General features: G+C 59.0%; 42 protein-coding genes and 2 pseudogenes (1 of these 44 running past the window's edge). 24 read left to right on the top strand and 20 right to left on the bottom strand.

Translation table 11 applies throughout. From position 1 onward, the window contains the following. The 4 genes in view from KGB03_RS15830 to KGB03_RS15815 are tightly spaced (at most 10 nt apart) and all read left to right on the top strand, a layout consistent with a single transcriptional unit that may run on beyond the window. Nucleotides 1-922, top strand: partial view of a CpaE family protein gene (locus tag KGB03_RS15830; protein WP_223527557.1) — the 3' portion only. It extends 275 nt beyond the left edge of the window; 922 of the gene's 1,197 nt are visible here — the last part of the coding sequence; its start codon lies off the left edge, out of view; its stop codon occupies nucleotides 920-922. Continuing rightward, on the top strand, nucleotides 919-2,199 hold the full coding sequence (locus KGB03_RS15825; protein ID WP_223527555.1) for a CpaF family protein: 1,281 nt from the start codon (nucleotides 919-921) through the stop codon (nucleotides 2,197-2,199). Before KGB03_RS15830 ends, KGB03_RS15825 begins: the two co-directional genes overlap by 4 nt. 10 nt (nucleotides 2,200-2,209) lie before the next feature. Then, a complete protein-coding gene (locus tag KGB03_RS15820; protein WP_223527575.1) occupies nucleotides 2,210-3,094 on the top strand; it encodes a type II secretion system F family protein in 885 nt (294 codons plus the stop codon). Then, nucleotides 3,091-3,981 (top strand): type II secretion system F family protein, encoded by an 891-nt coding sequence (locus tag KGB03_RS15815; RefSeq protein WP_218538627.1) that lies wholly within the window; start codon nucleotides 3,091-3,093, stop codon nucleotides 3,979-3,981. Before KGB03_RS15820 ends, KGB03_RS15815 begins: the two co-directional genes overlap by 4 nt. Before the next feature lie 98 nt (nucleotides 3,982-4,079). On the opposite strand, the gene KGB03_RS15810 is transcribed toward KGB03_RS15815, so the two are convergent. Together KGB03_RS15810 and KGB03_RS15805 are read right to left on the bottom strand one after the other, a co-directional pair. Beyond that, a complete protein-coding gene (locus tag KGB03_RS15810; protein ID WP_223527553.1) occupies nucleotides 4,080-4,859 on the bottom strand; it encodes a response regulator in 780 nt (259 codons plus the stop codon). Nucleotides 4,860-4,972: 113 nt separating this feature from the next. After that, entirely contained in the window at nucleotides 4,973-5,443 is a 471-nt protein-coding gene (locus KGB03_RS15805) for a prepilin peptidase (RefSeq protein WP_111449168.1), read from the bottom strand. A 75-nt stretch (nucleotides 5,444-5,518) separates the two neighbouring features. On the opposite strand from KGB03_RS15805, the gene KGB03_RS15800 reads away from it, so the two are divergent. Together KGB03_RS15800 and KGB03_RS15795 are read left to right on the top strand one after the other, a co-directional pair. Continuing rightward, entirely contained in the window at nucleotides 5,519-5,959 is a 441-nt protein-coding gene (locus KGB03_RS15800) for a TadE/TadG family type IV pilus assembly protein (protein ID WP_223527551.1), read from the top strand. Continuing rightward, a pseudogene (locus KGB03_RS15795) lies at nucleotides 5,956-8,711 on the top strand (ATP-binding protein). Before KGB03_RS15800 ends, KGB03_RS15795 begins: the two are co-directional and overlap by 4 nt. On the opposite strand, the gene KGB03_RS15790 reads toward KGB03_RS15795, so the two are convergent. The 5 genes from KGB03_RS15790 to KGB03_RS15770 all read right to left on the bottom strand — a co-directional run bounded on the left by KGB03_RS15790 (nucleotide 8,681) and on the right by KGB03_RS15770 (nucleotide 13,190). Further along, complete coding sequence (locus KGB03_RS15790) at nucleotides 8,681-10,663, bottom strand: pilus assembly protein TadG-related protein (RefSeq protein WP_218538631.1); 1,983 nt, start codon at nucleotides 10,661-10,663, stop codon at nucleotides 8,681-8,683. The pseudogene KGB03_RS15795 and the gene KGB03_RS15790 sit on opposite strands and share 31 nt — an antisense overlap. Nucleotides 10,664-10,899: 236 nt before the next feature. Beyond that, nucleotides 10,900-11,457, bottom strand: coding sequence for a DUF4136 domain-containing protein (locus KGB03_RS15785; protein WP_111449172.1), 558 nt, complete (start codon nucleotides 11,455-11,457; stop codon nucleotides 10,900-10,902). Between the two features lie 54 nt (nucleotides 11,458-11,511). Then, complete coding sequence (locus KGB03_RS15780) at nucleotides 11,512-12,126, bottom strand: DUF4136 domain-containing protein (protein ID WP_111449173.1); 615 nt, start codon at nucleotides 12,124-12,126, stop codon at nucleotides 11,512-11,514. A gap of 12 nt (nucleotides 12,127-12,138) precedes the next feature. After that, nucleotides 12,139-12,888, bottom strand: coding sequence for a methyltransferase (locus KGB03_RS15775; RefSeq protein ID WP_008153735.1), 750 nt, complete (start codon nucleotides 12,886-12,888; stop codon nucleotides 12,139-12,141). Continuing rightward, nucleotides 12,888-13,190 carry a MazG-like family protein gene (locus KGB03_RS15770; protein ID WP_008011269.1) on the bottom strand — a complete coding sequence of 101 codons (303 nt, stop codon included), beginning with the start codon at nucleotides 13,188-13,190 and terminating at the stop codon, nucleotides 12,888-12,890. The genes KGB03_RS15775 and KGB03_RS15770 overlap by 1 nt, the downstream gene beginning before the upstream one ends. Before the next feature lie 195 nt (nucleotides 13,191-13,385). On the opposite strand from KGB03_RS15770, the gene KGB03_RS15765 reads away from it, so the two are divergent. Next, nucleotides 13,386-13,679 carry a hypothetical protein gene (locus KGB03_RS15765; protein WP_008153736.1) on the top strand — a complete coding sequence of 98 codons (294 nt, stop codon included), beginning with the start codon at nucleotides 13,386-13,388 and terminating at the stop codon, nucleotides 13,677-13,679. A gap of 163 nt (nucleotides 13,680-13,842) precedes the next feature. After that, nucleotides 13,843-15,192, top strand: a complete 1,350-nt coding sequence (locus KGB03_RS15760) for an MATE family efflux transporter (RefSeq protein WP_218538633.1) — start codon at nucleotides 13,843-13,845, stop codon at nucleotides 15,190-15,192. Between the two features lie 60 nt (nucleotides 15,193-15,252). Here KGB03_RS15760 and KGB03_RS15755 read toward each other — a convergent pair whose 3' ends face one another. The 10 genes from KGB03_RS15755 to KGB03_RS15710 form a co-directional block, all read right to left on the bottom strand. Further along, nucleotides 15,253-16,035, bottom strand: coding sequence for a DUF4123 domain-containing protein (locus tag KGB03_RS15755; RefSeq protein WP_223527548.1), 783 nt, complete (start codon nucleotides 16,033-16,035; stop codon nucleotides 15,253-15,255). Then, a complete protein-coding gene (locus tag KGB03_RS15750) occupies nucleotides 16,032-17,360 on the bottom strand; it encodes a type VI secretion system Vgr family protein (RefSeq protein ID WP_223527546.1) in 1,329 nt (442 codons plus the stop codon). The genes KGB03_RS15755 and KGB03_RS15750 overlap by 4 nt, the downstream gene beginning before the upstream one ends. 233 nt (nucleotides 17,361-17,593) lie before the next feature. Further along, a complete protein-coding gene (gene speA / locus KGB03_RS15745; RefSeq protein ID WP_223527544.1) occupies nucleotides 17,594-19,507 on the bottom strand; it encodes an arginine decarboxylase in 1,914 nt (637 codons plus the stop codon). 214 nt (nucleotides 19,508-19,721) lie between these two features. Beyond that, on the bottom strand, nucleotides 19,722-20,093 hold the full coding sequence (locus KGB03_RS15740) for a translation initiation factor Sui1 (RefSeq protein ID WP_007907444.1): 372 nt from the start codon (nucleotides 20,091-20,093) through the stop codon (nucleotides 19,722-19,724). A 177-nt stretch (nucleotides 20,094-20,270) separates the two neighbouring features. Next, entirely contained in the window at nucleotides 20,271-20,828 is a 558-nt protein-coding gene (locus KGB03_RS15735) for an NUDIX hydrolase (protein WP_111449179.1), read from the bottom strand. A 3-nt stretch (nucleotides 20,829-20,831) separates the two neighbouring features. After that, complete coding sequence (locus KGB03_RS15730) at nucleotides 20,832-21,899, bottom strand: DUF2333 family protein (RefSeq protein WP_111449180.1); 1,068 nt, start codon at nucleotides 21,897-21,899, stop codon at nucleotides 20,832-20,834. A gap of 154 nt (nucleotides 21,900-22,053) precedes the next feature. Beyond that, nucleotides 22,054-22,530 carry a hypothetical protein gene (locus KGB03_RS15725; RefSeq protein WP_223527542.1) on the bottom strand — a complete coding sequence of 159 codons (477 nt, stop codon included), beginning with the start codon at nucleotides 22,528-22,530 and terminating at the stop codon, nucleotides 22,054-22,056. Then, nucleotides 22,527-23,033: an Hcp family type VI secretion system effector gene (locus KGB03_RS15720; protein ID WP_223527540.1), complete on the bottom strand. Its 507-nt coding sequence runs from the start codon at nucleotides 23,031-23,033 to the stop codon at nucleotides 22,527-22,529. The genes KGB03_RS15725 and KGB03_RS15720 overlap by 4 nt, the downstream gene beginning before the upstream one ends. Further along, the gene (locus KGB03_RS15715) at nucleotides 23,012-23,749 is read right to left on the bottom strand and encodes a hypothetical protein (RefSeq protein ID WP_223527538.1); all 738 of its coding nucleotides are present in this window, start codon (nucleotides 23,747-23,749) and stop codon (nucleotides 23,012-23,014) included. The genes KGB03_RS15720 and KGB03_RS15715 overlap by 22 nt, the downstream gene beginning before the upstream one ends. Beyond that, on the bottom strand, nucleotides 23,746-24,897 hold the full coding sequence (locus KGB03_RS15710; RefSeq protein ID WP_218538637.1) for a DUF2515 family protein: 1,152 nt from the start codon (nucleotides 24,895-24,897) through the stop codon (nucleotides 23,746-23,748). The genes KGB03_RS15715 and KGB03_RS15710 overlap by 4 nt, the downstream gene beginning before the upstream one ends. Nucleotides 24,898-25,223: 326 nt before the next feature. Here KGB03_RS15710 and gcbA point away from each other — a divergent pair, with 326 nt between their 5' ends. From gcbA to KGB03_RS15635, 15 genes and pseudogenes are all read left to right on the top strand, one after another. Continuing rightward, nucleotides 25,224-26,894, top strand: a complete 1,671-nt coding sequence (gcbA, locus tag KGB03_RS15705; RefSeq protein ID WP_223527536.1) for a diguanylate cyclase GcbA — start codon at nucleotides 25,224-25,226, stop codon at nucleotides 26,892-26,894. 1,492 nt (nucleotides 26,895-28,386) lie between these two features. Beyond that, nucleotides 28,387-28,893, top strand: a pseudogene (locus KGB03_RS31375) (methyl-accepting chemotaxis protein); the annotation flags it as partial. 177 nt (nucleotides 28,894-29,070) lie between these two features. Beyond that, entirely contained in the window at nucleotides 29,071-30,810 is a 1,740-nt protein-coding gene (locus tag KGB03_RS15695; RefSeq protein ID WP_223527532.1) for a protein-disulfide reductase DsbD, read from the top strand. Between the two features lie 131 nt (nucleotides 30,811-30,941). Then, a complete protein-coding gene (gene aroQ, locus KGB03_RS15690; RefSeq protein WP_111449188.1) occupies nucleotides 30,942-31,394 on the top strand; it encodes a type II 3-dehydroquinate dehydratase in 453 nt (150 codons plus the stop codon). 48 nt (nucleotides 31,395-31,442) lie between these two features. Beyond that, nucleotides 31,443-31,904, top strand: coding sequence for an acetyl-CoA carboxylase biotin carboxyl carrier protein (gene accB / locus KGB03_RS15685; RefSeq protein WP_008153753.1), 462 nt, complete (start codon nucleotides 31,443-31,445; stop codon nucleotides 31,902-31,904). 17 nt (nucleotides 31,905-31,921) lie between these two features. Beyond that, nucleotides 31,922-33,280 carry an acetyl-CoA carboxylase biotin carboxylase subunit gene (gene accC, locus KGB03_RS15680; RefSeq protein ID WP_111449189.1) on the top strand — a complete coding sequence of 453 codons (1,359 nt, stop codon included), beginning with the start codon at nucleotides 31,922-31,924 and terminating at the stop codon, nucleotides 33,278-33,280. Between the two features lie 156 nt (nucleotides 33,281-33,436). Beyond that, entirely contained in the window at nucleotides 33,437-34,978 is a 1,542-nt protein-coding gene (locus KGB03_RS15675) for a Fic family protein (RefSeq protein WP_223527530.1), read from the top strand. A gap of 169 nt (nucleotides 34,979-35,147) precedes the next feature. Then, nucleotides 35,148-36,026 carry a 50S ribosomal protein L11 methyltransferase gene (gene prmA / locus KGB03_RS15670; RefSeq protein ID WP_218538642.1) on the top strand — a complete coding sequence of 293 codons (879 nt, stop codon included), beginning with the start codon at nucleotides 35,148-35,150 and terminating at the stop codon, nucleotides 36,024-36,026. 30 nt (nucleotides 36,027-36,056) lie between these two features. Then, nucleotides 36,057-37,265, top strand: coding sequence for a DUF3426 domain-containing protein (locus tag KGB03_RS15665; RefSeq protein WP_111449191.1), 1,209 nt, complete (start codon nucleotides 36,057-36,059; stop codon nucleotides 37,263-37,265). Between the two features lie 185 nt (nucleotides 37,266-37,450). Next, nucleotides 37,451-38,461: a tRNA dihydrouridine synthase DusB gene (dusB, locus tag KGB03_RS15660; protein ID WP_017336338.1), complete on the top strand. Its 1,011-nt coding sequence runs from the start codon at nucleotides 37,451-37,453 to the stop codon at nucleotides 38,459-38,461. Then, a complete protein-coding gene (gene fis / locus KGB03_RS15655) occupies nucleotides 38,458-38,778 on the top strand; it encodes a DNA-binding transcriptional regulator Fis (RefSeq protein ID WP_030128251.1) in 321 nt (106 codons plus the stop codon). Before dusB ends, fis begins: the two co-directional genes overlap by 4 nt. Nucleotides 38,779-38,859: 81 nt before the next feature. After that, nucleotides 38,860-40,467, top strand: a complete 1,608-nt coding sequence (gene purH, locus KGB03_RS15650) for a bifunctional phosphoribosylaminoimidazolecarboxamide formyltransferase/IMP cyclohydrolase (RefSeq protein ID WP_218538644.1) — start codon at nucleotides 38,860-38,862, stop codon at nucleotides 40,465-40,467. 154 nt (nucleotides 40,468-40,621) lie between these two features. Beyond that, on the top strand, nucleotides 40,622-41,917 hold the full coding sequence (purD, locus tag KGB03_RS15645) for a phosphoribosylamine--glycine ligase (RefSeq protein ID WP_218538645.1): 1,296 nt from the start codon (nucleotides 40,622-40,624) through the stop codon (nucleotides 41,915-41,917). Nucleotides 41,918-42,015: 98 nt separating this feature from the next. Next, nucleotides 42,016-44,793 carry a hybrid sensor histidine kinase/response regulator gene (locus KGB03_RS15640; protein ID WP_218538646.1) on the top strand — a complete coding sequence of 926 codons (2,778 nt, stop codon included), beginning with the start codon at nucleotides 42,016-42,018 and terminating at the stop codon, nucleotides 44,791-44,793. A 65-nt stretch (nucleotides 44,794-44,858) separates the two neighbouring features. Next, nucleotides 44,859-45,455 carry a MarC family protein gene (locus tag KGB03_RS15635; protein WP_007937197.1) on the top strand — a complete coding sequence of 199 codons (597 nt, stop codon included), beginning with the start codon at nucleotides 44,859-44,861 and terminating at the stop codon, nucleotides 45,453-45,455. Nucleotides 45,456-45,561: 106 nt separating this feature from the next. Here KGB03_RS15635 and KGB03_RS15630 read toward each other — a convergent pair whose 3' ends face one another. Beyond that, nucleotides 45,562-46,383, bottom strand: a complete 822-nt coding sequence (locus KGB03_RS15630) for a hypothetical protein (RefSeq protein WP_223527528.1) — start codon at nucleotides 46,381-46,383, stop codon at nucleotides 45,562-45,564. 233 nt (nucleotides 46,384-46,616) lie between these two features. Between KGB03_RS15630 and KGB03_RS15625 the strand changes: the two genes are divergently transcribed. Continuing rightward, nucleotides 46,617-47,267 carry a hypothetical protein gene (locus KGB03_RS15625; RefSeq protein WP_218538648.1) on the top strand — a complete coding sequence of 217 codons (651 nt, stop codon included), beginning with the start codon at nucleotides 46,617-46,619 and terminating at the stop codon, nucleotides 47,265-47,267. 70 nt (nucleotides 47,268-47,337) lie between these two features. Here the strand turns inward: KGB03_RS15625 and KGB03_RS15620 are convergent, their stop codons facing one another. Next, on the bottom strand, nucleotides 47,338-54,435 hold the full coding sequence (locus tag KGB03_RS15620; RefSeq protein WP_223527526.1) for a TcdA/TcdB pore-forming domain-containing protein: 7,098 nt from the start codon (nucleotides 54,433-54,435) through the stop codon (nucleotides 47,338-47,340). Nucleotides 54,436-54,510: 75 nt separating this feature from the next. Then, on the bottom strand, nucleotides 54,511-57,671 hold a 3,161-nt coding region (locus KGB03_RS15615), incomplete at its 5' end, for a TcdA/TcdB pore-forming domain-containing protein (protein WP_317851232.1).

Raw genomic sequence — 57,671 nt, 5'->3', positions numbered from 1 at the left:
GGACAACCAACTCGTGCTCAATGCCATGCGCGCCGGTGCACGGGATTTCGTGGCCTATGGTTCGCGCTCCAGTGAAGTCGCGGGGTTGGTGCGACGGCTGGGCAAACGCTTGCCGCCCGTGGCCCCGAATACCCAACTGGGCAGCCTGACGGTGCTCTACGGTGTGCAGATCAACGCCGACGGTGCGCTGCTCGCCACGCACCTGGCGCAAGTGGTGCAAAAGAGCGGGCAGCAAACGTTGTTGCTGGATCTGGGCCTGCCACGCGGTGACAGCCTGGCCTTGCTCGGGCTGGAGAGTTCGTTCCACTTCGGCGATGCACTCAGGCACTTGCGGCGCCTCGACGCGACGCTGATCGACAGCGCGTTCACCACCTGCGCCGCCGGGTTGCGGATCCTCGCCTACGCCAGCCACGATATGGCGCTGGAACACACCAGCACCGCCGAGTTGTACATGCTGCTCAGCGCCCTGCGCCAACACTTCCAGCACATTGTGGTGAACCTGACTGGCCAGCCGGACAGCGAAGCGCTACGCACCTTCGTCACCCATTGCGACAAGTTGCTGTGGTACACCGATCAGAACGTCCTCGACTGCCGCCGCAACCTGGCGGTACTCAACCTGTGGCGTGAAAAAAGCATGAAGCTCGATCACGCCAGACTGCTGGTGGATCGCTACCTGCGCAATGTCGCTCCGGACTCCGAGACCCTGAGCAAAAGCTTCGGCATGGAGATCATCGCGACCCTCGTCTACAGTCCGGAAGTGCGGCTCAACGCCAAGAACCAAGGTGTGACGCTGTTTGAACTGGCCCCCCGCGAAGGCCTGACTCAAAGCCTGCGCGCCCTCGGCGATCAGTTGGCCAAGCGTTCCGAGGGCCTGGCCAAGCCCAAGTCTGGCTGGTTCAACCGGTTGAGGGGTGCGCAATGAGCGGTGAAAAACTCTTCGGTGCCCCTGTACGCACCACCACTGGCAACACTGACCATGAAGGTCTGAAACTGGTGCTGCACCGCTACATCATCGACGCCATCGAGGAGTCCGGCAAAAACCTGCTGGAGGGTTCGCGGCAGGTGCTCTCACAGTTCGTCATCGACAAGGTTGGCGAGTACATCGCCCGGCTGCACCTGGCAATTTCCCGCTATGAAATGGAGCGTCTGGCCGAAGAAATCGTCGACGAACTCACCGGTTTCGGCCCCTTGGAAGTGCTGCTGCGGGACCCGGCGGTGACGGAGATTCTGGTCAACGGCCCGCACCGGGTGTTCATTGAACGCGACGGCATACTGCATCTAAGCGACCTGCGCTTCATCGATGCGCATCACGTCGAACGGGTTATGCAACGGATCCTCGCGCCCCTCGGCCGACGGCTCGACGAGTCGTCGCCAATGGTCGACGCACGACTGCCCGACGGTAGCCGGGTCAACGCGATTATTCCACCGATTGCGCTCGATGGCCCCTGCCTGTCGATACGTAAATTTCGCAAGGACATGTTCAAAAGCTCGGACTTGATGGCGATGCAAACCATCGATCAGCCGATCTTCGACTTTATTCAGGAGGCCGTGGGCAAGCGCTGCAACATCCTGATCAGCGGCGGCACCGGCACCGGCAAAACCACGCTGCTGAACATTCTCAGCCAGTTGATCAACCCTCATGAGCGACTCGTCACCATCGAAGACGTCGCCGAACTGCAACTGGGCCACCCTCACGTGGTGCGCCTGGAAACCCGACCGCCGAATGCCGAAGGCCACGGCGAAGTGAAGGCCAGTGACCTGATTCGCAACGCCTTGCGGATGCGCCCGGACCGAATCATCCTCGGCGAGATTCGTGGCGTCGAAGTGCTGGACGTACTCACCGCCATGAACACCGGCCACGACGGTTCCATGAGTACCGTGCACGCCAACAACGCCCAGGATGCGCTGTTGCGCCTGGAGACCTTGGTGGGCCTGACGGGCCGTACCATCGCCGAACGGACCTTGCGGCAAATGATCTGCGCCGCACTGGACGTCGTGATCCAGCTCACGCGCCTGCCCGACGGCCGCCGCTGCGTCAGTGAAGTGGTGGAGGTGGTTGGCTTGCGTGAGGACGTGTATGTCACCAACACGTTGTTCCGGTTCGACCGGCGCAGCGGGTTCGGATTCATGCGTGAGGCGGCCAACCCCGCTGGCGACAAACTGCGCCGTGAGTTGGCGCTCTCTCCCTCTGCGTACTGAAGGCCACGGCATGCTCAAACCGGTGCTGCTCATCCTCGTTTCCCTGGTCTTGCTCGGACTGTCGATCCGCCTGTTTTATCGCGGTTTGCGCCAGACCGGCGCCGAGCGGGTACTGGGACGCCTGACCGAGGGGCAACTGCAGCCGGCGCCAACGAAAACCTCCTGGGTCGGTCTGGATCGGGCCTTTCTGCGGGCCGGCCTTGGGCGTCCCTCCAAGCGTCTGAGGGGGTGGCTGCTGCTCTGGGGCTTTGGCATCTCGCTCGGATTTGCTACCGGTGGCTGGTTCGGCTTGCTGGTTCTGTTACTGCTGCCGCCGCTGATTCTGCGTCTGTATGTCAATTGGCGTTATCAGCGCCGACTCCAGCGCATGATCGAACAACTGCCACAAATGCTCGATCACACCGTGCGCAGTCTGAAGTCCGGGCGCACCCTGGCCGATGCGGTGCTGGGCGCCATCGACACCGCTGAAGACCCGCTGAAAAACGCCATGGGGCGGATTCAGCGCAACGTGGTGTTGGGGGTCAGCCTGCCGGATGCCGCGGCGGACTTTGCCGAGTTGTATGAGAAAGACGAACTTCGCCTGTTCGCGCTCGGGTTGAAGGTCAATCACCGCTATGGCGGCAACGCCAGCGAGCTGCTGGAAAACCTGATCAAGATGATCCGCGAGCGCGAGCAGGCGGCGCGCCAGCTCAGGGCCATGACCGGTGAAACCCGGGTGACCGCGTGGGTCCTGGGTTGTTTGCCGATTGGCCTGGCCGGCTATTTCCTCGCGACCAACCCTCATTACTTGCTTGCCATGTGGCACGACGGCTCGGGGCAAATCATGCTCGCGTCCGCGTTCGGCTTGCAGGTGGTCGGCAGCCTGGCGCTCTGGCATATGTTGCGCAGCGTATGAAAGTGCCCTTGCTGATCTGCGCATTGCTGTTTCTGGGGGCAACATTATTGCTGCTCAGCGGTTTGCTGGAACACCGTCGGCGGGTTCGCCAGGTGGCGCAACGGCTCGACGGCAAACTGGCGAGCGACAACCGGGTAAATCAGTGGCTTGAGCTGCTGGGCAGTAGCCGGATCGGTCAGCGCTCGGTCAACCTGGATAACGAAACCCAGGCATTGCTTAACCGTCTCGGCTGGCGCAGTGCCCGGCGACGTTCACTGTTCGCGGCGTTCCAGGTAGGCGCTCCGGTGCTGGCGCTGGCCCTGACCTTGCTGATCCAGGCCGTGTTCTTCCCTCACACAAACAATCACTGGATGGCCCCGGCGTTCGCCACCTGCCTCGGCTATCTATTGCCCAAACGGTTGCTGGCCGCTGCCGCGCAGCGTCGGCAAAAACAACTGGCGTTCGAGATTTCCACCTTCATTCCGCTGCTGCGCATCCTGTTCGAATCGGGCATGGCGGTGGAGCAGTCGCTGCGAGTGTTGAGCAATGAAGGCAAACAATTATTGCCGGCCCTGACCCATGAATTGCGCCTGGTATTGGCCCGGGTCGATTCCGGCCTGGAACTGGGCGAAGAACTGCACAAAACCACCCTATTGCTGGCCGTCGACGAGTTCACCGACACCTGCGTCATCCTTGAGCAGTTGATCCATCAGGGGGGCGGCGCGATGAAATCCCTGCTGACCCTCAAGCAATTGCTCGATGACCGGCGCCTGACGCGCCTGCAGGAATACATCTCCAAGCTGTCCGCCAAAATGTCCATCGTGATGATGCTGTTTCTCTTCCCGGCGTTATTGATCGTACTGGCCGGCCCGGGCTTCACCGCCCTGTCCCGTGCCTTTGGTCATTAGAGGGATCGTGATGAAAGCAATAATTGCCGGTTTGAATCGGCTGTTGTCAGGCCGTTGCGCGAGCATGGTGCGGGCACTTGGTAAAAAAAGACAAAAACCTAATGCGCCGTCACCCCCTGACGCAATCCATGACTGGGTAACAACGCCAGCGCCAGCTGCGTCCGGTTATGCATACGGGTCAACCGCAAAACCTGCGACACATAAAGCTTCACCGTGTTCTCGGTAATCCCCAGCTCACAGGCAATCTGATAATTCGTCTGCCCCTTCCCCACCAACCGCGCCACCTCCAACTGCCTAGGCGACAGGTGATTGAAAATCGCCGGAATCTCAAGCCGATCCACAGCGATGACAGCCTCATCAGTGGAAACCGATAACCGCGGCCCCCGCCGAACCTTATCCAGATCCTGATACAGATCATCGATCGACTCGGCAAGGTACTGCAGCTTCTGATCCAGATGCCCCAGCTGCAGACTCTTCTGCCGCTCCTGCAAAACCACTGCCTGACGCGCAATCCCTTCGAGCAACTCACCCGGATTAATCGGCTTCTGGTAGTAATCGGCAAACCCGGCCCGCAACGCCTTGATCACATCCTGCTTGTCCGCACGTCCAGTGAGCATGATGGCTTCAAACACTCGGTGCTTGCCGGATAACCGTTGCAGCTCCTGAACCAGTTGAATCCCGTCCAGACCGGGCATGTGCAAATCGCAAAGCACCAGGCTGATCGCTTCGTCTTCATTGAAACGCTCGACGGCCTGATGGCCAGTCTCGCAAGAAACGCAACGGTAACCGCGGCCGTCAAGAAGCTCGCAGAGCTCTGCGGCAATCAACGGCTGGGCATCGACCACAAGGATTTTTACTGCCGATGAAAGCTTGTTCACGTGCGACTCCCTGCAAGGTCAAAATTGACCGTTCCTCTACAAACAGCCACAGACAGTACAAATGCTGAGTTGAAAGTAGACGTACTTTCCGACTCTGTACATAGAACGGGCGACTAGTGAAACCAGGCGAGTGTGAGCAACAGGCCCACCAATACGAAGGGTGCAAAGGGCTGTTTCTTTGACATTCCAGGCCCCAGGTATCGAAGATGATTTCTAAGCCCTTGGCCCATATGAAGCCAGACTCTTGGCGCCAGCAGCAGCCACAGCACACTGGCCAATCCGGCACCGATGAACACGCCGAGCAGGTGCATGCCGTCCGTCGCCAGACCCAGGCCAGTCATTAATTTCACATCGCCTGCGCCCAAGCGTCTCAGCGCATAACCGGGCAAGGTGAAAGCCAGCGCCAGCAAAAAAGCCCAGCCGCCCTGCACCGCTTCAGCCCCCAACCAGGTCGTGCCCGTCCACAGGAGATACGCCAGCGCCAACGCCGCTGCGCCAAGGGTCAGGCCATTGGCGATGTGTCGTTCTCGAGCATCCTGTGCTGCGCATAGCGTCAGCCAGATCAGTAATACAAAGCTCTGCATCCGGTAAAAAACGTCCGTTTTGGCTGAATGATTCTATGCTGATATCACGTCGTGAATATCAGGGTAGACGCAGTCATGAAAACAGGCCTCCCCCGTAAGCAAAAAGGCGCTGTAGCGATTGAATTCGCGTTGGTGTTTCTCATCTTTTTCGCCGTGTTCTATGGAATCGTCTCGTACAGCTTGCCGCTGTTGCTGATGCAATCGTTCACCCAGTCGACCGCCGAAGCGGTGCGCCGAAGCGTGGCGCTGGACCCGAGCACCCCCGGGTACGCCACCGCGATAAAAACCGTTGCCACGACAGAACTGAGCCGACAGTTGGCCTGGATTCCTGCCGCACTGAATTTCAATATCGCCACCGACGCCAGCGCCACCTACGTGGGCGGGGTATTGAAGGTCAGCATCAACTACCCCACCAGCAAACTGCAGCAGGTCATCCCGTTTCTGAACGTGCCGGGAATTGGCCAAGTGCCCAATCTGCCGGCCAACCTCTCCGCCAGTTCGAGCCTGCAATTTTGAGTTCCGCAGACAAACTCTTCGGGCGCCTGCTCAATCGCCATCCGCCTCCGCCAGTGGACATGCCAGACACCCTGAGCGTGCCAAGTGTCGGTTTGCAGATGCACCTGGATGCCGAAGGTCGAGTGATTCACCTGACCGGCCCGCTGCGGCATGTGCTGGCCCAGCAGACGCCCGCAGCGCAAGCACCGCACCTGCTCGATTTCCTCATGCCCCACAGCGGCCTCGCCGTTGAAGGCTCGCCCGTCGACTGGCAGGGCCAGAATCTGGACCTGGACTTTTACAGCCTCAACGGACAACCCCTGCACTTGCGTGGCTGGGTCCAGCCATTGGCCGATGCCTGGTTGTTGCAGTTGCTGGACATCGGCGACTTGTTGCTCGAACGCCGGCAATCACGCAGCCGCGAGCAATGCCAATTACTCGCAGCGCAGATCGGCGAACAGTTGCGCCGGTGCAACCTGACGCGCCTGCCCGAGGTGTTGGAGGAACAACTGCAAGGCCTGGCCCAGTGTTTCCATATGCCCTGCATTGCGGTGGCGTTACTCGATGAACAGGAAGAAGGCTGGCAGATTCACCAGCATTACACGGCCATCGATGCGCCCCTCCTGTGGCAAAACGCTCAGCGTCTGGGCACCGGGCTCGACAGCTTGAACGGCTCTGCGCCGCAATGCCTGACGCCCGCTGAACATCCCCGTTTGCAAGGCATCTTTGGCAATGCCGAAGGGTTCGCGGTGCCCTATCACGATGCTCAGGGTGTGGCCGCCTGGTTGATGTGTGGCCTTTATCCGGTGCAACAACAGGCGCCCGACCTGAATGATCGCGACTGGTTACAACTGACCGCCGCGCTGGCAGGCCCGTTGCTTGAGCGCTTGCGCGAGCACCGGCACCATCTGCAACTGGAACGGCTGGAGTCGCTGCAAGCCCTGCTCGGCACCGGATGGTGGGAGGTGTTCAGCGACAGTCGCGAGGTGCAATTGGCGCCGTCGCTAGCCAGCAACCTGAACCTTACGATCGATCGTTTGCCGCTGCCCGAGTGGCTTGATCGGGTGCACCCCGCCGACCGTGAAGAGTTGAGCAGTCGTCTGCAAGCCTTGCAAGACGACGGCACCCCGCTGCTGCTGTGTGTGTGCGTTTGGCACAAACGCCGAACTGGTATCGCCTGCAAGGCCAGGTCCTGGGCATCGGTAAAAACCGGCGGTTGGTGGGCTTCATGCTCGACATCAGCGACATCAAAAACCAGGAGCAAAACGCCGCGGCGGCCCATGCCCGACTGGACAATCTGATCGCCAGCTCGCCGGCGGTGATCTACGTGCAGCGCTATGTCGAAGGTGCGCTGCAACCGACGTTTTTCAGTGACAGCCTACTGCCGCTACTGGGCTGGACACTGGCTGATTGCGCGACGGGGGCCTTGGTTGAAAGGGTGCACCCGGATGACCGCGATCGGTACTTCGAACGTACCCGACATTTGCTGCGTGAAGGTTCGGTGCGCGCCCGCTATCGGCTGCGCGACAGTCGCGGCGAATACCACTGGCTACTCGATGAAGCCAAGCTCCTGCGCGACGACCTTGGCTTGCCGGTGGAAGCCGTCGGCCTGTGGCTGGATGTCACCGAAGCAACCCTGGCCGCCGAACAGGTGAAACAAAGTGAAGAACGCTACCGGATCCTGGTGGAAGACTCTCCGGCGATGATCTGCCGCTACCGCCCGGACCTGACCCTGAGCTTCGGCAACCGCCCGCTGGCGACTTACCTGGAGTGCCAGCCCGAGCAACTGCCCGGGGTCAATCTGGGCAGCTGGATGTCGCAGGAGCAGCGCGAAGCGTTTCTCCTGCGGCTCAGCCGACTCAGCCCGGAATTCCCGGTCAGCACCGCGGAAATCAATCTGCAACTGCCGGGACGGGAACACGCCTGGTGGGTGTGGTCGGATCGCGGGGTGTTCGATGAGCACGGCCATTTGCTGGAGATTCAGGCCGTGGGTCGCGACAACACCGAGGTCCGCCGCGCCCAGCAGCAGCTCACCCAAAGTGCAAAAATGGCCACCCTCGGTGAAATGGCCACAGGGCTGGCCCATGAAATCAATCAGCCGTTGAATGTGATGCGCATGGCCATCGTCAACGTACTCAAGCGTCTGAGCAACGGCGATGCGCAAATCGATTACCTGACCGACAAGCTCAACCGTATCGATGCACAGGTCCAGCGCGCCGCGCGGGTGGTGGATCACATGCGGGTGTTTGGCCGCCGCTCGGAGATCGAGCAGCATCCGTTCAATCCGGCGCAAGCCATCGAAGGCACAATGTCGCTGCTGGCTGAAGGGATGCGCGGCAAAGGGGTCGAGCTGCGGGTCAACGAGACCGGGTTTGAAGTGCAAGTGCGCGGTTATGTCGATCAGCTCGAACAGGTGTTGATCAATTTGATGGTCAACGCTCGGGATGCGTTGCTCGGCAAACGCGAGGCCAACCGCGAGTTCAAACCGTGGATCTCGGTGTACGCCGAACGTGATGCGTATTCGGTGCGGCTGTGGGTCGAGGACAACGGCGGCGGTATCGATCCGCGGTTGCTGGAGCGGATCTTCGAGCCGTTCTTCACCACCAAACCCGTGGGTGTCGGCACCGGGCTCGGGTTGTCGGTGAGTTACGGCATCGTCGAGAACATGGGCGGAAAACTGAGCGTTAGAAACTCGGTCGAGGGCGCACGGTTTTGTATCGAACTGCCGATTATTGCCGATGATCAGATCACCAGCGTCGCTCGTCCTGAGTGACAACTGAGGTTGGCGCCGACATCGACCTTGTTCAGATCGATTCCCAGGCTGAGCAGCAGTGTGTTGATCAAGGTGTCGAGTAACGGGCTGAGCACGCTGTTGATCGTGTTGATCAGCAATGTGGTGACAGTGCTGAGGATCGCCCCCAGACCACCGACCAGACTGCCCGTCGGGCCGTACATGTCGACTTTGATATTGGTCGCCGTGTCGGTAAGGCTGCTGACGATATTGCTGGTGGAATAGGAATAGTAGAACGGTGTCTGGTTGATCTCCGGCAGGCTGGTGGCCGGCGGTGCGGAATAGACGTGCGGCATGTTGGCGCTGGATGCCACGCTGGTGTCGGCCATGATATCGATACCGCCGCCGACGCCTGGAATCCGCGGGTCGCAACTGACAGGAAGGAACAGGAACCGGCGACAGGTTTTCACCCCGATATCGATCACCTTCAACGGCTGCACCACCACGGCGGGCGGCGTGGTGTTGTTGCCAAAAGTCGTGCTCGGGTCGATCTTGCCGATTTTCAGCGTCACCAGTGAAGTGCTGGTATTGGTGGTCAGGGATTTGTTGGTAGTGCTGACGCAGCTGTAGGCGGTGACGTAACTGGAGGCGCTCGCAACGTCCAGTGCGACATCGAGGCTCACGGTACTGGAAAGCGGCACGATCGAGGGTGTTTCACACGCCGCGCCGAGCGCGCAGGTCAGTGAGTTAATGACACCGACCAAATCAAGATTGAGCAAGGCGTTCAAGGTATTGGTCAACGGTCCGGCAAGATCAGCCGCCGCATCGACCAAAGGTTGAATCGCACTCAGAATGGGCAAGTCGATCGACAGCAATGTACGCACCTGAGCGGTTTTCACATAGATCCGGTTAGGTCCCAACGGCGCGAGCGCGGCGTTTTTCGGATTGCCGATGGCCGAGAGCTGTGGCGGCTCCAGTATCTGCACCCGAGCAGTGATTTGCGCGAGCCCCGCGAGGTTGATCGGCAAGGTTGCCACCAGGCCGTTTTTCTTGTTGGCCAGTTGCACGAAGGCTTCGATCAGGTCGAACACTTTCAGGTTGGTCCCCAGCGCCGTCACGGTGCTGCCAGCCTCGACGTGCAACACATTGCCGAGTACGACGGTGGTTGCTCCTGCCGCGACCTTCAGCGCTTGAAGACTGGCAATGGTTGCGGTCGCGCCGAGTGTGCCGCCGGGGTCCAGTACATTGACGGCGGTCTGAATCAACTGGCTGACGGCAATCGTATTGCCCAATACCTGGTCATACCCGGCAGCGCTGAGGTTAAGGTCGACCTTCAATCGATCGAGGTAGCCGAGCAGGCTGATGTCGGTGTTCACCAGGCCGTTCCAGCCCGCCGCGCTGATGTTCAGATTGCCTCCGAGCAAACCACCGAACAGCGCGTTGAGCGTGGCCGATTTGCTGGTATCGACGCTCAACGTCGTGCTGCGCAGGGTCAGCGAAGCCTGCGGTGGCGGTAATGCGGCGACAGCGCTGGCCGTCAGGTTGATGGTCGCTGCGCGTGGAGCGCCACCGAACAGCGCGCCGACACCGCCGGCGAAACTCTGCTGGACCCAATGGCTGGCGATCACCCGAATGGCTTCGCTCTTGCTCGGGTCGGCGCCAAACACTCGCAGGTTATTGGCATCCAGGGTCAAGGCGCCGCAAGCGACCAACAGATTGCGATTGGGGTCAGGAAGGGTAAAGCCGTTACGGTTTGCGCTGGCGGTGGCATAGACGGTGGCTGTGTTGCCAGCGGCGCAATCCCCCCCTCGGGTGGAAGCTTCAAGTGCGGCCATGTCCGCCACGCGCTGCAGGTCACGCTTTTCCAGGTACAAACGACCGCTGTCGACCACGACCAGCAAGAACATCAGGGCCATGCCCAATGTCAGCGCCGCCATCAAACCGATCGCCCCCCGTTGCCGGGACGGGCTGCGAAACTGCAAACGCGGAGACATCGCACACTCCTTTGCCGGTGCACAACCGAGGGCTACCTCCATGGGTGAACAGCAGTGTAGACAAGACTTGGCTGAACTGCTGGCAACATGCCAGCGCAGACAACAAAAACCACTGTGGGAGCGGGCTTGCTCGCGAAGAGGGAGTGTCAGTCGACATTGATGCTGACTGATACACCGCATTCGTCGGAACGCCGCCCGGAGCAAGCCCGCTCCCACAGGTTTTTTGGTTGTTGAGTTTATTTGGGTGGGTAGTTGGCGAGAATTCGCCCGACCGTTTCCTGGATGGCAGTGCTGCGATCCGACGGGTTCGGTGTGCGGCTAAGTATCTGCTCGTCACTGCCGCGCCATACCAGTTTGCCGTCCTTGCCGTCGAGCAGGTCGATCTGGATGATCGCCACGTTGTAACTGACGTTACGGGTTTCGGTGTACATCGGCCCGCCCCAGTAGCCGTTCCATGGATTACCCCACGCGCCGCCGTAGTTGGTGGTTACTTGTTGCTGGCGCTGTTCGACGATCAGATAGGTCTGCACGTTCAAATCGCCCTTTTGGCCACCGGCAGCCGGACGCAGGCCACGTTGATCGAGCTGATCGCTCACCGATTGGCGGATGCGTTGTTCAGTCAGGTCGCTCTTGATGCGTGGGTCATCGGGCCGATATTGCAGGGCGGGCTCTTTCCAGCTCCAGCTGCGATAGGCGGCGAAGTCGCGGCTGGCATCGAAGTCATGATTGACCTGGTTGCCGGCGCAGGCACTGAGCAGCCCGGCCACAGCCAGTAAAGCGAGACGGCGGAACATGATAGTTCTCCGGTTGAAGACACGAACCTGCGTACTGCTTCTTGACTACAGAAGCTAACTAGGAGGATACGCCGACATCGCCTTTTCTACAGCTTCCCGTATCGCATCGGCACGCTCCCTCTCGCTGCCGCGATTGCTGGTTTCGGCGCTGGCACTCCATACCGGTTGACCGTTCTGAGCGTCAAACAAATCAACCCGCACCACCACGACCTGTTCCTGATAAGTCCGCACGATCGGCACGGTGTTGTACATGCCGTAACCGCTGCCGTAGCGGTTGTAACCGCCATAGCCGCCGCCGTAATAACCATAGTCATCCCGAACCTGGCGCAGACGGGTTTCCAGGTGCAGTTCGGCGCTGACAAACAGGTCGGCCGGGCGGTTATCGTGCAGCGGGCGCAAGCCACGTTGATCGAGCGCATTGCTGACGGCTTCGGCGACCTGCGCCGAATCCGCCCAGGCGGTGCCCGACGGCAGCTGCCCGTTGAGCCAGGCCCAACTGCGGTAACGCCCGTAGTCGCGCGGCGGTGCCGGGTAGGCGCTATGGTCGAAGGTGTTGGCCGCCTGAGGCGGCGCGGGTGGCAAGGGGTTGGATGACGCCACATAAGGGTTGCTGCCCTGACAGGCCGCCAACCCGAGACAGATCACCAGTAACCCCGAACGACTGTTCATTTCGTGCTCCGATCAGACCGGCCGACAGATCCAGTGCAAGTAGCGCCCAAGCCCGGCAAAGCTTGGGTGACGACGGTGGGCCAGTTCCATTTCCAGCAAGTCCACCAGTTCGGCACGGGCCTGGAATTCCACAGGCATGTAGTCGTGAAAAACCCGCACCCCGCTCTGGGTTTCGACCTGCCACATTCCTTCAAGTTGCGCCGCCAGTTCCCGTGGATCAAGGGGCTGCTGCGGGGTCAGGCTTTGCTTTTCGCCGGCCATGTCGTTCTTGCGCATCTTGCGGAAGTGGCCTTTGAGCAGGTTGCGATAGATCAACGCATCGCGGTTGTAGAAGGCCAGGGACAACCAGCCATCTGGCTTGGTCAATTGATGCAGCACCGGCAGAATCGCGTGGGGTTCGGCCAGCCATTCCAGCACGGCGTGACACAGCACCAGATCGTAGGGTTCGGTGAGTTGGCCGAGCAGGTCCTGCCACGGCGCCTGAATGAACGTCGCTGTTTGCCCGGCGTCGGCAAAGCGCTGACGGGCGCCTTCGAGCATCGGCTCGGCGGGCTCGGCCAGCGTGACCTCATGACCACGCTGGGCCAGCCACAATGACATGTGGCCCAGGCCGGCGCCGATGTCCAGTACACGCAAAGGTCGGTCCGGCAGAGTCTCGGCCAGGTCGGCCTGAAGCACCGCCAGACGGATCGCGCCTTTGGCACCCCCGTAGATTTTTTCGGCAAAGCGGGTCGCCAGTTGATCGAAATGACGGTCGCTCATCAGCTGAACCTCCGTTCGCTGTCGGCGAGTTTGCTGCGCACCACTTCATTCATGTCCAACCCCAACTCGCTGCACAGCAGCAGTAGATAGAGCACGATGTCGCCGATTTCCTGCCCGGCATGGGCGAGCTTGTCCGCCGGCAACTGGCGCGACTGGTCTTCGGTCAGCCACTGGAAAATCTCCACCAGCTCGGACATTTCCACGCTCGCGGCCATGGCCAGGTTCTTCGGGCTGTGAAATTGCCGCCAGTCATTGCGGTCACGGATGGCGTGCAGGCGTTCGGTCAGTTCAACAAGGTTCATCGGGCTCTCCTGAAGGCGTATAGCTTCGGGGGGATGACGGGGGAAGGCAAGCGTCTCGGTGTGACGCGGATCTTTGCACCATAATCAAAAGATCGCAGCCTGCGGCATCTCCTACGGGAACTCGGCACCCTGCTCGATAGCCCAAGGCTCAAGTCCGGCAACCACGCCACCACTTTCATCAAGGACGCTCACGACATGCAGGTAGAAAGTTTTTTCGAATGGCTCGGCCAGGCACTCGGTTCGGTTATCCGTTTCATCGTTGACAGCCTCAGCGGCTTGTTCAATCTGCTGAGCCATGCGGGCAGCAACTTTGTCGAAGGGCTGTCCCGTGCGCTGGGCATGGACGCGTCGATCATCAGCATCATTGCGCTGATTCTGGGGTTGATGCTGTTGTGGTCGGCGATTCGGGCGTTCATGAATGCGTCGATCATCATGGGGATTATCTGGTTGCTGCTGGGGTTGTGGTTGTTGAGCTGGATAATCCACTAACACCACAAATCCATTGTGGGAGCGGGCTTGCTCGCGAAAGCGGTGTGTCAGCCAACATCAATGTTGAATGTACTGCCGCCTTCGCGAGCAAGCCCGCTCCCACAATGGATCGCTGCAGACTCCCAATGTGTCGCTACAATGCCCGCTCCCCCAAGGAGCCTGCATGTCCAACCTGATCGCCGACTGGCGCGACCGCCCTACCCATCGCCGAGTCTGGGCGCTCGCCGCGCCGATGATTCTCTCGAACATTTCCGTACCGCTGGTGGCGCTGGTCGACAGTACCGTCATCGGCCACTTGCCTCACGCCCATCAGTTGGGTGCCGTGGCGGTCGGGGCCAGCCTGTATACCTTTCTCGCCTGGGCCATGGGTTTTCTGCGCATGGGCACCACCGGGTTCGCCGCACAGGCCGCCGGACGGGGGGACGGCGCGGCTTTGCGGCAGATCTTGCTGCAGGGTTTGTTGTTGGCAATGGGCCTGGCCATTGTCCTGGGAGCACTGGGCGTGCCGTTGAGCGGGGTTGCGCTGCACTTCATGCAGCCATCGGCGGAGCTGGATCAGCTGACCCGCGAGTTTTTCCACACGCGCCTGTTCGGTCTGCCGGCAGCACTGGCCAGTTATGCGCTGGTCGGCTGGTTCCTCGGCACTCAGAACGCCCGGGCGCCGCTGGCCATTCTGCTGAGCACCAACCTGGTGAACATCGCGCTGAACCTGTGGTTCGTTCTCGGGCTGGAGTGGGGGGTGGTTGGTGCGGCTCGCGCATCGGTGATCGCCGAATGGACCGGTGCGCTGATCGGCCTGCTGATGACCCGCAACGCCCTGCGCGCCTATCCCGGCCACATCGCCTGGGCCGCGCTGGCGCTGTGGCAGAGCTGGCGGCCGCTATTGGCGGTCAACCGCGACATTTTCATCCGCAGCCTGGCGCTGCAATCGGTATTTTTCCTGATCACCGTGCAAGGCGCGCGACTGGGTGATGCCACCGTCGCCGCCAACGCGCTGCTGCTCAACGGTTTGCTGCTGACCGCCCATGCGCTGGACGGCCTGGCCCACGCGGTGGAAGCCCTTTGTGGCCACGCCATTGGTGCCCGTGATCGAGAGGCCCTGCGCCGCTCATTGGTGGTGGCCTGCGGTTGGTCGTTGCTGGCGAGCCTGGGCTTTGCCGTGCTGTTCCTGTTCGCCGGGCATCTGTTTATCGAGATGCAGACCAACATTCAGAGCGTGCGCGACACGGCGTTCATTTACCTGCCCTACCTCGCCGCGCTGCCGCTGATTGCGGTCGGGAGTTACCTGCTCGACGGGTTGTTTATCGGCGCCACCCGTGCCCGGGAAATGCGCAACGGTATGCTGCTGACAGTGATTTTGTTGCTGCCGTTCGCTTGGGCGCTGCAAGGTTTTGGCAACCATGGACTGTGGATAACCTTTCTATTGTTCATGTTGCTGCGCAGCCTGACCCTCGGCGCGTTTGCCTGGTATCTGCACAAAAACGACGGCTGGTTCGCCGGCAAAGCTCACTGAGTCGGCGTGGCGAGTGCGCGAGAACAGGTCCTACACCGGCACGCCAGACCACCGGTGTGTTCAGGGTTGATCGCTTTGCCAGCGGTTGCGCAGGCTATCGAGCCGCTCCTGCTGGGTGAGTCCCGGCAATGCGTGCCCGGGCAAAGCGCCGGGGTACTGCAAGCGTAGCCATAACCAGTCATCGAGTACCGGGCGCTCGGTAAAACCCAGGGCCAACCCTTCCTGCACGTGGGACCACAGCGTGTTGTAGTCAGTCCCGGTGGATCGACTCCAGTGCCAGGCATGTTGCTCCAGCAGGCAGGTTTGCAGTTTTTCCTGCTGACGAGGACTGAGGTTTTCTTCAACCGCCAAAGGGCAGACGGCAAGCCCCGGATTGACCAACTGCTGCCAGCCCTGACTGCCGATCGCACGGTCAGCCCACGTCCCGCCGAACCAGCGCAAATGGCTGATAGGACCCAGCCAGCGACTCAGCTCCTGCGCATCGCAGGCATCGAACAAGTAACTGGCCGTTTGCGGGTTGTAGTAACTCAACAAGGCTCGGTGATGCAGACCGAACGTGACCGTGAGCATGCGGCGCAAATGCTCCAGCAACTGCGTCGACGACACCTCGCTGGCTATCTGCAAGCCGCGCCAGAAGAGCACTTCGCTGTGGCACAACCCGGCCAGCGCGGGGCATGTCCGAAGGTCGATCAGGGCCGGGCCGTGTTCACGCAACGCATGCCACTCAGTGTCTTCGAACAACCAGAACCACCGGGCATGCGCAAATTGCTGTTGCAGCATCGCCCCCGCCTGTGGCGCACCCGGCACATCCAGCAATAGCCATTGCGGGGTCGCGACGTTCATGCCGAACCGCTCTGGCCAAACCGCTTCGCCACCCGGCAGGTGCAGAGGGCCTGCGTGCAATGGTTGAAACTGCCCCCACCGGGCAGCAGACATAGCAACATCAAGGGTTCGCTCGATTGCAGAAGCGCCAGCATGCCCTCGACATCATCTGTCGCGGATGTGCGCGGCGGGCCGCCCTCCTCAGCCTCTTCTACGGACGAAGGGACGTGAAGAAACCCGGTAATCAACGGCTGATCCGGATCCCCCTCGATAAAGCTCACCACCACCTCGGCCCCCTCACTCAACTGCGTGACTGCCGCGGCGCCCAGTTCAGCGGCCACCGGCAGCCAACTGTGGCTAGGCACCGCGCCTTCGCCCTGATAAAGCCAGTCAAATTGCACGGCAACCGGTCTCGACGGATCGGGGCATGCCTCATCAATGTTGACCACCCAGGCCCGTTGCAGGCTGTGCATCCTGGGTTTCAGTGCGCAATGAGGCGCTACAAAAGGCGCCTGCCAGTGAATCGCACGGATCTGGTTGCTGTAGGTCGCCGTTAAATCCTGACTGCCCTGATGCTCCACATGAGTCAGCAGCCAGGGCTGATTGCAGTCGGCAATCGGATGACCGGACAGCGGCATCAACTGCCCGCTGCGCAGCGCCGCCAGGTCCGTCCGCCCTTCGGCCATCGGCGCGGTTCGTTGCCCTGCGCACCCCAGAAGCTTGAACTGACGCACGGCCGATTGCTCGCTCTCGACCTGGTAGACCGCGTTCTCGCCGAAACGAAAGGGCTCCTGACCATCACCGAAAACCACGCAATGCCCGCGCTCGCCGTGTTCGAAATGGTAGTGAAGCCGTTCCTGGGCACACAGACGCTGGATAAATTGCAGGTCTGATTCCCGGTACTGCGTACAGAATTCACGGGCCGGGTAATCGCCACTCAGCTCAAAGCGCCGACTCTTGCCGGCAATACCGTGCTCCTTGAGCACCTGACTGAGGATTTGCGGCACCGAGCGTGCGCTGAAAATTCGCTGACTGAAGCGCAGGGAAAGGCACGCCAGCTTCGGCCCCAGACGTACGCGGCAGAGCCTGACAGCCAAGTCGTGGTCACGCTGGACGAGTTCATGCAATTGTCCGTGGAAGCCGTTTTCCGCAGACCCGACATGCAAAAAGGCCGGACGGTACAGCAGGCTTGCAAGGTCAAGTGTCAGGTCATCGATCAGCAGATCCACGTCGAACACAAAAGGCTCGCTGATGGCTTCTCTACCGGTAAAGGCCAAGACCTCAAAGGGGTCGGGCAGACCCTCTACATCCAGACGAAATGACGGCTCGTTGACTGGATCGAACATCGGCGATTCTCTACAGGAGGGGCGGTCGGGGATTCTCTCCGAGAGAGTTGGCCGAGTAGAGTGCCGAAGTACAACTTAGGAAATGACCTACGCGAAAAGAAGACCACATCGCTTGGATGGCCAGGAATGTGAGTCATTTCGCTTGAAATCAGAGAGGCATCTCACCAAGTCACCTGAAATTTCCGCTACGTGCGGAACATTTTCAGACAACCTGATGAGAACGGTGCCTTACCTCAAGAAGACAGGTAAGAGGAACGGGTCAGCCCCAGACGCAGGGCGTCGAGGAACTGGGTACGCTCGGCGGCGGTGATGCGGGCACTGGCGCATTTGTCGCGGTAGTGGGTCATCAACTCTTCCGGCGACAAGTGCACGTAACGCAGCATGTCTTCGATAGTGTCGTGGGTTTCGATACCAGCGTGGTACACACTGCCGTCAGCGTTCTGATAGATGTTCACCGAGTCGGTGTCACCGAACAGGTTGTGCATGTCGCCGAGAATTTCCTGGTAGGCGCCGACCAGGAAGATACCCAGCAGGTAGTCTTCACCGTCGTTCAAACCGTGAACCGGCAGGCTGGTTTCGATGCTCTGCTCGTCGACGTATTGCTTGATCTTGCCGTCGGAGTCGCAGGTCAGATCTTGCAGCACCGCACGGCGCAGCGGCTCTTCGTCGAGACGGTGCAGCGGCAGGATCGGCAGTACCTGGCCGATGGCCCAGGTGTCCGGCAGGCTCTGGAATACCGAGAAGTTGCAGATGTACTTGTCGGCCAGCTTGTCGTTGAGTTCGTCCAGCACCTGACGGTGCGAACGCTGACGAGCCTTCAACGAGTTGTGCAGGCGACGGCACACCGCGAAGTAGCATTGCTCGGCCAGGGCTTTCTCGGCCAGGGTCAGCTTGCCATCGGCGTACTGGGTCGCGATGTCGCTCATGTAGTGAGTCGCGCGCCAGTAGGTTTCGGTGACCATCTCGATGTCGGTCGGGCCCAGCAGGTCAACCAGCCACTGCACGGTTTCCGGCAGTTCTTCCTTGTTCTCGATCTGCGGCACGTCGTCGTTGTGCTTCTCGACGTCGGTCACTTGCACCACCAGCATGGCGTGGTGAGCGGTCAGGGAACGGCCGCTTTCGGAGAAGATGTTCGGGTGCGGCAGGTTCTGCGCGTCGCAGAACTCCTTGAGCATCCCGACCACGACACCGGCGTAATCGTCCATGTCGTAGTTGATCGAGCTGGCGTTACGCGAGTGCGTACCGTCGTAGTCCACGCCCAGACCGCCACCGACGTCGATGTGGTCCACTGGCAGGCCAAGGTTGCGCAATTCGCCGTAATAACGGATCGCTTCCTTGAAGCCGTGCTGGTAGTCCGCCAGGTTGGCGATCTGCGAACCCATGTGGAAGTGCAACAGGCGAATGCCCTGATCCAGGCCAGCCGCGCGGAAACGCTCGACCACCGACAGCAGTTGCGCCGCCGACAGACCGAACTTGGATTTCTCGCCACCGGTGTCAGCCCACTTGCTCGAGGCCAGGGACGACAGACGCACGCGCAGGCCAACCTGAGGCTTGACCTTGAGCGAGGCGGCTTCTTCGATCACCAGCCCGACTTCGGATTCTTTCTCGATCACGATGAACACGTTGTGGCCGAGCTTCTGGCCCATCAGCGCCAGACGAATGAATTCGCGATCCTTGTAGCCGTTGCAGACGATGGTGCCGCCCTTCGGCGCCAGGGCCAGCACGGCCAGCAGTTCAGGCTTGGAGCCGGCTTCAAGACCAATGGACACGTCTTGGGTGGCAATGATGTTCTCGATCACCGCTTCTTGCTGGTTAACCTTGATCGGGTACAGCGCGGTGTACTTGCTCTGATATTCCAGACGCTCGATGTTGGCGTCGAACGCGCCGGTCAGCTGACGCACGCGGTCTTGCAGAATGTCAGGGAAACGCACCAGCAACGGCAAGGACAGGCCGCTTTTACGCAGCTGATCAACTTGCTCGAACAGGTCGATAGGCGAACTGGTCGGACCGTTCGGACGAACTTCGACGCGACCGGCGTCACTGATCGCGAAATACCCGGCCCCCCAATGGCGAATCCCGTAAACACTGCGGCTGTCCGCAACTGTCCATTGGCTGCCATCGTCTTTGCGTGTGCGTCGTACGGACATTGAAGTCCCCTATAAAGAAGTCATAGAGCGTCGCCTGGGTTCAGGCCGGCGCAGTCTAAAGAATGAAAATGACGGTTCGTCAACGAGGGGATAGACCTCGCTGACCGCAGTGAGTTTAGAAACCGGTCAGAACAGGCTCTGTGAAAACCATGTAGACGGCGCCAGGCCTGCTGTCAGGACTGGATCAAGCCGAGGGTGGTTTTCACAGAGGCTGCTAGCCGCCGGACTTCTTCGCTTTGAAACCGTGTTTGATCAGCTCGGCCAAGAGTAGCTCGACATGATCGCCCTGGATTTCAATGATTCCGTCTTTCAACGCACCGCCGGTCCCGCAACGTTTCTTCAACGTGGTCGCCAGGTCCTTGAGTGCGTCTTCGGCCAACGGCACGCCGGTGATGGTGGTCACCGTCTTGCCGCCACGGCCCTTGCTTTCGCGACGCACGCGAGCGATGCCGTCGCCGGCCGGGATAACGGTCTGTTTGCAGATGCAGGCATCCACCGGTTGACTGCAATCCGGGCAATGACGACCTGCGTCGGTGGAAAATACCAGGCCACCAAGGGCGGCGAAGGATGCGGCTTTTTTGGCCACCGGCAATCCTCTTGGGAGGACAAAGACTGGTCGCGGCAACCTGGACAGTTGCCATCGACCGCGAAGCCCCACTCAGGCAGGGGCAGCGCTACTGAGCCAGGCATGCTGGTTCAGCTTAAAAAGGTCGCGCAGTGTAACGGCAAAAAGCCGACTTGCTAAGAGCCAATCGGCGCCAATTTATGCCTCTTTTGCGACGCCATTCTTCCGAGAACCAAGATAGCGCTTCAATGCGGCCAGGGAGTCCGGGCAATAAGGCTTTTGCTGGATTTCCAGCAGGACTTGATCAACGGGAATAAAACGCGCTTCAAGGACTTCTTCGGGTTGCAGGATCAATGGACCGTCCCACACCGCCGAAAATGCCGAACACCAGAGCCGATTACCGGTGTCCTCGAAGAAAAAGTGATCATGGGCGGTCAGTTCGACCCCGCTCACGCCCAGTTCTTCTTCCAGCTCGCGGGCAGCCGATTCGGCGTAGGTTTCGGTCGCTAGCACCATGCCCCCCGCCGCCACGTCCCAGAAACCTGGATAAATGGCTTTGCTCAGCGTGCGTCGATGCACGCAGAGTTCACCGGCGGAATTGAACAGCATGATGTAAGTGCCGCGCCCGATCAGCCCGCGTTCACGCAGGTCGGAGCGGACCAGGGCGCCGAGCAGGTTGTCCTGCTCGTCAACCCAGGCGATCTGTTCGGCATCCGAGGCCGCGCGGTGCGCGACCTCTCTGGCGCTATTGACCATGACTCAGCCCTGATTGAGCAATTGACGCAAATCGATCACTGCGGCGTTGGCCCGGGAGATGTAGTTGGCCATGACCAGCGAGTGGTTGGCCAGCACCCCGAAGCCGCTGCCATTAAGGATCATAGGACTCCAGACCGGTTCCTGCGAGGCCTCCAGTTCACGAATGATCTGACGCACGCTGACCGTGGCGTTCTTCTTGGCCAGCACATCGGCGAAGTCGACTTCGATGGCGCGCAGCAGATGGGACAAGGCCCAGGCCTGACCGCGAGCTTCGTAGAACACGTTGTCGATCTGCATCCACGGGGTTTCGACGATTTCTTCGTCAACCTGCGGCACCTGACCCGGGGCGACGACTTCGGTTTTCAGCGCCGTGTTGAGCTTGACCCGGCCAACGCTGGCCGACAGCCGTTGCGACAGCGAACCCAAACGGGTACCGACATCGCCCAGCCAGTTGTTCAGGTTGTCGGCGCGGGCATAGAACAGCGCGCTTTTCTGACTCGGGTCAGACAGGCGCGCCTGATAACGGCTCAGGGAGTTGATGCCTTCCTGGTATTCGGACTCACTGGAGGGCAGCACCCAGCTCTTGTTGTCGAAGTTGAAGCGCGGCTCGGCTTTGGCCAGGTCAGCGTCTTCGGTGGACTGCGACTGGGAACGAGCGAAGTCTTTACGCAGTGCACGACTCAGGTCACGGACCTGGACCAGCACGCCATATTCCCAGCTCGGCGTGTTATCCATCCACAGGCCCGGCGGGAAACGGTCGTTGGAAATATAGCCACCCGGTTTGGTCAGCAAAGTACCGGCGACGGTCTTGAGGGTTTCGACCGTGGTGTAGCCGATGACCATTTGCTTGCCTTCTTTCTCGGCGGCCATCTGGGCATTCTGCTGAACCGGAAACAGCGCAGGTTCCTGGCTCCAGTACCAGCCCAGAGCAATAGCCACCAGCAAGTACAGGCCAATTAGAGTGGCCAGCGCCCGACTGAACAACAGGCCTCCCAGGTAACTACGGGTGGCCGACTTCGGTTCAGCGGCACGTTCAGGCGCGCTGCCCGCGCGGTTCTTCCAGTCCAGCATGGCGATATCCTTTCAATCACTTGAGTTCATCGGTTCGACCACAACCATACAACAACGTGCCTTTGGCCGGCACCCGTCGTGGGGTTATCCGGATAAATTACCGTCGGGCAGCCGTGACAACCGCGCTCCCATGAACTCAAGCGACGTCGCCTGTTTAAACGCCGATGATCACCATTGAAATCTGCTGCACCCCGGGCGATACAAAAAGATGCGCTATGCCCTCGCCGTCGGTTCTGCGCGGCGCAGTGTTCCCATCTACCGTCGCGATGTAATGCCGCTGAGTCAGAGGATCGCCTGTCACGCTGTCTACGAGGCGAAAGATCTTTGGCGACCTTGAGGGCTGCACGGGCGGATTTTGCATCAGCTCCATGACCTTTGGATCAAAGGCACGATCCGGCATTTTCCAGTCAACGTAGTCGGCTTCAGGCCTGACTAACTGCCACTCTCCCCGTTCAATCAGATCAAGCACCTCGCTGTCGATATCGATCAGCAGGCCGGCACGCAACTGGCCCAGGCCTTCAATGGGTTGTCGATCAAGCAGCGCCTGGCGCAACACTTCCAGTGCTTGCTCACTGGAGTAGGCATGTTGGCGCTCCCAATCGGACAAATCGAGTTCGTTGACCAACCTCATCCCTGCACCTCGGTGTTCCACTCATCGGCCCCCATGGTTCGACTGACTTCGTGCCGCCAGTAAATTCGCCGGTAACTGAAATGGACCTTCTCCAATTGAGTGAGGTGAGCGGTGCCGGGATCCTGGCAATGCGGCATCAGAACCTCAGCGCCAATGATCAGCGCGTCTTCCAGCTCCATTGTGTAGAAATGCTCCTGGGTGCCCTGAGCCGACGTACGATACCACTCGACGCGGCACACTTTGAGCAATTCTCCCGAACACAAAGCGTTGTTGATCAGCGGTGTCGCTTTGTCGATGGTCTTGGTGATGATCAAAGGCTTGTGCATCCGACGCCCCGCACCCGAGCCTTTCGGCACGAAAATGCCATGGCTCAGGGCCTGAATCATGATTTGGTCCTCACGCCCTAATTGGTAGGTGTTGCCTACCGATGCTTCGGTAAAGGCGCCGGCGCTGATCAGACCTTGCCTTTCCCCGTGAAGGGTCATGAAGGCGGGAGTTGGCATGGTGGGGCTCCTTTGGTTTTTGTGGGGAATAAGGGGGTGTCCGGGATGGATTGATCCAGTTCGATTAGAGCTTCTTCGTCCCCGTCTTCTGCGAAAGGCGTCCACGGCTTGCCGATCGACAGTGTGATCAGGTAACGCTCTTCATTTGGTCGCTCGTTGTATTCGAAGCGGCTCATGAACATTGCGATTTGGTATTGTTTGCCTGCCTTCCAGTAGACGGATCCTCCTTTATTAACGTCTCGCAGCTGCACTCGCCATTCAGGTGTGTCGGCAAAGGGGGGATAGCGCGTCTTGCCCGCTACCCTCCATCCGCTCCCGCGCCATTGGTCTTGCAAATCCAGAGCGACCTTCAGAGCCTCATCGAGTAGCAACGGTTCGACCTGCGGGGACATGCGAATACTGCTAACGACATTGTCGTCAAATACAACCGTGAAAAATCGTGCTCTCGGCGTGACGAACTCGTACTGCGGATCGATGAACCTAAGCCGTGCATCCCCCGAGGGAAGGCCCATCCAGACGTGGCCCGGAACCCTTGGGCTGAAGGAGACCGAAGAATGCTTGAGCAACGTTTCATAGGTGCCGCCCATTTCCAATGCAATTACCGGCTCCTGCAATAGGGATTCGATCATCTGATTCGCCGCCATCAGTATCAGGAAGGCCAGAAGCAACAAGCCAACCCCAAGCCGCCAACGGCCCTTGCCTCGTCGCGAATTCATCGCAATCCCTGCCCTGTTGCGATCGCGGTGATCGACTGCTCCAGCACACTACGGTTTGTGCCGTTGAGCATCTGATCGAAGCGTGCCGCTGCCCGAAGTACGAAAGGCATTCGCTGCTTGAGATCCGACAAATCCGCCAGCGGACTGTCGCTGAAACCAATGGTGCGTCCGTCGTCAACACGTTGGCATTGGCTGGAGAGCGTCAACTCAATTGCCTGGGCTACGCCGGTAGGAAAACCGGTTACGTAAGAAGCGTGGTTACCACGCAGTAGAGCTACCAGTTGCCCATTCTGATAAATCGTGGGCTGTAGGATATTTTGCTGCTCATGCCAGGCTAAATGCTCGACGCTTTTGGCAATATCCCCTGAATCCAAAGCCTCGAAGGCCCGTAGTATTTCTCCGTAGTTGCGCCCGAATTTTAGCTTTTTCTGCCCTACCGGCCAAAGCACCGGGTGCTTTGGGTGTCCATAAATTCCTTCGCGCGCTTCCAAGCATGTTTTCAACTCTTTCAACCCACGCTTCGCATAAAACTCATGCAACGGAAAAACATCCAGAAACAGCGTGGTATTCCCCAACGCCATCATGTCGCGCACATGCCGAAACTGTTGTTGCACCAACGACAAGTCCTCACCCGCAGAACGAAAATCCACAGAGGGCACAGGATTACGCGCATCCGCTTCTTTATAGTCACGCAACTCATCCACCTGCTCGGGCATCCTGTCCGGCGTCAGCAAACCGTACTCTCGGCGGCTGTCGCGCAATCGCTGCCGCGCCTCATGCTCGTCGCGTATGAGATCGATACTGTCCACCGCGTGAAGCAATCCGCAGCCGACCTGCTTGGAGGCAAATGCCGCCAGCCCCGCCCACTGAAATCGAGAATCGTGTAACCAGAGTCGAGCGTACGCAGCGTTGATAGCGCGGTTGCGCTCGATAGGGTCGGCAATCAAGACCCCATTGGGTGCGACGATTTCTTCCGCCTCGCGCTGGTATCTACGCCAAAGGCACGCGCAGGTCAGAACCGGCACATCGGTAACAAGCGTCTTGCTCCCATAAAGCAGCTCCTCTTTACACTCACAGTCAGCAACGGGTGTGCTGTTGTAGTTCAGGCGCTGCTCATCGCAGGGGTGTTCTTTGAAACACTGGGTCATGGTTTGCGGACGAGCGACTAAGGGAATCCCTGAACCCTAACAGCCGCAATTCCCGACCGGATCGTTTGGCCGAAAAATCAGAAATACCTGACAGACGAGGCTCGCCGAGCCTTGGGAAATAACCTTGAAATGTTCAGGAAACGTCCTGAAACACCCGGCTCCTCTGGCTCTATCGGCCAGTGACGCCCTGGCGGAGACTCATCGGTCAGAAACTGAATCAGGTCGCTTTACAGTTAATTGATGTACGACACTCATGCAATTGAAAAGAGGTGCTAGCATAGAGCCACCAGTCAATCTCAGCATGCCCCCTAACTAGTTGTCAGGATATGACCGAGCCAGAAGACCCCAGCCGTGAGCGCCTCAAGCACCACTTTGCCCAGCGGGTAATTCATCAGGCACGTCAAATTCTTGAGATATGGCAGCGCCTGCAACGCAGCGAGTGGTCCACCACCGACCTATCGGAACTGAGCGAGGCCAACCTGCGCCTGCTGCGTTTCGCCGAGCGCTTCGAACAACCTGAACACACCCAACTGGCACGCCATATCGGTCAGTCGCTGGAGGCTGTCGACGCCAATCGTGGACGCCTGAGCAGCGGACTGATCACAGAGCTCAATCGTTTGATGCAGCGCCTGTCACGCACCGGCCTGCGCCATGGCGATCAGTTGGAGCAGACCTTTCTGCCGCCGCTGCGCAAGCCGGTTTACGTGATGCTGCAGGATCATGACCGTGGCGAGCGCCTGGCCAAACAACTGGAATTCTTCGGGCTCAGCGCGCAAGCCCTCGACAGCGTTGCGGCGTTCCGCTCTTCGATGATCGAGCGCTTGCCCGCGGCGATCGTCATGGACGTGGACTTCAGTGGCGCCGGCATCGGCCTGAAACTGGCCGCCGAAGCCCAGGAAGGCCTCGATCATCAATTGCCGCTGTTGTTCTTCAGCCTGCACGAAACCGATACCCCGACCCGCCTCGCCGCCGTGCGTGCCGGTGGCCAGGAATTCCTGACCGGCACCCTCGAAGCCTCGAGCCTGCTGGAGAAAATCGAAGTCCTGACCTGCGTCGCCCAGTACGAACCTTATAAAGTGCTGATCATCGACGATTCCCGCGCCCAGGCCTTGCACACCGAGCGCCTGCTCAACAGCGCCGGGATTGTCACGCGGACCTTGATCGAGCCGATCCAGGCCATGGCCGAGCTCGCGGACTTCCAGCCAGACCTGATCATCCTCGACATGTACATGCCGGCCTGCACCGGTACTGAGCTGGCCAAAGTGATCCGCCACAACGACCGTTATGTCAGCGTGCCGATCATTTACCTGTCGGCCGAAGACGATCTGGACAAACAGCTCGACGCCATGAGCGAGGGCGGCGACGACTTCCTGACCAAACCGATCAAGCCCCGGCACCTGATCACCACCGTACGCAACCGCGCGGCGCGGGCACGTAATCTGAAAGCGCGGATGGTGCGCGACAGCCTCACCGGGCTGTACAACCACACGCACATTCTGCAATTGCTCGAAGACTGCAGCTTCCGCGCCCGCCGCGAAAACAAGCCGCTGAGCTTTGCGATGCTCGACATCGACCACTTCAAACGAGTCAACGACAGCCACGGCCACCCCATGGGCGATCGGGTGATCAAGAGCCTGGCGCTGTTTCTCAAGCAACGCTTGCGCAAAACCGATTTCATCGGCCGTTACGGCGGTGAAGAGTTCGCGATCGTGATGCCGGACACCGATCTCGAATCGGCCCACAAAGTGCTCGACGAAATCCGTCGACGGTTTGCCGAGATTCACTACCCGGCTCAACCGCATGACCTCTGGTGCACGTTCAGCGCCGGCGTGGTGGAACTGTGTGAACACTCCGACAGCCTGATGATGGCCAGCCAGGCAGACGAAGCGCTGTACCGCGCGAAAGACGCCGGACGCAACCGCGTGCAGGCTGCGCGGACGTCAAAGCAAAGTGCCACTTTTTCATCAGAATCGACCGATTCGGTCATAACCCTGTAACACAAACGCAATAAATTCAGGCGCTTACCATTCTGCCGCTGGTAGACCCGCAATGCGCCTGAAGCTGCTGACCAATCTCAACACCCTCCTTTTAGTCGCCGTGTGCGTGGCCCTTGGCGCCACACTGTGGTGGTCGCAAAAAGCCCTGGAGCGCCCCTATCTTTTGATGGAGCGTTACTTGGGTTTGTCCCAGCAATTTCAAAATGAAGTCGCGCGCAACATCGACGACTACCTCGCCAGCGGCGATGCCCTGCGCCTGAGCAGTGCCAGCCAGGCCATCGACAGCCTGCAAAGGGAACTCGGCGAATTGCCGCCGGCCCTGGCCGACACCCTGCGCCCGAGCCTGTCGAACCTCGAAGAATTCAGCAAAACCGACCTGCTGGCCGCGGGCAAACTCGCGGGAGATCCGCAAGCGTTGCTGCTTCAGGCCGAACGCGAACTGGGCGCCAGCCTCGATCAGCTCAGCCAATACGCCAACGCTAACGCGGCGTATCTGACGCCGTTGCTCGCCGCCTCCCAGCACTTGGGCAAGTTGTCTTTGGCCCGGGACAAACTGGTCAGCAGCGGCCGAAGTGAATTGGCCGCCGATGTCGAGCGTGAAGTCGCCAACATCCGCACTCAGGCTGAGTTACTGGGCGCGTTGCCGCTACTCGGTGTAGCCAGCAGCAGCGAATCCGGCACCGATGATTTCGCCGCGATGATGGGCCTGGAGAACACCGAAAAAGCGGTTGCCGAAGATGCGGGCGTTGGCCTCAAGCGTGAACTGAACAGCCTCCTCACTCGCTACCCGGCTGAATTGGCGCGCACACGTGACCAGATCCAGAAACGCACCGACCTCAGCGCCGCCACTCACCTGAAAATCGCCGCCGTGCAGCAGGCCATTGCCGGACTGGAGCCGGTGGTTCGCGCCCAGCACGGACAGATCCAGGGCGAAGTGCGGCTGATGCAAGGCGTGATGATCGGCCTGATCCTGCTGATTGCTTTGCTGATCGACACCTTGCAACGGAAACTGGCCCGGACGCTGACCAACCTCGCCCCGGCCCTCTCGACCTGGGCCGAGGGCGACTTCAGCCGGGACATTCAACTGGGTAAAACCAATCGCGAACTGCATGACATTCAAGCGTCGCTCAATCGCTTGCGCGCCTATCTGGTCGACCTGGTCGGGACCATTCGTCTCAACGCCGAACAGGTCGCCGGCAGTAGCCGAACGCTGGCCGAGCTGAGCAATGACCTGCACAGCGGCGCCGAACATCAGGCCGGCGACACGGCGCTGATCCGTGATTCTCTCGGCGAACTGGAAGCGACCATTCAACAGGTTGCCGGCGATGCCAGCCAAGCCGCCGACGCCAGCCGCCATGCCGGGCTGGCGGTGGAGCACGGCCAGAAAGTCATCGGTTTGAGCCTCACCGGGCTGCACGCGCTGGTCGGCGAAGTGCAAGGCAACGCGCAAATGATCGAACACCTGGCCGAAGAGTCGGCAACCATTGGCGGCGTGCTGACGGTCATCCGCTCAATTGCCGACCAAACCAACCTGTTGGCCCTGAACGCCGCCATCGAAGCGGCCCGAGCCGGGGAAATGGGTCGAGGGTTTGCCGTGGTGGCCGAAGAAGTTCGCTCACTGGCGCAACGCACCGCTGGCGCCACGGCAGAGATCCAGACGTTAATCGCCGGGTTACAAACCGCGGCGCGACAATCGGTGGAAGGCATGCGCGCCCAGGTCGAACACGCCGAAGCCACTGCCAATCAGGCCCAGGCCGCCGACGGTGCGCTGGATAAAATCGTCGGTGCGATCCAGACCATTTCCGACACCGCCGTACGCATCGCCGATGTCACCGCCCAGCAGAGTGGCGCCGTCAGCGAAATCCGCGATCACAGTGAGCGGATTCACCAATTGGGTGGGGATAACTTGCTGCGCATCGGCGAAGGGCGCGTGCAGGGGGAGAATTTGCTGGTGCTGGGTGGACGGTTGCATACAGCGGTCCAGGCCTTCCGCGTCTGACAGATCGCCTTCGCGAGCAAGCCCGCTCCCACATTCGACCGCGTACCCATGGATGAACTCGGTCGATGTGGGAGCGGGCTTGCTCGCGAAGGCGTCAGAACAATCACCACAGGACTCGCCCTGCACACCCGACCGCCGTCCGCTATCATGCCCTCACTTTCGATACGCGAGATTGTCATGCGCCGTTTGCTCTGCCTGTTGTTTTTAGTGCTCGCCCTGCCGGCCACCGCCGCCGGTTTGCTGGACAGTCGGCCCAGTTCGACGCTGGGCTCGATCAACAACAGCGCCGATTTTCTGCCGGTGCGTGAAGCCTTTCAGCTGAGCCTGGTAGAAAGCACACCGCAATCGATCAAACTGCGTTTCGTCGCCACCGAGGGCTACTACCTCTACCGGCACCGCTTTCAGTTTCGCGCCGACCCGCCCGATGCAGGCCTAGGCACCGCGCAACTGCCCAAGGGCGAACAGAAGCACGATGAGTATTTCGGCGATGTCGAGGTCTACCACGGGGTTCTCGATGTAGAGCTGCCGCGCACCGATCAACGCGCCTTCACCTTGGTGGTGACGTATCAGGGTTGCGCCGATAAAGGCTTGTGCTATCCACCCGAAACCGAGCGCCTGAGTATTGATGGCAGCGCAGGCGCGACTCCGGCCTGGAGCTGGCGCGAACTGGCGCTGTTCTTCCTCGCCGGCATAGGCCTGACGTTCACACCGTGCGTGCTGCCGATGCTGCCGATCCTGTCCGGCGTGGTGTTGCGCGGTCAGGTGGGTGGTTTGCGCGGCTTCAATCTGTCCCTCGCTTATGTGCTGCCAATGGCCGCCTGCTTCGCCCTGCTCGGGGCCTTGATGGGGATGTTCGGCGCACAGCTCAATCTTCAGGCGCGGTTGCAATCGGCGTGGGTGCTGGTGCCGTTCGCGACGTTTTTTGCGTTGTTTGCCTTGGCGATGTTTGGCGTCTTCGAACTCAAGCTGCCTTACTCTATCAGCAGTCGGCTGGATCGGATCGCCGGTCGCACCGAGGGCGGTTCGTTGTGGGGCGCTGCCGTACTGGGCGTGGTTTCCAGCCTGTTGGTGTCACCCTGCGTCTCGGCACCGCTGGCCGGCGCGCTGCTGTACATCAGCGCCAGCGGCGATGCAGTGGGCGGTGGTCTGAAATTGTTCATGCTCGGCCTGGGCATGGGCGCCCCGCTATTGCTGGTCGCCACCGGTGGCGCCGCCTGGCTGCCGAAAAGCGGCCCTTGGCTGATCTATGTGAAAAACGCGATTGGCGTTTTGTTGCTGGGGCTGGCGATCGGTCTGCTCAGTCGAGTACTGCCGGGTCAGATCACGTTGCTGCTGATCGGCTTGCTGGCCGGTGGCGTTGGGTTGTTCATGGGTGCGCTGGAGTTCGTCTACAAACCTCCGAGAAAACGCCTGGGCCAATTGCTGGGGATGTTCCTGCTGTTTTATGCGCTGGCGTGTTGGTACGGAGCGTTCAGCGGCCAGACCGACCCATTCAATCCGATTGGCAAGCCGCGCACGGTTGCCGGCAATGAACAGCCGCAAAACACCAGCACCTGGCAAACCGTCAGCACTCCGGCCGACCTGGACCGTGTCCTCGCCGAAGCCAAATCGTCAGGCACCCCGCTGCTGCTCGACTGGTACGCCGACTGGTGCATCAGTTGCAAAGTCATCGAACATGAAGTGCTCAACGACGCCAAGGTGGTCGAACGCCTCAAAGGCTATCGACTGATCCGCTTCGACATCACCGCCAGCAACGCCGAGCAACGCGCCCTGCTCGACCGCTACAAACTGTTCGGCCCGCCAGCGCTGATGTTTTTCGGCAAGGACGGCGTCGAACACGCCGATGTGCGAGTGATCGGCGAGATCAACGCCACCGACTTCGCCGAACGTGTTGCGAAAGCAAATGACCGGATTTAATAACCCGGTCACATATTTCGCGCAAACATCGGCCATCGTGCTGGCTATTGCATAGAACTGGACAGTCACAAAGGCTTTGCGGCATAGTCGCCGGGTTCTGACAATTGCACACAGATCACAAGGAACAGCAGATGGCGACGCTACTGGTTCTGCACGGACCCAACCTGAACATGCTCGGCACCCGTGAACCGGGCACCTATGGCGCTACGACACTGGCGCAGATCAACCAGGACCTGGAACGCCGCGCCCGTGAAGCCGGCCACCATTTGCTGCACCTGCAAAGCAACGCCGAGTACGAATTGATCGACCGCATCCACGCTGCCCGCAGCGAAGGTGTGGACTTCATTCTGATCAACCCAGCAGCTTTTACGCACACAAGTGTCGCATTACGTGACGCGCTGCTGGCGGTGAGCATCCCATTCATCGAAGTGCATTTGTCTAACGTGCACAAACGCGAACCTTTCCGCCATCACTCTTACTTCTCCGACGTAGCGGTGGGAGTGATCTGCGGCCTTGGCGCCAGCGGTTACCGACTGGCCCTGGAGGCTGCGCTAGAACAGCTTGAAACACAGGCAACGACTTGAACTACAAGCGTTAAACGCCCCTGACCGACCCTTGGGAGTTGATGATTCATGGATATCCGTAAAGTTAAGAAACTGATCGAACTGCTGGAAGAGTCCGGCATCGACGAGCTCGAGATCAAGGAAGGCGAAGAGTCCGTACGCATCAGCCGTCACAGCAAGACCCCGGCTCAGCAGTACTACGCTCCGGCTCCAATGCATGCTCCGGCGCCGGCACCTGTTGCTGCTGCCCCGGTCGCTGCCGCCGCACCTGCTGCTCCGGCCGCGCCAGTTCTGAACGGCAACGTTGCCCGTTCGCCTATGGTCGGTACCTTCTATCGCAAGTCTTCGCCATCCTCGCCGTCCTTCGTTGAAGTCGGCCAGACCGTGAAGAAAGGCGACACCCTGTGCATCGTCGAAGCCATGAAGATGATGAACCACATCGAAGCTGAATCCAGCGGTGTGATCGAATCTATCCTCGTCGAAGACGGCCAGCCGGTTGAGTACGACCAACCGCTGTTCACCATCGTTTGAACCGCGGAGAGACTTTGATGACTGCGAAGTTGGAAAAAGTTCTGATCGCCAACCGCGGTGAGATCGCCCTGCGGATTCTGCGTGCCTGCAAAGAGATGGGCATCAAGACTGTCGCCGTTTACTCCAAGGCCGACAAAGAGCTGATGCACCTGGGCCTGGCAGACGAATCCGTCTGCATCGGCCCGGCCTCGGCCGCGCACTCTTATCTGCACATCCCGGCAATCATCGCCGCGGCTGAAGTGACTGGCGCTACCGCCATTCACCCAGGCTACGGTTTCCTTGCGGAAAACGCTGATTTCGCTGAACAGGTCGAGAACTCCGGCTTCGCCTTCATTGGCCCGAAAGCCGACACCATTCGCCTGATGGGCGACAAGGTATCGGCCAAGCACGCCATGATCGCCGCTGGCGTTCCAACCGTTCCGGGTTCCGACGGCCCGTTGCCTGAAGACGAAGAAACCGCTCTGCGCATCGGTCGCGAAGTCGGTTACCCGGTGATCATCAAAGCCGCTGGCGGCGGCGGTGGTCGCGGCATGCGCGTTGTGCATAAAGAAGAAGACCTGATCTCCTCGGCGAAACTGACCCGCTCCGAAGCTGGCGCGGCGTTCGGCAACCCGATGGTCTATCTGGAAAAATTCCTGACCAACCCACGTCACGTGGAAGTTCAGGTACTTTCCGACGGCCAGGGCCACGCCATCCATCTGGGCGACCGTGATTGCTCGCTGCAACGTCGTCACCAGAAGGTTCTCGAAGAAGCGCCGGCACCGGGCATCGACGAGAAGGCACGAGCTGAAGTCCTCGCACGCTGCGTCAAGGCCTGCATCGACATCAACTACCGTGGCGCGGGTACTTTCGAGTTCCTGTACGAGAACGGCGCGTTCTATTTCATCGAAATGAACACCCGCGTTCAGGTTGAGCACCCGGTTTCGGAAATGGTCACCGGCATCGACATCGTCAAGGAGATGCTCAGCATCGCCGCTGGCAACAAGCTGTCGTACACCCAGGAAGACGTGGTTATCCGCGGTCATGCACTGGAATGCCGAATCAACGCCGAAGACCCGAAAACCTTCATGCCGAGCCCTGGCACGGTCAAGCATTTCCACGCACCAGGCGGCAACGGCGTTCGCGTCGATTCGCACCTGTACAGTGGCTATGCCGTTCCGCCGAACTACGATTCGTTGATCGGCAAGCTGATCACCTACGGCGCAACCCGTGACGAAGCACTGGCGCGCATGCGCAATGCGCTGGACGAAATCGTTGTCGACGGGATCAAGACCAACATCCCGCTGCACCGCGACCTCGTCCGCGATGAAGGCTTCTGCAAAGGTGGAATCAACATCCACTACCTGGAACACAAGCTGGCTGGCGAAAAGCATTAAGCTGTGATCCATACCAACAAAGCCGCTTTCGAGCGGCTTTGTTGTTTCTGAAGGTTTCATCCGTCCTTGCGCGGCTAATCTGACAGGCACTGGCCTGTCCTGGCTGGCTATAATCGCCCTCTTATCAGCGCAACGCCGACGAACCAGAGCCAGCCCATGCCTGAAAAACTGCCCATCAATCTCAACGATCTCCTGCGCCAGCGGACAGTCGAGGGTGAGCGAATCGAATACAAATCGGGTTGGAATCCTGATCCGATCATTCGCACGCTCTGCGCTTTCGCCAACGACTTCGAAAACCTGGGCGGTGGTTACGTTGTGATTGGGCAGGATTGCGATGCCAATGGTCAGCCGATCTTTCCTCCACTGGGACTTTCCGATCAATTACTCGACAAGATCCAGCTCGAACTGCTAGCGGCTTGCCAATCAATTCAGCCTGCTTACTTTCCAGTGTTGAGTATTGAAGAGGTCGAAGGTCGCAAGTTGATCGTGCTATGGGCGCCCGGCGGGCAAAATCGTCCCTATAAAGCTCCGGCCGCAGTGACAGCCAAGTACAGAAGCTTGCACTACTACATCCGTCGCTACAGCAGCACGGTGGAAGCCAAGGGCGAAACCGAACAAGAACTCTTGAGCCTTACTGCCAAGGTGCCTTTCGATGATCGCTTCAATTTGGGCGCTCGTGTCAGCGATCTATCCAAACCTCTAATGCAAAGCTTCCTGCAAGAAGTGGGCAGTGCCCTGGCCGAGGATGCAGCGGTCCTGTCTACCGAAGCGCTAGGGCGACAAATGAACGTCGTGGGCGGCCCGACCGAGTCGCCATGGCCCAAAAATGCGGGACTGATGTTCTTTAGCCCAGCCCCAGAGCGATTCTTCCCCGGCACACAGATTGATGTGCTGTGGTTTCCGGAGGGCGCTGGCGGTGATCGCTTTGACGAAAAGATTTTCAAGGGGCCACTGGCAACCATAACCCGCGAATCACTGGCTTATATCCAGCGCAATTACCTGCATGAAACAGTGATCAAGCATGCAGGCCGCGCCGAAGCTACACGGATCTGGAATTTCCCCTTCGCAGCAATTGAAGAGGCACTGGTCAATGCCGTTTATCACCGATCCTATGAAGAACGCGAACCGATTGAAGTCCGCATCAGCCAGGAGGAATTGGTGATTCTGAGCTTCCCGGGGCCAGACCGCTCGATTCGAATGGAGGACCTGCGGATAGGCCGCGCCGTGAGCCGCCGTTACCGTAACCGGCGAATTGGTGAGTTCCTGAAAGAACTGAGTCTGACCGAAGGCCGCTCGACGGGCATCCCTAAAATCCTCAAGGTCATGGCGGTCAATGGCTCACCTGCGCCATTATTTGAAACCGACGATGATCGGATTTCGTATGTCATACGGCTTCCAGCGCACCCTCAGTCACAGAGAGCAGAAGCAACAACCATGGAAGTCAACATGGAAGTCAACATGGAAGTCGCTTCGGTGCTGAGGGCCATTGAAGGAAACATGAGCAGGCTGGAACTTCAGACCAGTATGGGCCTGAAAAACGCCGACCACTTCCGTAAGGCTTACATACTGCCGGCCATAGCCGCCGGGGTGCTTGAAATGACGCTGCCTGAACGCCCCAACAGCCGCCTGCAACGCTATCGCCTGACGAACAAAGGCCTGCAATGGCTCATAGCCAATAATGCAGGGCATCAGCATTAATATGTGATCCAGACTAACAAAGCCGCTTCCGAGCGGCTTTGTTGTTTCTGAAGGCTTCCTAATGTGCACGCGAGCAAGGCCACTCCCACAAAACCTCCGCGCTCGCGTAAACTTGCGCGCTTCTCGCAGCCCGCTAGGCTGCAATCAATATTTTTCAAAGGTGCCCGCCATGCCTTGGCTGCAAGTCCGTCTCGCCATCAGCCCAGAACAAGCCGAAACCTACGAAGACGCTTTCCTTGAAGTGGGCGCCGTCTCGGTGACCTTCATGGACGCTGAAGATCAGCCGATCTTCGAACCGGAACTCAACACCACGCCGCTGTGGTCGCATACGCACCTGCTGGCCCTGTTCGAAGGTGGCACCGAAGCCGCCGCCGTACTGGCCCACCTTGAGCTGCTGACCGGCAGCCCGCTGCCCGAGCATCACAGCGAAGTCATCGAAGACCAGGACTGGGAACGTAGCTGGATGGACGGTTTCCAGCCCATGCGTTTCGGCCAGCGCCTGTGGATCGTCCCGAGCTGGCACGCTGCTCCTGAACCAGACGCGGTGAACCTGCTGCTGGATCCGGGCCTGGCGTTCGGCACCGGCACGCACCCGACCACCGCGCTGTGCCTGGAATGGCTCGATGGCCAGGACCTGAAAGACTGCAACGTCCTGGACTTCGGCTGCGGCTCGGGGATTCTGGCGATTGCTGCCCTGCTGCTGGGCGCCAAGGAAGCCGTCGGTACCGATATCGACGTGCAAGCCCTGGAAGCGTCCCGCGACAACGCGGGGCGCAACAACATCGCCGAAGCACTGTTCCCGCTGTATCTGCCGCAAGATTTGCCGCAGGTTCAGGCCGACGTATTGGTCGCCAATATTCTTGCCGGCCCGCTGGTTTCACTGGCGCCACAATTGTCCAGCCTGGTCAAAACCGGTGGTCGTCTGGCGCTGTCGGGCATCCTCGCCGAGCAAGGTGAAGAAGTCGCCAAGGCTTATGCCCAGGACTTCGATCTGGACCCGATTGCCAATCGCGATGGCTGGGTGCGCATCACTGGCCGTCGGCGCTAGAATGAACGCCTGCATAAACCGGATTGCCGCATGACCGACAGCTTCGTCACCCAGTGCCCGCATTGCCAAACCAGCTTCCGCGTCAGCCATGCTCAATTGAGCGTAGCCCGCGGAGTGGTTCGTTGCGGCTCGTGCTTGCAGGTGTTCAACGCCGCCAAGCAGCTGCTTGAACAACAGGCCGGCAAAGACACGATCACCCCGGTTGCACCGGCCATCGTCGAACCGCCGGAGCCGCGAGCCATCAGCCAAAAGCAATGGTCCGCGGCCGAGCTGGATCTGGACAGTCTGGACCTGGACGAAGAGCTCGCCCGCCTCGAACAGCGGGAAATCCAGCCGACCACGGAATTCGGCCGACAGCGCGAAGACAACCTGAGTGCCAGCCGGGATACCGTCGAGCACGAAGAAGCGCCGTGGCCCGACAGCCTGTTCAGCGAATCGGCCGCCGATCGTGCGCAGACCACAGAAGCCGACTTGCCAGAGCTGGAACTCGATCCGAGCAAATACTCGCGCACCGAACCTTCGCTGTCCCTGGAACCGGTGGAGCTGGACGACGAACATCTGCCGCCACAGCTGCGCCTGCACGACCCACTCGACGCACCGATGCATCACGAACGCCTGTCGGCGACCGATGACATCGACGACGATCGGCCCTCGATCGAACCTGTGCGCAAAAAGCGTGAGCCGGCTGTCCGCGCTGAAGCCCTGCAAGACCTGACCGATGACCCGCTGCAACTGGACTGGCAAAAGCGCCGCTCTCCCTGGGGCCGACGCTTTTTCTGGCTGCTACTGATCCTGCTCGGCCTCGCCGGCCTCGCCGGTCAATACATTGCCTACCACTTTGACGAGCTGGCACGCCAGGACCAATACCGTCCGTGGTTCCAGCAACTGTGCCCGCAAATCGGCTGCACCGTGCCATCCAAAGTCGACATCGCCAAAATCAAAAGCAGCAACCTGGTGGTCCGCAGTCACCCGGACTTCAACGGAGCACTGGTGGTCGACGCGATCATCTACAACCGCGCGCCCTTCTCCCAGCCTTTCCCGCTGCTGGAGTTGCGTTTTGCCGACCTCAACGGCCACCTGATCGCCAGCCGGCGCTTCAAGCCCGGCGAGTACCTCAACGGCGATCTCGAAGGGATGGCGGAAATGCCTCCGCAAACGCCGATCCACATCGCACTGGATATCCTCGATCCAGGCTCCAAAGCGGTGAATTACAGTCTGAGCTTCCATTCGCCCGAGTGAAACGGCTCAGTATTACGGCTTTGACGGCATATTTCTGACTTTGACCGCTCACACCAAACCGCTGGCGATAACAGAATAACTGTTCAGATTTTGTTCAATTCAGCCTTTATCCAGTCATCGAGAGCGGGTATCATGCCAACCCTTTTTCGAACTCTCATGATCCGACCCCACAACAGGGAAGTCCTATGTCGGCGGTACGCATCGGTCCTTACACATTGCACAACGGCTTGATTCTCGCCCCGATGGCGGGGGTCACAGACCAACCCTTTCGTCAGCTGTGCAAGCGACTGGGCGCAGGACTTGTAGTCTCGGAAATGGTCACCAGCGACATGAGCTTGTGGAACACCCGCAAATCGCGGATGCGCATGATCCACGAAGGTGATCCCGAGCCCCGCTCGGTACAGATCGCCGGTGGTGATGCACAGATGCTGGCGGATGCAGCCCGGGCCAACGTTGAACTGGGCGCACAGATTATTGATATCAACATGGGCTGTCCGGCGAAAAAGGTCTGCAACAAGGCCGCCGGGTCCGCGCTGTTGAAGGATGAAGCACTGGTGACCGAGATCCTGCAGGCCGTAGTGGCTGCGGTTGATGTGCCGGTCACCCTGAAGATCCGCACCGGCTGGGACCGGGACAACAAGAACGGCCTGACCGTGGCGAAGATCGCCGAGCAGGCAGGCATTACGGCGTTGGCCGTCCATGGGCGCACCCGTGCCGATCTGTACACCGGCGAAGCCGAGTACGACACCATCGCCGCGATCAAGCAGGCCGTGTCGATTCCGGTGTTTGCCAATGGCGATATCGATTCGCCAGAGAAAGCCCGGTACGTGCTCGATGCGACCGGTGCCGATGGCCTGCTGGTAGGCCGGGCCGCTCAGGGGCGGCCATGGATTTTTCGTGAGATCGATCATTTTCTGCGTACCGGCGAAAAACTCCCGGCACTGGAACTGATCGAGGTGGAACGCATTCTGCTAGAGCATCTGGCTGCGCTGCACGTCTTCTATGGAGACGTCATGGGCGTACGCATTGCTCGAAAGCATGTGGGCTGGTATCTCGCAACCTTGCCGGGCGCCAGGGAGTTTCGCGCCCACTTCAATCGTTTGGAAGATACGGAAGCACAATGCGCCAACGTTCAGGGCTTCTTCGCCGAACGTTACAAGAGCCTGACAGGGGACGGAGAAGAGGTGGCCGCATGACGATGATGACCGAGACTTTAGTGAGTGGAACAACACCCGTGAGCGACAATGTGAATTTGAAACAGCACCTCAATACGCCGAGCGAAGAAGGTCAGACCCTTCGCGGGAATGTCGAGAAGGCGCTGCACAATTATTTCGCCCACCTTGAGGGCGCTGCCGTCACGGATGTGTACAACCTGGTGCTCTCCGAAGTCGAGGCTCCCCTGCTCGAGTGCGTGATGAACTACGTCAAGGGCAACCAGACCAAGGCCAGTGAGCTGCTCGGACTGAACCGAGGCACGCTGCGCAAGAAACTCAAGCAGTACGATTTGCTGTAAGCATTCAATCAAACCAGAAAGGCGCCCGCGTAGAAACGGTCGCCTTTTTTGCTGACTCCTTTGCTTTTGATGGAAATTGAAATGACCGACCAGACTACCCGCCTGCCGATCCGCCGCGCCTTGATCAGCGTTTCCGACAAGACCGGGATCCTCGAATTCGCCAAAGAGCTTGAAGCCCTGGGCGTCGAGATCCTCTCCACCGGCGGAACGTTCAAGCTACTGCGCGACAACGGTGTTGCCGCAGTGGAAGTCGCGGATTACACCGGTTTCGCAGAAATGATGGACGGCCGGGTAAAAACCCTGCACCCGAAAATCCACGGCGGGATCCTCGGTCGTCGTGGTATCGACGACGCCATCATGAACGAGCACGGCATCAAGCCGATCGACCTGGTAGCGGTCAACCTGTACCCGTTCGAAGCCACCATCAACAAGCCAGGCTGCGACCTGCCGACCGCCATCGAGAACATCGATATTGGCGGCCCGACCATGGTCCGCTCGGCAGCCAAGAACCACAAAGACGTGGCCATCGTGGTGAATGCCAGCGATTACGCCAGCGTCCTTGAAAGCCTCAAGGCCGGCGGCCTGACCTACGCTCAGCGTTTCGACCTGATGCTCAAGGCCTTCGAACACACCGCAGCCTATGACGGCATGATCGCCAACTACATGGGCACCGTGAACCAGGCGGCTGACACCCTCAGCACCGAAGGCCGCAGCGAGTTCCCGCGCACTTTCAACAGCCAGTTCGTCAAGGCTCAGGAAATGCGCTACGGCGAGAACCCGCACCAGAGCGCGGCGTTCTACGTTGAAGCCAAGCCTGCCGAAGTCGGTATCGCCACCGCCACCCAGCTGCAAGGCAAAGAGCTGTCGTACAACAACGTGGCCGACACCGACGCCGCGCTGGAATGCGTGAAGAGCTTCGTCAAGCCAGCCTGCGTGATCGTCAAGCACGCCAACCCGTGCGGCGTGGCCGTCAGCCCGGACGCCGAAGGCGGTATCCGCCAGGCTTACGAACTGGCCTACGCCACCGACACCGAATCAGCGTTCGGCGGCATCATCGCGTTCAACCGCGAGCTGGATGCTGAAACCGCCAAAGCCATCGTCGAGCGTCAGTTCGTCGAAGTGATCATCGCCCCGTCCGTCAGCGCAGAAGCTCGCGCCATCGTGGCTGCCAAAGCCAACGTGCGCCTGTTGGCCTGCGGCGAGTGGTCGGCTGATCGCGCTGCTGCGTGGGACTACAAACGCGTCAACGGTGGCCTGCTGGTACAGAGCCGCGACATCGGCATGATCGGTGCCGACGACCTGAAAGTCGTGACCAAGCGCGCCCCGACCGAGCAAGAGATCCACGACCTGATCTTCGCCTGGAAAGTCGCCAAATACGTTAAATCCAACGCCATCGTCTACGCCAAGAACCGTCAGACCATCGGTGTCGGCGCTGGCCAGATGAGCCGCGTGAACTCCGCGCGCATTGCTGCGATCAAGGCTGAACACGCTGGTTTGCAGGTGGCAGGCTCGGTGATGGCCTCCGACGCGTTCTTCCCATTCCGCGACGGCTTGGACAACGCAGCCAAGGTCGGCATCACTGCGGTGATCCAGCCGGGTGGCTCGATGCGTGATGCGGAAGTGATTGCAGCGGCCGACGAGGCCGGCATTGCCATGGTCTTCACCGGCATGCGCCACTTCCGCCACTAAGCACAACGATCAACTGTGGGAGCTGGCCTGCCAGCGATAGCATCCCCTCGGTTTAGCTGATAAACCGAGTTGTTTGCATCGCCGGCAGGCCAGCTCCCACAGAAAAGCGTCCCTGCGGTGCTCCCCAGAATTAGCGTCATCCGAGGTTTTTGAAATGAATGTTTTGATCATTGGCAGCGGTGGCCGTGAACACGCCCTGGCCTGGAAAGTGGCTCAGGATCCGCGCGTGCAGAAAGTTTTCGTGGCTCCGGGCAACGCCGGCACCGCCATTGAAGCCAAGTGCGAGAACGTCGCTATCGACGTGCTGGCCCTTGAACAGCTTGCAGACTTCGCCGAGAAGAATGTTTCCCTGACCATCGTCGGCCCGGAAGTGCCGCTGGTCGCGGGCGTCGTCGATCTGTTCCGCGCCCGTGGCCTGGATTGCTTCGGTCCAACCGCTGGCGCTGCTCAGCTGGAAGGTTCGAAAGCCTTCACCAAGGATTTCCTGGCGCGCCACAAGATCCCGACCGCCGACTACCAGAACTTCACCGAGATCGAGCCTGCCCTGGCTTATCTGCGTGAAAAAGGCGCACCGATCGTGATCAAGGCCGATGGCCTGGCCGCCGGTAAAGGCGTGATCGTTGCCATGACGTTGACCGAAGCCGAAGACGCCGTGCGCGACATGCTCGCGGGCAACGCATTCGGCGACGCCGGCTCGCGCGTCGTGATCGAAGAGTTCCTGGACGGCGAAGAAGCCAGCTTCATCGTCATGGTCGACGGCAAGAACGTATTGCCGATGGCCACCAGCCAGGACCACAAACGCGTCGGTGACGGCGACACCGGTCCGAACACTGGCGGCATGGGTGCCTACTCCCCGGCCCCGGTCGTGACCGCGCAAGTGCACCAGCGCGTCATGGACCTGGTGATCTGGCCGACCGTGCGCGGCATGGCCGAGGAAGGCAATGTTTACACGGGCTTCCTGTACGCCGGTCTGATGATCGACAAGGCTGGTAACCCAAAAGTCATCGAATTCAACTGCCGTTTCGGCGACCCTGAGACCCAACCGGTGATGCTGCGTTTGCAGTCGAGCCTGGTGTTGCTGGTCGAAGCGGCGCTGGCGCAAGCCCTGGACAAGGTCGAAGCACAATGGGATCCACGTCCGAGCGTCGGTATCGTGCTGGCGGCTGGCGGCTATCCTGGCGACTACGCTAAAGGCGTTGCCATCAACGGTCTCGATGCCGCTGCCGCACTGGAAGGCAAAGTCTTCCACGCCGGTACTGCACTGAAGGACGGTCAAGTGGTGACGGCCGGTGGTCGGGTACTCTGCGCCACGGCAATGGGTGCCAGCGTCGATGCCGCTCAGCAGCAGGCTTACAAGCTGGCGGCCAAAATTGACTGGGAAGGCTGTTTCTATCGCAAGGACATTGGCTACCGTGCCATTGCCCGCGAGCGTGGCGAAAATCAGGAATAAAACGCCATTCGGCCAGGCAAGGGCTTCGGGCCCTTGCCGGACTATTCCGGCGCCGCGCATAGTTATAATCTGGCATTAACCTACGAAGGGATTTCGCCGTGCGCTGGCTCAGGATTGCCATAGGATTCACCGTCACTTTGCTGACCTTGCTCTGCATGCTCCCGGCCCAGGCCGCGCAAGGCAGTGGCTGGGCGGTATTGCTCGACGAACAGGGCGACCTGCAACTCAGCGACATCCGTTCCGCTCGCTACACCAATCAATTCAGCCCCATTGAACTGGAACGCCTCACCGCCGCCGAACCCGATGGTGCGTTATGGCTGCGTTTCAGACTCGCTCCCGGCAAGCATGAACAGTTGCTGCGGGTATTCGCGCCCGATCTGTCGCACCTCAATCTGTATGTGCTGGACGGCGACACGCTGATCGAGCAACTGAACACCGGCACCGGCCAGCCCCAGGCTGAACGGCCGCTGCCCAGCAGCGACTTCATGTTGCCTCTGCCGCAAAACGAAAAACCTCTCGATGTTTACCTGCGACTGGTCTCCGACCATCAGCTGAGGCCTTACATCACCCTGCAGTCGGCGGTCATGACCGCGGCCAATCAGAATCAGACGCTGATCTACGGACTGTTGTTCGGTTGCCTCGGGATGCTGATCCTGTACAGCCTCGTCCGCTACGCCTATAGCCGCTCACGCAGCAGTTTCTGGCTAGCCGGATGTGAAACATTGTTGATGCTCAGCCTGTTGCTGTTGCTGAATCTGGCAGGGCCCTGGCTGCCGAACTGGCATGCGGTGCAAACACCCGGCGCCTACTTCGCCTTGCTGCTGACGGCGCCGTGCGGCTTGATGTTCGCCTATCGCTTCTTCACCCCACTCGGCCCGCACCCACTGAACAAACTGCTGATGGGGGACATTCTGTTCATCGTGGTCTGCAGCTTGCTGCTGTTGTTCGTCAACACGCTGCCGCTGAACATCATGACCTATGCTCTGGTCGCGCTGGCAGGCCTGAGCATGTTGTTCGTCAGCGCCTATCACTGGCAAAAAGGTTATCGCCCGGCGCGCCTGTTCGTCGCGGCGATGGTGGTGTTCAACATTGGCACTCTGATCATGTTGCCGGCCCTGCTGGGATTGACCCTGGTCGCACCGCAGGGCTTGATCATGACCCTGCTGGGGTTAATCTGCATCAGCGGCGTGTTGATGAGCATTGCCTTGAGTGAACGTCAGCGCAGCATTACCGAAGACCGTTTCAGCGTCAGCCGCGACCTGGCCGCCAGCAACGCCGAGATCAACGCCAAGGCCGAATTCCTGGCAAAGATCAGCCACGAAATCCGCACCCCGATGAATGGCGTGCTGGGCATGACCGAGCTGCTGCTGGGCACGCCGCTCTCGGTCAAGCAGCGCGACTATGTACAGACCATCCACAGTGCCGGCAACGAACTGCTGACACTGATCAACGAGATTCTCGACATCTCCAAGCTCGAGTCCGGGCAGATCGAACTGGACGATGTGCAGTTCGACCTCAACGCACTGATCGAAGACTGCCTGAGTATCTTCCGCGCCAAAGCCGAACAACAGAACGTCGAGCTGATCAGCTTTATCCAGCCGCAAGTGCCGCGTGTCATCAGCGGTGACCCGACGCGCCTGCGCCAGACCCTGCTGAGCCTGCTGGAAAACGCTCTGAAGAAAACCGACGAAGGCGAAATCCTGATCGTCGTCGCGCTCGATGAGCGCAGTGTCAAACCGCGCTTGCGCATTGCCGTACAGGACAGCGGTGAGCCGATGGACACCGAAGAGCGCGATGCATTGATGCACGCTGAACTGCACAGCAAGCACTTCCTCTCGGCCACCCGTTTGGGAGGCAACCTGGGGCTGGTGATCGCCCGTCAGCTGATTCGCTTGATGCACGGGGAGTTCGGGATCAAGAGCGGCGCCAATCAGGGCAGCACCTTGTGGCTGACCCTGCCGCTGGACCCTGACCGCCTCGAACACCCGACGTCTGACCTCGATGGCCCCCTGCAGGGTGCACGGGTATTGGTGGTGGACGATAACGACACGTGTCGCAAAGTGCTGGTGCAACAGTGCAGCGCCTGGGGTCTGAATGTCAGTGCCGTAGCGTCCGGCAAGGAAGCGCTGGCGCTGCTGCGCACCAAGGCTCACTTGCGCGATTACTTCGACGTGGTCCTGCTGGACCAGAACATGCCCGGCATGACCGGCATGCAACTGGCGGCCAAGATCAAGGAAGACCCGAGCCTGAACCACGACATCCTGCTGATCATGCTCACCGGCATCAGCAATGCGCCCAGCAAGATCATCGCGCGCAACTCGGGGATCAAACGCATCCTCGCCAAACCGGTGGCCGGTTATACCCTCAAGACGACGTTGGCCGACGAGCTGAACCAGCGAAACAAGGGCCTCTCCCTCTCGCAGCACCTGACCACCGGCCCGACCTTGCCGGTGAAAGTGCCCAGCGATTTCCGCATCCTGGTGGCCGAAGACAACAGCATCTCGACCAAGGTGATTCGCGGCATGCTAGGCAAACTCAACCTGCAACCGGATACCGCCAGCAATGGTGAAGAAGCCTTGCAGGCGATGAAAGCCCAGCGTTATGACCTGGTGCTGATGGACTGCGAAATGCCGATCCTCGACGGCTTCTCCGCAACTCAGCAATTGCGCGCCTGGGAAGTCGGCAATCAGCGGATTCGCACGCCGGTGGTGGCTTTGACTGCGCACATTCTTGCCGAACACAAAGAGCGCGCGCGCCAGGCCGGCATGGACGGGCATATGGCCAAACCGGTGGAGTTGTCGCAGTTGCGGGAACTGATCGAGCACTGGGTGGCCCAGCGTGATCAGCAGATCCGGGCAGCGACTCAGACGTCCTGAGCCGACAGACCCCGCAGCGCCTGATAGACTCCCCCTCGACTTCCCTCGCCAGTGAGCTTGCACCCATGCTCCACGTGTTGTTCAGCGTTTACCTGAAGATGCTGGTGCTCTACAGCCCGTTCTTCGTGTTGTCCTGTTTCATCAGTCTGACCCGCGGTTATTCGCGCAAGGAACAACGCCGTCTGGCCTGGAAAGTGGCGACAGCCACACTGGTCTCCAGCGTCTTGCTGTACCTGTTCGGGCGAGTGATTTTCAGTGTGTTCGGCATCACCGTGGACGCGTTCCGCATCGGCGCCGGCAGTGTGTTGTTTATCTCGGCGTTGGGCATGGCCCAGGGCAAGTCGGCGGTGCAAACCGACAACGTGCAGCAGGACGTGACCATCGTCCCGCTGACCATTCCCCTGACGGTCGGCCCCGGCACCATCGGCGCCTTGCTGGTGATGGGCGTGAGTCAGCCTCATTGGGACGACAAACTCACGGCCATTCTGAGCATTGCCCTGGCCAGTTTTACCGTCGGCGTGGTGCTTTACCTGTCCAACCGCATCGAGCGCATTCTCGGTGACCAGGGGTTGCAGATCGTCAGCCGGTTGATGGGGTTGTTCGTCTGCGCATTGGCGGCGCAGATCATCTTTACCGGGGTGAAGGGCTATCTGGTTCCCTGAATCGGCTTAGGGGACGGCCTTCCAGGCCGTTCCCCTGCCACACCAGCCGGTATACGGGTCCGCACGGGCAACTCGATAGATTACGTTGTTGTCTGGTGTTGATTACTTACTCCGGAGCATTTCTGCGGCGATTGAAGCGTTTCTGCAGCAGCGGCTTGTAATACTGCCCCAAGTACTCTTCCAGCTCATTCTTCAGTCCAGCATAACGAATTGGGTTAAAGGTAATAAAAGAACTACCACGAAAGATATCGAGATCCGAAGTTTTCCAGTTAAAAAAGAGAGGCGTGGTTTCCTTACTGATGCCCACGCAGTCGATCGATGCCAACGAAGTCACGATAATACCATTGGCCAATTGATCACATGGCATCACCGCCAGCCGGACACCTTTACTGCCTATAACTTCGCGATTGAACAAGTTGATCGCTTCCGGTTCCTTCTTCAACGCATCCAATGTCGAACTAGCAACTGCGCCAAGTACAGAAGCCCCCGGAATCGCGGCTTTCGCTGCATCCATACCGGCCTTGACGATGTCGGTAACGATGTTGTCCATGGTCAATTGGCGGGAACTCTTCTGATAAACGGTGTAACCGGAATCTGCCACGAAACACCCTGCTTCATCCATGCATTTCAGGAACGCGAGATACCACGCTTGAGGGTCATCGCCTGGCACTTCGTAACTTGCCTCCAGCTTCGAAAACTTGATCAGGTTTTCAATGATCGCCATATTTTCAAGCGTAATTTTTTCGCCATAACCCACCAGCGTATTGGCCAGCACGACCGCATCCAGCTCTTTGGTCGGGCTCGAAGTATCTGTTGCCACAAATGACCGCATACGAATGACAGGCTGCTCAGACAACCGCCGACTAATACGCGCCTTCACTAAATCAGTACATTTTTCGACACCGACAGCACTTTCAATAATATCCATATTCAACATTCCATTTAATAAGTTAATAGTACCCTAAAGAGGGCAAGGCGAATCTAACGCACCCTACCCGGGCAGACAAACCACAATTAAATTCCATATATGTATAAGAACAGCACCCAATTCAAGAGAAAACTTCACACATATAACAAAGCCGGCACTGACACTCACCACTGTAAGCTGTGGACATTGCACAACGTGCAACACCCTCATATTTATTTTATCAGGAGTTACTTATGAGCAATACGCTACCGTCCGGTGTGGTGACGGGCCCCAATCTAATTTCAAGTGTCGGCGAACTTACTCTGCAAGACTTTGACGACTTAACCAACTGCACGCACATTGCCACACGGTCTGCCGACCTCGTCCATAATCGCTTTGCCAACTCACAATACTGGCTGGATGAATATGTTCGCACTCTCATGTTTCTCGGCTGGTCGCTCCATGAAGGTGCCATTACGACACGAATACGTTTTGATGTTTCTGGCAGCGTTGCCGATTTTCTGGTGCGCAAAGCGCAAGCCCTGAGCGACTCAGGGCAAGCAAATGCCATGATTGACACCCTCGACGCCTTGCGACCAGACATTGGCGCCGTGCGCTCACTGGACGACGAGAGCCTTAAAGGGCGTCGATTCCAAGTGCTTCCTGCGCGTTATGACTCAAGTAGAAATCTCCATATAGCCGTTTTCAACCTCGAGTTGGTTGCCAATGAAACGAAGAACGGCTTCTTGTTTTGGTCCTGGGAAAAGCAATCGGCGAATCTCGTTCAACAGAGTGCCTTTCTCAAATTGAACAGAGCCATACTCGACACAAAAAGACCGCTTATGGAGACCAAGCTCCGTGAACAAGTCATGAAGCGATTTACCTTGAGGAAGGTAAACCCATAAACCGCCTCGCACACATAAAAAACCCCTTCACACGTTTGAACATGTGAAGGGGCGACGCCGAACGCGGGGATCAAACTTGTACGATTGCTTCTCTCTGCCGGGTCATCAACAACGTCATGCCCACCTTCGTCATTAGCGCCGCAAGCTGCCTGTCCTCGCCATTGAGGGCCAGTGCCTGCACTAGCTGATCAAGGGTTACGGTCATTGTGGTGCCATGAACCTGAAGACTCAGGCTCATCGCACGGCGCTCAGTCAAACCGTCGGAGTGGTTGAGCAGGATCAGGCTGTGTCCGGTATTCGGGTCGGTGAACAGCAACTGATTTTCAACCAGACTGACCCGCCACGCATCCTGCGCCCCAGTATCCAGAATCAACGTGCCAGGCATCTGTGACTCAGCGCTCAACGAACGACGACAATCAACCATAATGCATTCAAGCCGCTGCCAGACAGTGCTCGATAGGCTGCAGCTGATCGCTCTTGGCCCATAACTCAAGATCAACTGTGTAACGTCGTCAGGTATCAACGGCATAACGTCACTGAGCTCGCCCTGAAACTCCAGCATTAGTACCTCGTCTTCACGACGAGCAACGCTTTTCTCCAGCCACACATCCTTCGAAGCGCTGTATGTCAGTTGGCTGGGCGTTTCATGTAACAAGGCAACCGTTTTGTTTCGAACACCCAGCAGTCGGGTTTCCAGTCTCGTATCGACCTCACCCACCACACGATCGATACCCTCGACATACCATTGGTAGCCCGAGTAACCGCCAACCGATACAAATGCTTCGTGGGGATGTTTGCTCACCAGCGCCTTCAACGCTTGCCTCAACCTCGCATCGTATGGGTCTTTCGTCCCCTGTTGCGCCAGCACCCAGCCTCCCGTGACGCCGACAATACGTGCCGGTTCACCGAACACCATCTCGAGTTCAACCCCTTCAAGCGTCCGTCCTCGCAGACCGGAGCCATGTGTCCATACCTGTGCAAAAGACCATTCGGGCCAAACCTTTTGTGGCACAGGCAACAGGTCCTGCCGCAGAAGCTGCAGACCATTGTCAAAGAGGGTCGGTAGTTTTTCAGGCTCAAGGAACGCTTGGCGGTAAAGTTGCCCAACGGAAACATCCAGCAGCCAGCCCGTCTCCTCATTTGGCGTCGTTGCCACCAACTGCATGACCTTGCCGGGGCCCATATCCGCCATCAGCCATCGATGGTCGACGTACCAGGCACACAGTTTTTCATCCCGTACGCCGCTACCCAGACCAAGAATCGAAAAGCTCGACGCTTGATGCGCCTTCGCAAGCGCCTCAACGTCGGTCCAGAACTCAAAGCCTATGCCCAACGGCCCTCTGGCATCCTCCAGCCAGTCTTCGGAGACTCCGGCCAGCTGCGACTGCCCTTGCTCGTTGATATCGAAATACAGCCCTTCCCTGGTCAACGCAACGTAGCGTTTTTCATTAGCGATGACTTCAATCACATTCCAGGGCCCGATACGCTCAGCCTGGGCATCCGCACCGCTAACGGTCGTCCCGATCTTCTGGCGATAGAGGGTCCGATTGAGCTTGTCAAAGAACAGGACGGTATTACCCTTCCTGGTCGCGGGTGTCAGCAACATCGGGCTGACCGGGCCGCGCGGTCCCTCAATCTGCGACACAGCGGGACGAATCAGCAGGCCATCGGCAGCACGGACCCACGTGCTGAGCGATTCCTTTTTGCCCTGTGTCAAAGGTGTTATCGAGACAAAAGCCGCTGGCTGATAATCCACGACTTTCACTTGGGTCAAAGGCCAAAGTTTGGAGTCCTTGACCAACAATTCGTAATCCCACAGGAAGTTCGACCACCCCCGCATCACGCCCTTGAGCAGCAGGTCTTGCTGGCGCTCGGTCAAATGACCTGCAATCGCCAGCAGCAAGACTTCGTCCTCACCCAACAGGTAGACCACCTCGGCTTCACGCCCAGTGCGCTGGGTCACTTGCTGGACAATCCGAATGACCCCCTGCCCCAGGACCTGGAACACCGAAATGCTCGAACCGGGCACCGGGTCCATCAGCCTATAGAATCGATTGACTTGCCCGGTGACCACATCAGAGCGCCAGATGAGTGCTTCCCAGGAGCAATAGAAATACGCCTGCCCACCAATAACCGCGCCCAGCCTGGCTTGGTTCGCCAGGGCTGGTGGGAGGTCGCGAGCGTAGATGAAACGATCACGGGCCTGCTCATAAAAAGCCATAGTGAGTTGTGGTTCTTGTGGGTCTGCGAACGGAACCGGGAAATTCTGTACCGCGGTGAATGGGCTGGCTAAACGATTGGCGCGGGCCAGGTTCCTGACTCGGGCCTGGATCATCGCGGTGTCGGCAGTCGGATCGTTCTCCAGCTCTTCAAGCAGCAGTTGCCGTTTCGCCCAGTCAACTCGAAACGAGTTATGCGAAGTCTGGATAACCAATTCGGGTGTACCCATGACATGAACGTCGATAGCCCCCACCTTCAAAAAGCCGTCGCTGACAACGATGTCCGCTTCACTCAACCAGAGCGCACGCAGCGTCCAGGCCATGGGGCGAGCTTTTGCCTGTGACAGATTGATCGAGCGCACGCCCGGGGCGAGTGTCAGCGCGCAATGACCACCCACCCCTTCAACACTGTAGGTCAGCTTGCCGTGCAACATCTTGGGCAGCTCGGGCACCAGCAACAAACGCGGTTCCTCATCCAGCAAGACCCTGATCGTCGTCTCGACCTCTATCGGATACAAGTTGTGCAGGATGTACTCGGAGGGGAACTTGTAAAAGGTAAACCAGAACTGGCGATTGCCTGCTGTGTCGTACTCCAGCTTCAGCGCGGTTTCAAAATGCTCGGAACGCGTGGTCGAAAACGGCAGGGCCGAGTAATCGAAACCGAACCAGGTCTTGGCCACACACGGCAGGACAATGGCCTGAAAGGTCGTCAAATCGCCAATAGCCGCATGCTCCGGCAACCCGAGGTGTTGACGAATGTTGATGGCTTTCGAACGATCAGGATTCTGATCTGGCGGGTTCAGCGTATAGGTGTTGGCCGACAAAATTTCCTGACTGTCAAACGTCAGCCGCTGGTTGCGCAAATCAATCTCGCGGATGGCCGCGTAAGGATTCGGATAAAACACACCCTCCCTGATCGAGTGACCGCCCGAGCGATACGCCTTATCGACGCGGTTCAGGTACTGACCGATCCGCCGTCCTCGTTCCAACGTGCCATTGAACCCTTCAACCAGCGCACTGATGCCAATGGCGAACCCACCCAGGATCACACCGGCTCCGCCAAGAAACGCAGCCACCGTACTGGCACCTGCCAGGCCGGCGCCTATGCCGGCCGCGGACAGTGCCAACCCCGCGGAATCGAACGCCAACTGCGTACCGTATTGCGCCTGTTGCAGATCGTCCTTGGCATTAGCCAGCAGATAGATATCGAAACCCAGAGTAGCCAGTTGCATCACCGTGGCCAAACCATCCCTGGCAATATGTCCCAGCGCATTGACCACTACCGAGGAGGTGGTTCGGGCCACCAGCGGTGCGTCGTTCAACGCCACCCTGACCAGTTTGACCAGTTCCACGATGTCGAGCAGATTGCCATGGGCCAGTTGCGCGTAACTGAGGTAACCGTGCATTCGCACAGCTGTCGTCAGGCTGCGGTCTTCATTGATGGCGCTGATTTGCTCATGAGACTGGAGCGCTACCAATAGCGCCTGAACCGTAAAAGCTGCATTCAAGGTATGCACGGCGCTGACATCGCTCGGGTCAACCCTGCCCGGCACTGACGGCTTGACCGACAGTGTCTGGAAAGTCTCCGTCAGGTAGGAGCGGATCCGCGGAAGGACACCGTCAGTGCTTGGCACCCTGACGGTGCGCGTTGGATCCTTGAGATTGACCAAGCTGATTTCATAGTGTCCACCAGACACCTCTCGCACACTGTCGAACACCGGAACAAAGTCTCGCCCAAGGCTACTTTCCGCGTGGAGGCGATCAGCGCTGTGCTGAATCTGCTGCGCCCAGTGACGGGCATCCAGTTCGTTCAGCCCTCGCCCCAGTCGGGCATTTTCCACCAATGAACGGGCCCGTAACTCAGCATGGTGTTCCCATGGCGCCACCGTTACCCCGATGCTGATCGGATCATGACTCAGCAAACCTGACACATTGATCTGCGATGGAAGCGTCAGATCGGCGACACGTGGACCATTGAGGTCGACGACGTTGAACGTCGCTTCCATCACGTGATTGATCTCATAGAGTCTGGCCAGCTCAGGGCTGCTGAGGAACCGCTCAAGACCACGGTGCAGGTCCTGCGCCTGTTCGAATCCGAAGACACCGAAATTCGGATCGTAGAAGTGGTAGGCACTCGACTCGCCAGCGACGACTTTTGCCACCAACAGGGAATGGCTTTCGGTGTTAAGCATCAAGGTACGGGTGGAAGTACTGGCTTGCAGGGTCCGCATGACCTGATCCAGCCCGAACGCTCCTGATAAAACGCCCGACCGCGCCATTGGTACAGTTCGCAGCTCATCGAGGGTTCGCAGAAAAGCATGGGTTTCATTGGCGTCGGGCGCAAGGTTGGCATTGGCCAACCTGCCGCTCAAAGCGTCCACAGCCGAGGGGCCTTTTTCAATGGCCGCCGCCATGGCCAATACCAGCGGATAACAACGCCTTCCAGGATCGCCTTCACCCCTGACCAATAAACCCTGAGGCATCAACCTCCCCGTCGAAGCACCTTGCTCGATGAAGGTTTCCAGCACCGTGGCGCTGCGCTGGAAGATGTGTTGACGCAGCTCATGTTGGGCCTGAAACCTGATACGGGCCATGTGCTCGCCCCATTGGCGCAAGGTCAGCGGTTTCTCGAACGCGAGGGCCTTGAGCACTTGAGCGCTGTTCTTCGATGGCTCAACCCTTGCCTGGGCAGCTGCAAAACCAGCTTCGAATGCAGGAGGCCTGCGTGTGAGCAAGGCCTGCTCGATGGCCAGATAACGCTGGGCGAAACCCAGGTCGGTGGTGCTCTGCGCAAGGGCTCGGGTGTGCTGCCAGGCATCGTCGAATCCGGCATTATCCAGCGTCTGCGCGCCGAACAGCCCGCCGAGCAGTACTCGATGCACCGGGCTCAACTGATCAAGCGGCAGAGAGTCGTGGCCAATGCGAACGATCATTTCATTCAGATTGCCGATCGGCTCAAAACCGTGCGAGACCGGAAGTTCTACACGGGCTTGCGCCAGGATCCGCTGACGCTCATCGAAGCTCAGGGACCAAGGCTTATCGAAGCTCAGGTCGCCGCTAAGCTTTTCGTTCATGGCCCGGATGAAGGGGGCTCCCAGGTCATCCACCAACTGCTGCAAGATGTCGGTCTGTAAAACCGGGCGGCCTTCAATCACAGGCCAACCCTTTTCAAACGTCATGAACTGACCTTTAAGCAGCTCCGTGATGTTGCCTTTGAAATGGGCCTTATAGCCGCCCTGGCTCGCTTTTGTTGTCTCAAGCTCGAACCAGGCCGCCTCAGTTTTGGCATTGTCTTTCCAGCTGTGATGGGTTTCTTCTTCGGTGGCGAGGTTAAAGCCGTCGAACAGGTCAACCTTGTCGCTGATCTGTTGGCGGCTTTCAAGCACCGCATGGTCGTCGACAAAGTCACTCAACCCGCTGGACACCGCCGTCGGCCCGCTCATCGCAATGGCCGACTGGGCACCGAATCTGATCCCGTCGGCATCATAGTCATTGATCGCCTGCAAAAAACTGTTGAGGCTTTGCAGATTCGAGTTCCAGCTTGAAATCGGACCGTGTTGTTTCTCCATCTCCCGGATAATCAGATCGGGAAATGCCTGGCGATCCTGAAGCGATACATTGCTGCTCAAGGCCTGCGCAACTACCCGGTCCAGGAATTGATAGTTGCTGCGAATTTTTTCCATAACGGCGGCGAGTTGTGCAGAATCCGCATGACCACTCAACAGGGCATTGGATAATCCGTTGAATGGCGTCTTGATTTGATTCGCCATCGAATCAGGCGTGTTTTTATTACCGACACGCAGACCGTTCGACGCGACCATGACGTCATTGAACGGGGCAAAAATATCGCTGAGGGACGGCGTGCTTTTGGCAAATGCGGTTATCGCCTCTCGGTGTTGTTCGGGCACCTTGGGGCGAAAATCCGCATAGGCCTGTCCCCGATTCGGAAGCAGTGTCGGGTTGTAATCAAACAATACCTGCATCACACCTATACGTTCTTCGGCACTGAAGGCGGCGAGGTCCACACCACCGAGCACTTTATGCAGAGACGGCAGCAAATCAGCATCAAGATAGGTTCCACCCTCGCTATTCAGAACTTGTAAACGTGTGATATCGGATGCAGCCGCCAAGTTGGTCCGAAACGAGATTTCGCGCTCATAAATATCGAACATCGGTTGATCGATAAGCTCTACGTGTATGTCTCGATGAGTCATTTCCAGGCGTTGCAGAGATTGAAGATTGCGGGCTTTGAGTGCCTTGAGCGCACCTTCATCCTGGCCATAGGCACTGACTAAAAGATCGATTCGCGCCTGATCGGCGCTACCGCCCGCCTGTGTGACCGTCTGGATATGCTCGAACATCTGCTGTCGCAACACTCGCGTTCGCTCGATGTAACGGCGACCCAGCGCGGCAGACGTATCGACTGCGCCTTGTGGCGCAGAAATCGTCCCCAGCGCTTTGGCTGACTCGACGATAATGCGATTGGTCTCATGGGCCAGCAACGCATCGCTGTCATACCACAGGTTGAGGCTGTAACCCTGCGGGGCAAGCATTTGCCTCCAGACATTGATGTAGTCTCCCTGAATAGCACCAATGCCCCCGCCCACCCAGACAAAGTGCAACTTTTTAGGCACGGGTTTGGCGGTATTCAGGAGTTCGACCGTTGTACTCAAACGCAGGAAATAGTCCGTCAATTTATCCCGGACTTTTGGCAGTGTGGCCGCCGAGCCTTTCGGGCTTGTTGATTCGAGCGTTTCCTTCAATAGACTTATCGCCGTCAGCTGAGCGTCAAGCGTCGACGCTTCGCTAGCACCGTCGAAGTAACGCAAGGCCGCTGCGTGCGCCGGCATATCTTTGAAACCGCTCAACGCAAACTCCAATTCGCTGCGATCAAACGGCGTGGGGAAAGTGTCAGTCTGATTTAGCGTTTCGCCAGTTGTACTTTTCATTTTCATATCCATATGTAAAAAGCTGACAGCCACTCCCCCATCGAACAGGCTCAATGTGTCAGTGGCTGTCAGAACTCAACCTTCTATCGTTTCAATTATTGCGGTGGGCAAAATATCTTTGAGTAACACACTGCTCGTGCTGCCATTCCTGGCCAGGGCACTCACCAGTGTTGACACCGCGAAGGACTGATGGCCGCTCATCGTCAGAAATACGTTCCGTTGCAAAACGACATCCGTCGAGAACACGTCGCGAAAGATCAAACTGTGTCCGCTGTCGGCATCCACAATCACCAAGTGCTCATCGACCCGGCTCGCCCACAATTGATCCGCAACCACGATATCCCAGATCAGTTTTCCCGGAACCGAGGGCGAGTGGTCGAGCGAAGGGCGGCAATCGACAATGACTGATTGAAGTTTCAACCACGCCGCCCTGGTAAGCCGACAGGTCGTTGAACCCTCACCCATTTTGAGCACCAGGATGCTGACATCATCGGCAATCAGCGGCAGCAGGTCGCTGCCCGTCTTTGGCCCTTCGACCACCAGTACTTCGGCGTTGCGCTGGACATAGTCGAGCGGCCCGACCCTGTTGTTTTGCGGATAGGTGTGCAAAAAACCATCCATGGAGTCATGCAGCATCACGTTGGTTTGATGCTGGGTGCCGACGAGTGTGAATTGCGCAACGACAGCGGTCTTCGGAATGCGGATCAACCGCCCGGTCCGGACTACGTACCATTGTTGGTAGTCAGGGTCTTCGACGGACAGAAAATCGGCGCATCGATGTTCATTCGCCAGCGCCGCCAACCCCTCGCTCAACTCACCTTCCAGCGCCGCGACCCAATGGCTGTCAACGCCCGTAATCCGTGCCGGTGCGTTGTACTGTAAATCCACCTCCACACCTTCAAGCGTCGTGGCCCTCAGACCAGCGCCTTCTACTGTTGCGTCGCTAAACGTCCAGCTCGCCCATTCCTGCGTCGCGGCTGGCAATGCCGCAGGCGTTAACAGTTTCGTTCCCTGGGCAAATGCTGTGCTCAAGTGCTCTGGATCGATAAAACCCTGGCGGACAATCTTCCCGGTTGATAGATCGAACAGCCAGGTGGCCTGATTATCTGGAGTAATACTCAGCAACCGTACTTCTTTACCGTGCCCCATTTCAGCGAGCAGCAACCGACCATCCAGGTACCAGGCGCACAAGGCATCGCCCTTGAAACCGGTCAAACCCAGGATGGCAAAACTCGGCACCTGGTGGTGCAACGCAAGCGTTGCCAGCGCCAACCACCATTGGCTTTTGTCCTTGAGCCAATGCTCGGTCAGCCCGCCAAATCTCAGGTTCCCTTGCGGCGTAATGTCAAAGAACAGACCCGCGTCGGTCAGGACGAGATAGTCCCGCTCAACGGCGACAACATTTTTTAGCCCAAGGGGGGAGATGTTGCTGGACGACCATTGTGCACGACCATCCACCATCAACCTTTGCTGGCACATGAGGCGTTGGTGAAGTTTGTCGTAGGTCACGAACACTTCGCCCTCGGCACCGGCGGGAGCGATGAGCACAAGATCACTCAAGGCCTTGATCGAGTCTGCCCATCCTCGCGCACGGTGACGCCTGGCAGGTGCACGAATAATCAACCCATCACCGCTGCGCACCCAGACCAGATCCCGCAACTCGGCATTGATCTGCCAACAAATCGAAACCAGTGCAGCGGGACGCCAGTTCACCGTATTGGTGGACTCCAGCGGCAGGTGATAGTCGCCCAGTACGTGCTTCCAGTCCGTCAGCGTGTCGGCCTCTAAAAGCGACTGAAGTGCAGGATCCTGACCGCGGGTGATCGAACTGAGCAACACGCTCCGGTCATGGATCACATAGGTCAGTTCATCGTGCCGGTCGTCCTTTCCAGCGAGCCGCTGCACGATCTGAATGCCGCCATTGGCCACGGCCTCAAAGCGGACAATCGCCACGCCAGTTCTGTAAAGCAATCGATAGCGCTGAACCAGCGTCCCGGTGATCGCATTGACCTGCCAGACATAGAAATCATCGGGATGATAGAAGTAAGCCGAACCCTCCAACACTGCGCCCAATACCACCTCGTCGGACAACAGCACCTGCGGGTCGCGGATGTACAGAAAACGATCCTGAGCCGAGTCGTAATACGCGACGACTGTCCTGGGTTCGTCCGGCTTTTCATAGGGCACCACAAAGTTGTGAACCGGGGTATAAGGCATGGCCAGGCGATGTTCACTGGCCAATGACTTGAAGTGATCCAGCAACGCTTGCTCCCCAAGCGCCGGATCGGCCACTTCTTCGACCACCTCCATGCGCAGGGCGGCAAGATCCACGCGCAGGATTTTGTTATCCGCAAGCTTGAGCAATACATGGTGAACACCACTGCCACTGAAGGTCACATCCAATGCCCCCGAAACAAGGCGGCCCCCGGCCTCTATCCGGATATCTGCCTCCACCAGCCATGGCATCAGCAGCACCCATTGCATCGCAATCTGACCGGGTGCGGCGAGTTCAAGGCTCACCCCGGGATTGAGCAGCACGGAACATTGAGCCCCTGCGCCTTCTACTCGGTAGGACACCAGCCCGTGCCACATTTTCGGTAGCGCAGGCACTGCCAGTGAACGCTCGACATTATCGAGACGAACATTGAATAGCGTTGGCTTGTAGACCGGATTCAGCCGGTTGACCACGTACTCTCCGGGGAATGAATAGAACGAAAACAGAAATTGCCATTGCCCCTGTTCGTTCTTTTTTTCCAGTCGACGCGCCGTGTCGTAACCGCCGGCATGACGAAACGTGACAAACGGCAGCAACTTGTATTCGTAGGCGTACCAGGTCTTGGGGGTGCAGGGCAGAACGATTGTCTGTCCTGCCTGTGGGGAGAAACGCGCCGAGTCCGGCAACCCAAGCCCCTGGCGAATATCGGTGGCGCGGTCGTAATCCACATCGAAATCCGGAACCCCGAAATGGTCCCGAAGCGGGAACAGTTTCGGACTGTCGAAATGGACGGTGGATGCGCGCAAATCCAGATCGGCAAACACCAGCAAGGGATGCGCTATCCAGGCATTCGAGGCCTTGTCCAGGTGATAGCCACCTTCTAAGTGCGCCTTTTCCAGCCCATCAAAAAACAGCGCGACCTCCTTGGCTTCCTCGGCAATGGTGGCAAAACCTTCGGCCAGCGCCGTAATGCCTACCGCCAGCCCGCCAAGAATCACCCCGCCCCCTCCCAGCACCGCAG

The sequence above is a fragment of the Pseudomonas sp. BF-B-26 genome (assembly GCF_019956495.1).
Lineage (GTDB): Bacteria > Pseudomonadota > Gammaproteobacteria > Pseudomonadales > Pseudomonadaceae > Aquipseudomonas.
The sequence above is the reverse complement of the archived record's forward strand: the minus strand, read 5'-3'. Positions and strand labels throughout refer to the sequence as shown.

Bases quoted from the DNA above. Each gene is read 5' to 3' on its own strand.
- KGB03_RS15825 (WP_223527555.1), top strand. From the start codon at position 919: ATGAGCGGTGAAAAACTCTTCGGTGCCCCTGTACGCACCACCACTGGC.
- KGB03_RS15820 (WP_223527575.1), top strand. From the start codon at position 2,210: ATGCTCAAACCGGTGCTGCTCATCCTCGTTTCCCTGGTCTTGCTCGGA.
- KGB03_RS15815 (WP_218538627.1), top strand. From the start codon at position 3,091: ATGAAAGTGCCCTTGCTGATCTGCGCATTGCTGTTTCTGGGGGCAACA.
- KGB03_RS15805 (WP_111449168.1), bottom strand. From the start codon at position 5,443: ATGCAGAGCTTTGTATTACTGATCTGGCTGACGCTATGCGCAGCACAG.
- KGB03_RS15800 (WP_223527551.1), top strand. From the start codon at position 5,519: ATGAAAACAGGCCTCCCCCGTAAGCAAAAAGGCGCTGTAGCGATTGAA.
- KGB03_RS15790 (WP_218538631.1), bottom strand. From the start codon at position 10,663: ATGTCTCCGCGTTTGCAGTTTCGCAGCCCGTCCCGGCAACGGGGGGCG.
- KGB03_RS15785 (WP_111449172.1), bottom strand. From the start codon at position 11,457: ATGTTCCGCCGTCTCGCTTTACTGGCTGTGGCCGGGCTGCTCAGTGCC.
- KGB03_RS15780 (WP_111449173.1), bottom strand. From the start codon at position 12,126: ATGAACAGTCGTTCGGGGTTACTGGTGATCTGTCTCGGGTTGGCGGCC.
- KGB03_RS15775 (WP_008153735.1), bottom strand. From the start codon at position 12,888: ATGAGCGACCGTCATTTCGATCAACTGGCGACCCGCTTTGCCGAAAAA.
- KGB03_RS15770 (WP_008011269.1), bottom strand. From the start codon at position 13,190: ATGAACCTTGTTGAACTGACCGAACGCCTGCACGCCATCCGTGACCGC.
- KGB03_RS15765 (WP_008153736.1), top strand. From the start codon at position 13,386: ATGCAGGTAGAAAGTTTTTTCGAATGGCTCGGCCAGGCACTCGGTTCG.
- KGB03_RS15760 (WP_218538633.1), top strand. From the start codon at position 13,843: ATGTCCAACCTGATCGCCGACTGGCGCGACCGCCCTACCCATCGCCGA.
- KGB03_RS15755 (WP_223527548.1), bottom strand. From the start codon at position 16,035: ATGAACGTCGCGACCCCGCAATGGCTATTGCTGGATGTGCCGGGTGCG.
- KGB03_RS15750 (WP_223527546.1), bottom strand. From the start codon at position 17,360: ATGTTCGATCCAGTCAACGAGCCGTCATTTCGTCTGGATGTAGAGGGT.
- speA (WP_223527544.1), bottom strand. From the start codon at position 19,507: ATGTCCGTACGACGCACACGCAAAGACGATGGCAGCCAATGGACAGTT.
- KGB03_RS15735 (WP_111449179.1), bottom strand. From the start codon at position 20,828: ATGGTCAATAGCGCCAGAGAGGTCGCGCACCGCGCGGCCTCGGATGCC.
- KGB03_RS15730 (WP_111449180.1), bottom strand. From the start codon at position 21,899: ATGCTGGACTGGAAGAACCGCGCGGGCAGCGCGCCTGAACGTGCCGCT.
- KGB03_RS15725 (WP_223527542.1), bottom strand. From the start codon at position 22,530: ATGAGGTTGGTCAACGAACTCGATTTGTCCGATTGGGAGCGCCAACAT.
- KGB03_RS15720 (WP_223527540.1), bottom strand. From the start codon at position 23,033: ATGCCAACTCCCGCCTTCATGACCCTTCACGGGGAAAGGCAAGGTCTG.
- KGB03_RS15715 (WP_223527538.1), bottom strand. From the start codon at position 23,749: ATGAATTCGCGACGAGGCAAGGGCCGTTGGCGGCTTGGGGTTGGCTTG.
- KGB03_RS15710 (WP_218538637.1), bottom strand. From the start codon at position 24,897: ATGACCCAGTGTTTCAAAGAACACCCCTGCGATGAGCAGCGCCTGAAC.
- gcbA (WP_223527536.1), top strand. From the start codon at position 25,224: ATGACCGAGCCAGAAGACCCCAGCCGTGAGCGCCTCAAGCACCACTTT.
- KGB03_RS15695 (WP_223527532.1), top strand. From the start codon at position 29,071: ATGCGCCGTTTGCTCTGCCTGTTGTTTTTAGTGCTCGCCCTGCCGGCC.
- aroQ (WP_111449188.1), top strand. From the start codon at position 30,942: ATGGCGACGCTACTGGTTCTGCACGGACCCAACCTGAACATGCTCGGC.
- accB (WP_008153753.1), top strand. From the start codon at position 31,443: ATGGATATCCGTAAAGTTAAGAAACTGATCGAACTGCTGGAAGAGTCC.
- accC (WP_111449189.1), top strand. From the start codon at position 31,922: ATGACTGCGAAGTTGGAAAAAGTTCTGATCGCCAACCGCGGTGAGATC.
- KGB03_RS15675 (WP_223527530.1), top strand. From the start codon at position 33,437: ATGCCTGAAAAACTGCCCATCAATCTCAACGATCTCCTGCGCCAGCGG.
- prmA (WP_218538642.1), top strand. From the start codon at position 35,148: ATGCCTTGGCTGCAAGTCCGTCTCGCCATCAGCCCAGAACAAGCCGAA.
- KGB03_RS15665 (WP_111449191.1), top strand. From the start codon at position 36,057: ATGACCGACAGCTTCGTCACCCAGTGCCCGCATTGCCAAACCAGCTTC.
- dusB (WP_017336338.1), top strand. From the start codon at position 37,451: ATGTCGGCGGTACGCATCGGTCCTTACACATTGCACAACGGCTTGATT.
- fis (WP_030128251.1), top strand. From the start codon at position 38,458: ATGACGATGATGACCGAGACTTTAGTGAGTGGAACAACACCCGTGAGC.
- purH (WP_218538644.1), top strand. From the start codon at position 38,860: ATGACCGACCAGACTACCCGCCTGCCGATCCGCCGCGCCTTGATCAGC.
- purD (WP_218538645.1), top strand. From the start codon at position 40,622: ATGAATGTTTTGATCATTGGCAGCGGTGGCCGTGAACACGCCCTGGCC.
- KGB03_RS15635 (WP_007937197.1), top strand. From the start codon at position 44,859: ATGCTCCACGTGTTGTTCAGCGTTTACCTGAAGATGCTGGTGCTCTAC.
- KGB03_RS15630 (WP_223527528.1), bottom strand. From the start codon at position 46,383: ATGGATATTATTGAAAGTGCTGTCGGTGTCGAAAAATGTACTGATTTA.
- KGB03_RS15625 (WP_218538648.1), top strand. From the start codon at position 46,617: ATGAGCAATACGCTACCGTCCGGTGTGGTGACGGGCCCCAATCTAATT.
- KGB03_RS15620 (WP_223527526.1), bottom strand. From the start codon at position 54,435: ATGAAAAGTACAACTGGCGAAACGCTAAATCAGACTGACACTTTCCCC.